Below are 57,671 nucleotides of genomic sequence, written 5' to 3'. Positions count from 1 at the left end.
ATTTTTTCCTTTAAAAAAATCATGCAATTCTTTTGATAGCTCCATAGCTTTATTTACTTTTTCATCTTTAGCTTCACTTCTACCAAAGAATAATCCTAAAGCCATTATGCCACCAGTTATAGCTCCACATGTACACCCTGATCCTCCTATTCCAACAGGAAATCCTGATGCCATAGATATAATTTCATCTGTTATATCCAATTCAAACTCATCTTTTATAACTTTAATGACTGCTTCTGAACAATAAAAGTCACCATTACGATAATATTGTTCTGCTGTAACTCTTACTTTTTCTAAATTTATACTTTTCTCAGATTTTACTACACCACTATTCATAATTTTTTATCCTCCTTATATATAATAAATTAATCTCTTAATTAATAATAACTTATTTTTTATATTATGAAATGCAATGAGTATTTTCAGACAATGTATCACTTGTTCTGTAAAAATCAAAAACTACATTATGAATGTAACCAGTACGTATTTTACAGATATATGGTATTTTCACTAGAAATTGAAACAATTATTATATAATATATTGAATGTTAAGTATCATGCACATTTGCAGTTTATATTATAATCTATGAGTAATTGTTTTTCAATGGACTGTGGTTGAAGATTTAAGAGGGAATTGTAATGAATGTATTGAATAATGTCATAGAGACAATAGAAAATAAAGGGTATTTATTTTTTAAGTAAACCCATACTAATAATAAAGTATTGATTCAATATAGGATAAAGGAGTAATGTAGAGTATGAAATATTTTGTTATTGAAGGCATTATAAAAGATTCAAATTTAACTGATGAAAAAATTATGAAAAAGCATATGTCTTATACTCAAAAAGCGATAGACAATGGCTTAATCTTGATGTCTACACTTAAAACAGATATGAGTGGAGGATTGTTTATTATGAAGTCAGAATCAATTGAAAAATTGGAAGAGTATTTATTTAATGAACCTCTTAGAACTTTTGGTGTGCAAGATTACAAAGTCATAGAGTTTTCGCCCCATTATTTCAATAAATCATCTGCTGAGTGGTTTGATGATTAGAGATGTTTACTGTGTCAAACCAAAAATATTTAGTAGATGTTAATGTTTTTAAACCTTTTCTTTCGTCACAAAATAAAAAAACTATAATGAAAATTATTACTTGAATTAATGAATAATTAGAAATAGGTAAGGAGTATCTTATATAATATACTTCTTACCTATTTTAATAAGTAGAATTTTATAACAAAATATTTTGTAATAGCATGTTTATATGTTTAATTCAAATGTAAAATTGTCAATTAATCTAGTTTTTCCTATAAATACAGCAATTGCCACAAGTATAGAATCTTCTATTTCTTTAACTGGTTGTAATGTATTACTGTCTACAATTTCAACATAATCTATTTTTGCTAAGGGTTCAGAGTTTATGGTAGATATTATTAAATTTTCTAATTTTTTTACGTCTAAAGTTCCATTCATTAACTCTTTTTTTACGAGATTCAGACTTTTATTTAAAATCAAAGCTGATTTTCTTTCTTTTTTTGAAAGATATGTATTTCTTGAGCTTTTTGCTAAACCATCCTTTTCACGAACTATAGGACAGCCTATTATCTCTGTATCTATATTCAAATCCTTGACCATCCTTTTAATTACTGCTAATTGTTGAGCATCTTTTTCTCCAAAATAAGCTTTATCAGGAGTTACTATATTTAGAAATTTTGAAACAACCAGGCAGACACCTCCAAAATGAACTGGTCTCTTAGAACCACAAAGAAAATCTGTAAGTCCAGATACACTTATGGTAGTACAGTTGCCTTTTAAATACATTTCTTCTGATGATGGATTAAAAACTACTGATGCGCCACTATCCATACAGTATTTAAAATCTTTTTCTATATCTCTTGGGTAGCTATTAAAATCTTCATTAGGTCCAAATTGAGTTGGATTTACAAATACACTAACTACTACTTTATCATTTTCTTTTACAGCTTTTTTAATAAGGCTTTGATGTCCTTCATGTAAAAATCCCATGGTAGGAACAAGCCCTATAGAATAGCCAGATTTTTTCCAATCTTTAATTACATTTCTTAGTGATTCTATTTCCTTTATAAGCATTTTGTACCATCCTTAATCTTAGTATGATTTTTCTAATTCAGATTCATTTATTGAAAAGCTATGTTTTTCTTGTGGAAATGCACCAGTTTCAACTTCTAGTATGTAATTTTTAATTGAATCTTTCATTATATCTCCTATATTTGCATATTGTTTTACAAATTTAGGTACAAAATCTCCAAACATCCCCAACATATCTTGATAAACTAAAATTTGACCATCACAATTAATTCCTGCTCCTATCCCTATTGTAGGAATTGAAATAGAATTAGTTACCATCTCAGCTATTTTAGCAGGAACGCCTTCAAGCACAATAGAGAATGCTCCTGCTTTTTCTATTGATTTAACGTCTTCAATAAGTTGTTTTGCTGTTTCACTAGTATTTCCTTGAACTTTAAATCCGCCAAATGAATTTACAGATTGAGGTGTTAGTCCTAAATTACCCATTACAGGTATTTGAGCATTTACAATGCTCTTTATTTGTTCTATAACGTTTGAACCTCCTTCTAACTTTACAGCATGTGCACCTCCTTCTTTTACAAGTCTACCAGCATTTTTCACAGCATCTTCAATAGAAACATGGTAAGATAGAAATGGCATATCACTTACTATTAAGGCATTTTTCACACCATTTTTCACAGCTTTTGTATGATATATAATTTCATCTATAGTAACAGATAGAGTGTTTTCTTCACCTTTTATGACCATTCCTAATGAATCTCCTATTAAAATACCATTTATATTACATTCATCCATTAGTTTTGCCATTGAATAATCATAAGCAGTAAGCATAGATAACTTTTTTCCTTTACTTTTAGCATTTTTAAAAGTCAGTATAGTATTTTTCATCGTTTTTTCCTCCTAAAATTTTGTAAATCTCTTTGTATTTTTCAGATTTACTTATTAAATTTTCAACTGCGTTTTCTGTAGAAATACTTTTTGTACATTTTAATGAATCTTCATTTTCCAAGGCTATTATTTTTAGTAGATTTAAGGACAGAATTTTGTAAATATCTTCATCTTTCTTATCTAATGCTGATAAATGTTTTTTTATTGGTGTTATATCCCCACGGACAATAGGTCCAGTAAGGGCTTTAGAAAATCCATTATCAAGTATATTTTCTATATTTATTTTGACTAAAGGATTTATAGCTTTTAAAGCTTCTTCCTCAGATAAACCCAATTTGATAAAGTAATTTACACCTACATTTAGTAAAGATAACACTAAATTTGAAACTAAAACATTAGCTAAATGATAAGTGGATGAAGTATTTTTATCTCTTATAAAGAATTGATTACCCAAGCTATTTATAAAATCTTGAATAAATAAATCATCTTTTTCATTATCACCTTCTATGGAAAAACAAATGTCTTTCATTTTTTTTATATCAGTATTTTTATTGGAAAATGCAAATATAGGATGGATAGAATAAATTAATGCACCTGCTTTTTTTGAACAGAACAATATACTAGATTTTAAAGAGCCACTTGTGTGGCAAATATATTTATGTTTTAAATTAAATTTGGAAAGTTTTTTGTCTATAATTTCAATAGAATCATCTGATGTTGTAATAAATAATATATCGTTTTCATCAATAATGTCTTTCAAGTTACTGTAAATTTTTGTTTTTGTTAAATTTGTTGATTCTAGTAAAGATAATTGATTTCTTCCATAAAAACCTGTTACATAATAAGCCTTTGACAAAAAATAATTTGCCAAAGATGTACCAACTTTTCCGGAACCAATAAATCCTATTTTAATAGTACCACCTCCACTTTGTGATACAACATCTTAATTTCCAATCTCATTCATGAAGATATGAGTTACATAAGACAAAATAATTAAAAACATTTAAAGTATAGTTCTCATAACAAGATACCATCCATGGATATTTTACCATTTAAATGAAAGATTGACAAATAATTAAATAAAAGTTGAGTAAATATACTTTTATTTATGTTGTATTATTTTGCTGGAGGTGTAGTTGACTTTGAAAATTATTAAAATAATACCATTGTAAAAATAATAAAATAAAGGCATTTATATAATGTATATGAAAGATGAATTATTTTAATAAAATAAAATATAAGTAAAAAAATTATGATATTTATTAAATATAAATTTTTTGAATTTGCAATATATAATGAAAATAATTTCATTTATTTCTAAAAAAAATCTTTTTTACTTTATATTATTAATATTATTTTTTATTATCTTAAATTTTAAAGTAATAAAAAATATACGGTTTATTTCTTATATCTAATTTTATGAAGATAAATATAGCAGTAAAATTTAATATAAGGCTGATAAGCATTATATACAATAATCTTGTTCAAATTGATAATATGATATTGATGTATTTTTTTTTATCAACTATAATCTAAAATATGAAGTAATAAGTTTTTTTATTAAATTGTATATTTAATGTATATATAAATGACAAATAAATCCTCTGTAATAAAAATAATTCTAGAAATGTGGTTATAAATAATAGCAATGATGAAGGAGGTAAGTATATGAACAAACATAATCTTGAGGTTATATTAAATCAGCTACAGATTAATATATATATTACGGATATTCATACTGATAAAATTATTTTCATGAATGAAAATATGAAAAAAGAATATAATATTTCAGCTCCAGAAGGAAAAGTTTGTTGGGAGGTATTATATACTGAAAAAAATGCCCCATGTAGTTTTTGTAAAGTTTTAGAGCTGTTAAAGAATAATAAAAAAGGAACATTAATAAAGTGGTATGAAAAATGTAATAAGTTAAATCAAGTTTTTGAAAATTATGATAGTCTAATTACATGGCAAGATGGTACAGTTGTTCATATACACCAATCTATAGATATTACAAATTCCAAAAGCTTAAATGAGCAAGGTAAAGTTGAAGAATTTTATCAAATATCAAATAATAAAGAAGAAAGAGATTATCTTGAAGATTTTAATGCCTTAAGAAGTAAATTTGATTATGATTCTACATTACTTTATGATGCTTTGATTAGAGGTACAGATGAATATATATATATTTGTAATATGAAAACAGGAGTATTTCGATATTCACCATCACAAGTTGAATTATTTGATTTGCCAGGAGAAATTGTAGAAAGTCCACTTATTTACTGGAAGAGCATTGTACATCCAGAAGACTGGAACCGTTTTTATAAGTCAAATATGGAAATAGGTAAAAATAATATGGATTATCATTCAGTGGAATTCCGGGCTAAAAATCGCAGTGGAGAATATATTTGGTTAAGATGTAGAGGACAATTAATGCGTGATGAGTTTGGAGAACCAAGTATTTTTGCAGGAATAATGACACAGTTAGGGAAACAAAATAAGATTGACCCATTAACACAACTGTTGAATTACTATGAATTTATGAGTGTGTTTGAAGATAAACTTTCAAATCCGATGATTGAAAAATTATGTATAGTATTATTGAATATCGACGATTTTAAAAATGTTAATGAGATGTATGATAGAGATTTTGGAGATAATATAATAAAAACTTTAGCACAATCTATACAATCTATTTTACCAGGTAATGCTGAACTTTATAAACTTGATGGTGATGAACTGGGAATTCTCGTTGATAATGTTGAGGAAAAAGAGATTCAACTTTTATATGAACAAATACAAAATTTAATTATACATCTTCACCTATGGAGAAAATATGGATTAAATATAACAATTTCTGCTGGGTGTGTTATATATCCAAAACATGGGGATACAGTAAAAGAACTTAGTAAATATGCTAGCTATTCTTTACAGTATGCTAAAGATCATGGTAAGAATAGAATTGTTTTTTTCTCTGAAAAAATATTAAAAAATAAAATGTACTCTGTAGCAATGATGTGGGAGTTGAAAGCATCAATCAATGATAATTTTAGGGGATTTAGTCTTAGATTTCAGCCACAAGTAGATACACAAAGCCATAATATAATAGGTGTAGAAGTACTTTTAAGATGGACTAATAGTGAAGGTAAAGCAATTTCTCCTTTAGAATTTATTCCAATTTTAGAAGAAAATGATATGATAAATACTGTAGGAGCATGGGTACTTCGGATGGCATTACGTACTTGTGGAGAATGGATTGTTGATTATACATTTTTTACAGTGAGTGTAAATATTTCAGCTGTTCAAATATTAGAGGATACATTTATTGAAGATATAATAAAAATTATAGATGAAGAAAATTTTCCTTATAAAAATCTTGTTTTAGAATTAACTGAAAGCCATACAGTACAGAATATGAGTATTTTACAATATAAGTTTAAAGTTTTACAAGAATTAGGCATTCATATTGCTATGGATGATTTTGGTACAGGATATTCATCATTAGAAGTTTTAAAATTTGCACCAATAGATATAGTGAAGATTGATAGAGTCTTTGTTAAAGACATATTAAAAAGTAAGTTTGATGCCACATTTATACATTTTATTGTTGCAATTTGTCACGATGTAGGAATAAAAGTTTGTTTAGAGGGAGTGGAAACAAGAGAAGAGTATGATTTAGTTAAACAAATGCAACCAGATTACATACAAGGATATTTTTTTGGAAAGCCACAAACAGCAAGTGAGATTTTAGATATTTTAAAAATAGACAATTGATACTAATCAAATTTGTGATTTATGTTTGTTTAGCTTATTTTTAAAGAAACTTTATGAATTTAATTATAATATTGAAACCGTTGATATAATCAAAATAAAAGATGATGTTGAGTACATAAAGGTAGAATCTATAAATAGTTGCTACCTTTTTTAGTGAGCAATAAAGTGTATAATTAAAAATTTAGTAAAGTGTTTGATAATTCATCATTTAAGATGATAAAAAATAAATAAGAATTACTTGATTTAGCCAATAATAAAGAATATAGTAACTATATAGACAACAAAACGAAAAGGAGTGTATAACCCTTGGAAAAACAGTATTTTACCACAGGAGAATTTGCAAAGTTGTGTGGAATATCTAAACAGACATTAATTTTTTATGATAAAATAGGGATTTTTTCTCCAGAATATAAAGATAAAAATAATTATAGGTATTATTCGATTTATCAATATGATACATTAGACATATTACAATCATTAAGGGAAATAGGAATGAGTCTAGAGGAAATAAAAGAATATATACAAAATAGAAGTCCTCAACTTTGCGTGAAAATGCTTAAAGAAGAAGAAAAAAATATAAGAGAAAAAATAAAAAAATTAAGAAAAATAAGTTCAAAGATACAAAACAGAATAAATACAACAATTGAAGGAATTTCTAAAATGAATAGTGAAGAAATTTATATGTCTAAAAGATTTGAGGAATACTTAGTCTTATCAAATGACTTGACTAGTATAAGTAATGGTGATTTCATGATGGAATTAATAGATTTCACTAATTACTGCAAATCAAAAAATTTGTATCAAGGATATGAGTTAGGAGCAATGGTAAGTAATGAGAATATAAAAAATGGAGACTACTTAAGCATAGCAAGTTTCTATTTGAAAATAGATAAAAAAATAAAAGAAAAAAAGTTATATATAAAACCAGAGGGAATATATGCATGTATAAAGCATATTGGAAAATATGAAGACTCATATAAATCTTATGAGAAGTTGAAAAAATATATATATGAGAATGAATATAAAATTGTTGGAAATTCATATGAGGAGAGTATACTCGATTTCTTTTGTGAAAGTAATGAAGATAATTATATGACTGAGATTTCAATCCAAGTATCTAGATAAGAATCAAAAAGAGATATATTCAAACATTAAGTAATTATACTTAGTATTGAGTATATCTCTATATTTTATAATAGTATATAAAGGTTTAAACAGTATCTATAAGGTACATTTAATGTCAGTAAATACTAATTATATGAATAAATTGTAAATTGTAGTTGTTAAAAAACAAACAACAAAAGCAAGTACAGTAGGCATTAAGAATCCTAAGGCAGTCCATTTTAGACTTCCAGTTTCTCTTTTTATTGTTAAAAGTGTTGTTGCACAAGGCCAGTGTAGTAAACTGAACAGCATAACATTTAAAGCCGTCAAATAAGTCCATCCATGTTCTCTAAGAACTTGACCTAAAGCACTAAAGCTATCTAATTCTATCATAGAACCAGTTGCTAGGTAAGCCATCAGAAGTATAGGTATAACTATCTCATTTGCTGGGAAACCAAGAATAAAAGCCATCAATATAAAACCATCAAGACCAATTACTTTAGCTAAAGGGTCCAAAAAATTTGCAACATGTGATAATATGCTTAAATCTCCTATATAGATATTTGCAAATATCCAAGTTATTACACCAGCAGGTATGGCTACCATTACAGCTCTTCCTAAAACAAATATTGTTCTATCTATTATGGAAGTATATAAAGTTCTTCCTATTTGAGGAACTCTATAAGGGGGAAGTTCCAATGTAAAAGTTGAAGGAACTCCTTTTAATAATGTCTTAGACAGAGTATAAGAAACTAACAATGTTATTAAAACACCTAAAATTATCAATAAAGTTATACAAAATGCAGTTGCTATACTTGATACAAAAGAGCTAGTTATAACTGAGCTAAAAAATATTGTAGATATAGCTATTAGAGTAGGAAAACGACCATTACAAGGTACAAAGTTATTCGTAAGTATAGCTATAAGTCTTTCCCTTGGAGAGTCAATTATTCTACAACCAATGACTCCAGCTGCATTACATCCAAATCCCATACACATAGTCAAACACTGTTTACCATGTGCACAAGCTTTTTTAAATAGATGATCTAAGTTAAATGCAACTCTTGGCAAATATCCAAAATCCTCAAGCAAGGTAAATAATGGGAAGAATATTGCCATAGGAGGTAACATTACAGAAATTACCCATGCTAAGGTTCTGTACAATCCTAAAACCAACATATCATTTAACCATGATGGACAGTTAATACTATTTAACACGCTTGAAATACTTGGCTCAAATCCAAGTAGCAAATTAGACAGTAAAGTGGATGGATAGTTAGCACCTTCTATAGTAATCCACAATATAGTACCTAATAATAAAAGCATTATTGGAAGCCCAAATACTTTGGATGTTAATATTTTATCTACTTTTTCTTCTCTATCAGTTGATTTTTTAGGAATATTAGAAGAACATTCCTCACTTAATTTTTTAGCATAATCATAGTTAATCTTAGTAAATTCATCTCTGATTTTCTGTTTATTTATATCATTTGGAATTTTCTTCTTTACTTCATTAATAGCATCTATTGAATCTTTATCTATATAGTTGCTCATAGATTCAAAAATACTTTCATCACCATCAATAAGTCTAAGACCTAACCATCTAGAATTTATATTTGGCATGATGTTATCCAATTCTGGCTGAATTGATTTTACCATATCTTCTATATTTTCACTATATTTTACAGGTTTATTATTGAACTTATATCTATCAAAAGACACATCATTTAAAGTATCTAATAGTTCATCCATACCAGAACCACTTCTTGCAGCAGTTAAAACAACTGGAATGCCAAGAGATTCCTCTAGGAGTTTTGTATTTATAGTAATTCCTTTTTTCCTAGCTTCATCTATTAAATTTATACATAAAATAACTTTATCTGTAAGTTCCATCACTTGAAACACCAAATTTAAATTTCTTTCAAGACATGTAGCATCACATACTACTATTACTGCATCTGGATTACCAAAACATATAAAATCGCGAGCCACAATTTCTTCTTGTGACAAGGCAAATAGAGAATATGTTCCTGGCAAATCGATTAATGCATACTCAGCATTTTTATATTTAAAATTACCTCGAGCTGTAGCTACAGTCTTTCCTGGCCAATTTCCAGTATGCTGTCTAAGCCCTGTAAGATGATTAAATACAGTACTTTTACCTGTATTTGGATTACCAGCCAATGCAATTACAAACTGGTCTTCTTTGTTATCTATATCAAACATGTCTTTTAAAGAACTCATTTTGGTTGAGTTGTGTGTCAAACCCATATTAATATCCTCCCGCTAGAAAATTTTAAATGTCAGAAACTAATATTAAGCTACTTTCTTCTTGTCGTAGAGCTATCTTACTACCTCTGATTTTGTAGACAGTTAAATTGTTTTTTGGACCTTTTCTAACTACATCTATAACAGCTCCTCTAGTAAGACCAAGCGCTAACATTCTTTCTCTTAAATTACCACTGGACAATATATCTTCAACTTTAACAGTTTTTTTCACTTGAATGTCGTTAAGGTTTTTCATAGTAGCACCTCCATGCATGAAATTTAGCCTGAGCTAATCTTCTTATTTTAAACTATGCATTATATTATTACCTTGTTACTTTCACAAAAAAAAGATAGGCAAGATGCCTATCACAAAGTTGGGTATAATTCTTACTTTTGGGGAAAGTAGAATATAGAATAAAAATTAACATTTTGAATCTATATAATTATTGAATCTTAATAATAAAAAAAGCCAGAAAGCAAAAAGCCTTCTGACTCCATATAAGGTATTTTCAAATACCTAAATATCAATTCAATATATTATTTATACTTAAATTATATATTAACAATATTAGCTTGTCAACACTGTAATCTCATTTTAATGTGTTCAATGCCAGCCTCGTCATACACTTCTGATATTTCTTTAAAACCACAAGATAAATAAAGATTCTTTACATAAGCTTGTGCTGATAAAGTTATATTGTTTTCATGTAAATTAATCTTTATAAAGTCTATAGCACAATCCATCATTTGTTTCGCTAACCCATTTTTTCTATGACTAGAGAGAACCAAAACTCTACCAATAGAAACATCATCATAAGAGCTATATTCTCTAGGTATTATTCTAGCATAAGCGCAAATCAATCCATCCTCTTTTAAAAATATGTGATAAGAGTTTTTATCTATATCATCATAATCGTTTAATGAAAATATTTTTTGCTCACAAGCAAATACTTCATATCTTGATTTTGCTATTTCATAAAACTCATCTAAACTTAAATCATTAAAGTGCTTAATTTTAAACATAGTAATTACCTCCTAGTGTCTTAAAAAACTGAATATTAAGATATATTATATCATTTCTAATATAGATACTTTCATTAAAATTTATATTTATTAAAAATATTTTAAAAAAGTGATATACTATATTAAAAATAAAGTTTTAGTTAGAAAATTTATGATTTATGGAGGACTTGTTTTGAATACTACTAAAAAATTAACTGAAGCTGCTTTATTGTCATCTTTATTTATAGTAGTGACAATTATAGCTGTGGGTACTGGATTTGGATATGCTATTTATCTAGATTTTATAGTACCAATATTTTTTTGTATAATATGCTTAAAATGTGATTTAAAGTACACTGTTTTATCTGGAGTTACATCACTTTTAATAATTTCTCTAGTACTTGGAAATCTCGGAACTGCTATTTGGGCAAGTCAGAGTGTATTACTTGGTATAATGTGTGGTTATTTTATAAATAAACCTACAATGGTGATGGATGATTTAGTATATGGTTCAATATTTGGAATAATTGTAATGGTTTTTATTGATATATATGCTTCAGCATTAATAGGTTATAGTTTTATGGAAGAATTTCAGGGATATAGTAAATTAATTTATTTTAATGGATATGCAAATATTATTTACTATTTGATGATAGCATTGTTTCCATTTGGGATGGTCTTTTGTATATATTTTTTAAGTTTGATTTTGGGGCATAAATTGCATATATTAGGTTCAAATTCTTTAAAAAAATATTTGATATTTAAAAACTTTAGAAGTCTAAATCAATTTTTATGTTGTTCTAAGAAAGTTTTTTACATATGTGTTTCCTATTTAGTGATTTTTAAAATTTTAAAGTTATTAAATATTAAAGTTGATTTTGTTTATTTAAAAACAATCTTAATATCAATTGCTTACTTATGTGTTTATTTTATAGTTAGAGATTCATGTATGTCGTTGCAAAATTTTATAATATCTAAATTTAGAAAATTATTATATGCTAGAATTTCTTTTTTAATAATAATTTTATTATTATTTTTTATGTTTAATGTGACTATGGTTGGTTTAATAATAGTAAATGCGTTTTTAAATAAGAAAATAAATATAAGATTGAATCAGACTAATATTGTCAATAAACAAATTAATATCTTAATTGAAAAATAAATTTTAGATATTGGTAAAAAATATAAAAAGATAGTATAATGTAAAAAAACATGTATATAATAATAAAAAAGGTTGACAAAATGTAAAAATAATAATATATTATGAGTAAGTTAAGAAAAAAATCTTGTAATTGATGAAATAATCTGAATATATAAATGCTATGAAGAGAAGAAGTAGAGCTAAGTTTTATTTAACAGAGAGTTCCAGTTTGGTGAAATGGAATAAATTGATTTAGTTTGAATACATCTCAGAGCACTATCTCTGAAAGATAACAACCATTAAGAGATATCGGAGTAGTACACGTTATAGTACTTGGGTATATATAATTATACTCTAAGAGATTAATATCGTGAGATATTGATGAACTAAGGTGGTAACACGTAAGCAATGCTTTCGTCCTTTTAATAGGATGAAAGCTTTTTTTATTATAAAAATAAAAATTAAAGATTATATAAATATTTTAGGAGGAATGAAAAATGAAATCGATAGACGAGCAAATACGAATAATTATGAAAGGTGTAGACGATTTAATAGATGAAAAAGAGTTAAGAGAAAAGCTTATTAAATCAGAAAAAGAAGGAAAACCTATGATAGTAAAATTGGGTCTAGACCCAAGTGCTCCAGATATACATTTAGGGCATACAGTAGTTCTTAGAAAGATGAAGCAACTACAAGATTTAGGTCACCAAATAGTAATAATAATTGGAGACTTTACAGGTAAAATTGGAGACCCAACTGGAAAATCTAAGGCTAGAAAGGCTTTAACAACAGAACAAGTTCTTGCAAATGCGAAAACTTATGAAGAACAGATTTTCAAAGTTTTAGATAAAGAAAAAACTATTGTAAGATTTAATAGTGAGTGGTTAGCTAAATTAAATTTTGAAGATGTAATAAAATTAGCAGCAACTATTACTGTTGCAAGAATGTTAGAAAGAGAAGATTTCAAGAAGAGATATGAAGGGCAAATGCCAATATCAGTACATGAATTCTTCTATCCATTAATGCAAGCATATGATTCTATAGCGTTAGAAGCTGATATAGAGCTTGGTGGAACTGACCAAAGATTTAACTTATTGATGGGAAGATCATTACAAAGAGAGTTTGGTATGGAGTCTCAAATAGTAATAATGATGCCTTTAATAGAAGGATTAGATGGAAAAGAAAAAATGAGTAAGAGTTTAGGTAACTATATTGGGATAGATGAAGAAGCAGGAATAATGTACCAGAAATCTATGGAAATTCCTGATGAACTTATAATTAAATACTATAATTTAGTAACTGATGTTCATCCTGATGAAGTTAATAAAATAGAATCTCAGTTAAAAGACGGTTCAGTAAATCCAAGAGATATAAAAATGAACTTAGCGAGAGAAATAGTTACATTATATCATGGAGAAGAATCTGCTAAAGAAGCCGAAGAAAGATTTAAATCTGTATTCCAAAAAGGTCAAATACCTGAAGATATACAAACAATTCAAGTTAAGGAAGAAGGATTTGATTTAATTGAAGTATTAGTTGCTAATGAGATTGTTAAGAGCAAGAGTGAAGTTAGAAGATTAGCTTCTCAAGGTGGAGTAAAGGTAAATAGTGAAAAAGTAGAGGACTTAAGTGACATTGTTAAAGAAAGTGAATTAGTTGTTCAAATAGGAAAGAAAAAATTTGTAAAAATTGAACTAGTAAAATAGATTAAAATAAAAGGGATGTCTCTATTTTGAGACAACCCCTTTTTTATTATATTAAAATCTTAAATTGATAACCATTGTCTTTAAAATATGTTATAATTTGGTCTAACGCATTTACTGTTTCTTGTTTTCCATAAGTATCATGCATTAAAAGAACAACCATTTCTTTACCTTCAGAAGATTTTTTTGCATGTTCAAATAACTCTTGAGCATTTTTCTTTTTACCTTCTGCATCAGCATTTAAAGCATTCCAATCAATTGATGCCATATTTTTCTCTTTTAAGTAGTTACCTAGAGGCTCCATATTCTTCCAAGACATATATCCACCTGGGCATCTAACTACATTTGATGAGAAATTCTTTCCTAAAACTTTTTTCATAGCTTCATCAGTTTTGTTAAGTTCATTTACGAATGTATCAAGATTTAGGCTTCTGCCAGGATATAGTTTTTTATAGTCGTGAGTGTAAGAGTGATGAGCTATTGCATTTCCTTCATCAAATGTTCTTTTTAAAATTTCATTAGCACCATTTCTTTCAAGTGAATCACCTTTAATAAAGAAAGTTCCCCTAACACTATGTTTTTTTAAGATATCTAGGACTTGTGGAGTATTTGTAGTAGATGGTCCATCATCAAATGTAAGAAAGACTATCTTTTCTCCATTGTTTGAATAGTCGTATTTGCTAAGTTTATCCCAAACTAATTTTGCATCATATCCATATTCTTTTGTAGCTTCTTTTTTTGCACCAATAATAGGTTCGTTTTTTTCTTTTTCGATTCTTTCTTTTTCCAGCCTTTCAGCTTTAAGTCTTTCTTGAGTTTCTTTAATTTCTTTTTTTCTAGACATATCCGCCCATGCCATAGAAAAAATACCAATAACTATTACAACAATTATAGTAAGTGTAATAGTTTTCTTTTTTCTTCTTTTTACCATAAGTACAGCATTCCCCCTTTTGTCGAATTGTATCAAAAATATATTATAATTATATCGAAGAAAGTAGAAAAAGTAAACCGACAAAGTTGTAACTAAGATAACCAAAGTGTAACTTATTTGACATTATTTGCATAATATGAATATATAATATACTGAAGTTATCTATAAAAAAATTTAGTATAAGTAAAAAAAATAAAAATTTATTAAAAAGGTGTTTACAAAAAATGATTAATATATTACTGTTAAATAGTGGATATAAATCTGAGCTCATGATAGATATAAATCTGGATTTAAAATACTGAAAAAATTTACTATATTTTTATAGTAATGCTTATAGAAAAACTCTCTTGCTGTTTAGGGGGTTTATAATTTTGCAAAAAAATAAAAAGGAGGGGGCTTTATTGAAAAAATACTTTGGAGAAATAGGACTAATATTTATAGCAATTATATGGGGAAGTGGCTTTGTAGCAACCCAATTTGCATTAGACGGTGGGCTTACACCTCTACAAATCATAACTTTAAGATTCTTCTTAGCAGCCGTAATTATGAACTTACTGTTTTTTAAACAGATTCGTGCTAGTATGGGAAAAAAATTGTTAAAGGCAGGAGGACTTTTAGGAATATTTTTATTCTTGGCTTTCACAGTACAAACCATTGGACTTATGTACACTACACCATCTAAGAATGCTTTTATAACAGCAGCAAATGTTGTAATAGTTCCATTCATAGGATTTATAATTTATAAAAGAAAACTTGATAAGATAGGGATAATAAGTAGTTTAGTAGCTCTTGTAGGGATTGGAATACTTTCTTTAGAAGCAGATTTTTCTATCAATTTTGGAGATTTACTAACACTTATATGTTCATTTGGATTTGCATTTCACATATTCTTTACAAGTGAGTTTGCAAAAGATAATAACCCAATGGCATTAACAGCTGTTCAATTTACTGTAGCATTTTTAATGTCTTTAGTAGTTCAGACATTTGCAGGGCAATTGAAAATGGAAGCTGAATTATCTGGATATATGGGAACTATATATCTAGCTATATTTAGTACTACAATAGGATTTTTGTTCCAAACTATATGTCAAAAAAGAGTTGATGGAACTAGAACAGCTATAATATTATCTACAGAAGCTGTATTTGGTACTATATTTTCTATAATAATTCTAAAGGAACTTATTACAGCAAAATTGGTTATTGGTAGTATATTAATATTTGTTGCAATCATAACAGCAGAAACTAAATTATCTTTTTTAAAGAGCAAAAAAGTGAAACTTAAAGATTCAAAAGAGTCTTCATTAGAAAGTATTTAATAAGACAGTTATTTCCTAATTAATCAAATAAACTATGTATTATGTAGAAATTTGACATCAAAACTTGGTTGATACTGGTGTTTCAAAGTGATAAAATTAATTAGGAAATAAATTTTATTTTTAGTGTTTAAACTACAAAGCCGGGGGTATATATATTCTTGTAGCAAGTTATTAAACTTAAAAATAAAAATTTAATTATATAAAATTGGGAGGAAATTAATTATGAAAAAATTTGTTTGTACAGTATGTGGATATATACATGAAGGAGATGCTGCACCAGCACAATGTCCAGTATGTAAAGTTGGAGCTGATAAATTCGAAGAAATGAAAGGCGAAATGGTTTGGGCTGACGAACATAGAATAGGAGTAGCTCAAGGTGTAGATGCAGAAATAATCGAAGGATTAAGAGCTAACTTTACTGGTGAATGTACAGAGGTAGGAATGTACTTAGCAATGAGTAGACAAGCTGATAGAGAAGGTTATCCAGAAGTAGCAGAAGCTTATAAGAGAATAGCTTTTGAAGAAGCTGAGCATGCTGCTAAATTTGCAGAACTTCTTGGAGAAGTTGTAGTTGCAGATACAAAAGAAAACTTAAGAGTTAGAGTTGACGCTGAGTATGGTGCAACTGATGGAAAATTAAAATTAGCTAAGAGAGCTAAAGAATTAGGATTAGATGCTATACATGATACAGTACATGAAATGTGTAAAGATGAAGCTAGACATGGTAAAGCATTCTTAGGATTATTAAACAGACATTTTGGAAAATAATAATTAAAAATATAGATTAAAAGGAGAAACTTTGGTTTCTCCTTTTTTAAATTATAAAAATAAACTGTTGTGATAAAAAGGTGGAAATAATATGAAATCAGTATCTGTTAGGAGTTGCAAAACTTACAATTATGAAGATGTGAGGTGTTCTATTGAAAAAAATTTAGATGATATTGGAGGAATTGATAAATTTGTTAAAAAAAGAAGTAAAGTACTCGTAAAACCAAATTTATTGATGAAGAAAAGACCTGAAGAAGCTACAACTACACATCCTATGGTTGTGAGAGTTGTATGTGAAAAGCTTTTAGAGTTAGATTGTGATATTACAATAGCAGATAGCCCAGGTGGTCCATATAATCAAAGTTCTCTTAAAAATATATATAAGGCATCTGGAATTGAAGAGGTAGCAAATGATTTGGGTATTAAGTTAAATTATGATGTTTCAGATGTTAAGATACATAGTGAAAAAGCACATGTTTTAAAATATATGGATATTATTAAACCAATAGTAGATGCAGACTATGTAATAAATCTTTGCAAATTAAAGACACATATGATGGCAACTTTTACTGGTGGTACAAAAAATATGTATGGATGTATAGCTGGATTGAAAAAAGCAGAAATACATTATAGATTTCCTACAGAAGAATTATTTTGCGAAAATGTGCTTTTGGATATTTGTGATTATGTGAAACCGACATTGACAATTATGGATGGAATAGTAGGTATGGAAGGTGATGGTCCCTCAGCTGGAACCACTCGAGAAATAGGTGTATTATTAGCATCACAAAATCCATATGCTATAGATGTAGTTGCATGTAAGATTATAAGCTTACTTCCAAATAGAGTTGCTACAATTAGAGGTGCTATAAAAAGAGGTTATATAGAAGCAGATTTTTCAGATATTGAGATTGTAGGAGAAGATATAGATGATTTAATTATAAAAGACTATAAGGTTCCAAATGTAAGTAAAGACTTAAGATTATTTTCTGTAAAACTACCAAAATTTTTAAATGAGCCTATTTCAAAACTTATAACACCAAAACCTGTGGTTAGATTCCAAGATTGTATAAAATGTGGAAAATGTAAAGAAGCTTGCCCTGCAAGTACTATAGAAATGGGAACTAAGGGAGCCATTATAGACTTAAGTAAATGTATACGATGTTACTGTTGCCATGAACTTTGTCCTAAAAAGGCTATTGATGTCAAACGTAATTTTGTATTTAAGTATGTAAAATAATGTATAATATTATATGAGTCTATATAAATGAAAAGTATAAAGGAGAAATAAGATGATTTTAATTAAAAATGGTAGAGTGATAGACCCTAAGAGTCAAAAAGATGAGAAAATTGATTTAATTATAAAAGAAAATAAAATTTATAAAATAGGTAAATTTGATGAAAGTGATGAGTATGAAAAGGTAATAGATGCTAGTGGTAATATAATTGCGCCAGGTCTAGTAGATGTACATGTTCACTTTAGAGACCCAGGATTTACATATAAAGAAGATATAGAAAGTGGAGCTAAAGCTGCTGCTAGAGGAGGATTTACAACTGTTATATGCATGGCAAATACTAATCCTATTGTAGATAATGAAGATACTTTTAATTATATTGAGGAAAAGTCAAAAAGTGCATGTATAAATGTTTTACAAGCAGCTGCTATAACTAAAGGTTTTGAAGGTAAAGAATTGGTTGATATGGAAAATCTTAAAAAAGCTGGTGTACCTGGGTTTACTGATGATGGTTTACCTCTAATGGATAGCAATCTAATTATGGAAGCTATGATTAAAGCAAAAGAATTGGATGTACCACTTAGTTTTCATGAAGAAGACCCTTCTTTAGTTGGAAATCCAGGTGTGAACGCAGGAAAAATAGCTTCAGAGATAGGATTAAAGGGCGCATCAAGTGTGGCAGAAGATGTTATGGTAGCTAGGGATTGTATGCTGGCACTAAAAACTGGTGCGAAGATTGATATACAACATATAAGTTCTGGAGTATCTGTTGATATGGTTAGATTTGCAAAATACCTTGGTGCAAATGTAGTTGCAGAAGCTTCACCACACCACTTTACATTGACTGAAGAAGATGTATTAGAGTTTGGAACAAATGCAAAAATGAATCCACCTTTAAGAAGTAAGTGGGATAGAGATAAGATTATAGAGGGATTAAATGATGGTACTATTGAGATAATAGCAACAGACCATGCACCTCATAGTAAAGAAGAAAAAGACAGAGAATTCATAAAAGCTCCAAGTGGAATTATTGGGTTAGAGACTTCTTTATCTCTTGGAATAACAAACTTAGTTCATAAAAACCATCTTAGTATGATGCAATTAATCGAAAAAATGTCTACAAACCCTGCAAAATTATACAATTTAAATGCTGGTTTTATAGAAGAAGGTGCAATAGCAGATATTGTTATATTTAATCCTGAAGAAGAATGGACAGTTGAAAGCTTTGTGTCTAAAGCTGATAACTCACCATTTAAAGGTAAGACTTTATATGGCAAGGTTAATTATACAATATGTAATGGAGAGATTGTATATAACGCTTAACTTAGCAGTATCTTTTAAAGGCGGTGAATACAATGATTGAAAGTAAAAGATTATATATTAGGAAGATGAATCATAATGACCTTGAGGAAATAAGTAAGATTTTACAAGATATAGAGGTAATGTATGCTTGGGAACATGCTTTCTCTGATGAAGAAGTTTTAGAATGGATTGATAGAAATATACAAAGATACGATAATGATGGATATGGATACTTTATTGCTATAGATAAGGAAAGAGAAGATGTAGTTGGACAGATAGGTCTTATAAAGCAGGACATAGGATTAGGAATAGGATATATAATAAAAAAAGAATATTGGAACCAGGGATATGCTACTGAAGGTGCAATTGCTTGTATAGATTATGCTATTAAAAATCTAAGAGCAGATACTTTAGTAGCAGATATAAGACCTGAAAATACAGCATCTATAAATGTAGCAAAAAGACTAGGTATGAAAAAAACATCAGAGTATGATAAGATTTACAAAGGAAAAGTAATGAAACATGATATCTATCAACTAGAAGTAACTGGATTAACTACAAAGATTGTTGAAGTAGTAGAATATAATCCAAATTGGAAGTATGAGTTTGAAAAGTTAAAATCTACACTAGAAAAGGTATTAGGAGATTCAATTTTAAAAATAGAGCATGTTGGTAGTACTTCTGTTGAGGGGCTTTCTGCAAAGCCAAGATTGGATGTTGATATAGTAATTGAAAACTACAATTACTTAAATGATGTTATAAGTAAATTAAAGAAATTAGGGTATAGACATCTTGGGAATTTAGATATAGAAGGAAGAGAAGCATTTTTATATGAGACAACTGACTTTATGGAACATAATTTATATGTATGTCCTAAAAATGGAAAAGGATATTTAGAACATATTAAATTTAGAGATTATTTAATGTTAAATCCAGATAAGGTTAAAGAGTATTCTAACTTAAAGAAAAAACTAGCAAAACTTTATAGATATGATGTTAATGCTTACTGTGACAATAAAACAGATTTTATAAGAAAAATAATAGACTAGAAACTAAAGAACGCACTACTATATTTGAAGAAGATTAAATTCTTAATCTATCATATATAATAGTGCGTTATATATTAAATCTGTTTTATATAAGTAAATCTAAAAATTATAAATTTAGACAGTGTCTACTTATAAATTGCCTTTATAGGGTCTAGTTTAGAGGCTTTAAAGGCTGGGATTAAACCAAACACAACCCCAGTTAATATAGTAGCTACAATAGCGTAAAATAAGCTATTTAAACTAGGAATTGCTTCAAATCCAATGTATTTAGAAACATAATTAGTAGCAATAAATCCAACTATAGTTCCTAAAATTCCACCACATACTGTTATAAATACAGCCTCAACTAAAAACTGAAATAATATAGACCTAGGTTTTGCACCAATAGCACGTCTTATACCAATTTCTCTTTGTCTTTCCATAACAGAAACATACATTATATTCATTACACCAATACCACCAACAAACATTGCAACTACAGTTATTATAGATACATATTTGTTTACATTAGAATTAATGCTTTCAAGATAAGCTGTCTGTTCAGTTGGGTCTGGTGTAGTATAAGAACCATTGATACCAGGATGCATCTCATATAGTTTAGCTATAACATTGTTTGCAACTTCATTCACATTATACCCATTAGAAGACACTAAGTCTAACTGATAGATTTCATTTGAATAAGAATTTTGACTCATTAAACTGTCAAAAGCCTTTTTAGGTATAAGAGAAGTAGTAAACTGCATATCTTGATAACCACCAAAGAATCCCATATTTTGATTTTGCTGAGAATCATCTAGTACTCCAATTATTTCAAATATAGTTCCATTTATATTGATACCATTACCTAAAGCATCTTCTGGGTTTTCAAAAATTTCACTTGTACTTTGTAATGTAAGTAAAATTACTTTTCTTTTTTCATCATCTAAAGAAAAATCTCTACCACAAACTAAATTTATTTTAGAATCCTTTTTTACTGGTCCTACATCAACATAAGTACTCTTTTTATCAAAAAATGCTTGTGAAGAATAAGTTGAATCAAGATTAAACCCATCTCTTGATGGAGCTATTCTTTCTACACCCTCAACAAATGATAATTCTTCTAAGTCTTTTGCATTAAATGGTTTTAAAAATATACTCATATCATCAGTAAGGCCTGTGTTATCAGCAGATTCAAACGAAATAGTAGTTTTATTAGGGTTTACATTGTTTACAGATTTTTTAATTTCTTTCTGAAACCCATTACCTATAGAACTAACAAGTATTACTGAAGTTATTCCTATTATAATCCAAAGTAAAGCTACAAAGACACGAAGTTTGTGTCCTTTTAAGTTAGCCAAAGAATTTTTTAATAAGCTCATGATTACACCTCCGAAGTAAACACACCATCTTTAAGTCGTATGACCTTAGTTGCATACTTAGTTAAATCTTGATCATGTGTAACCATTATTATAGTCTTACCTTGTTCATTAAGTTTTGTCAAAAGTTCCATAATTTCTTTGCTGGTTTCACTATCTAACGCTCCTGTTGGTTCATCAGCAAAGATTATTTGAGGGTCATTTGCCAGACAGCGTGCAATAGCTACACGCTGTTGCTGACCACCAGATAACTGAAGAGGCTTTTGTTTAAGTTTATCCAAAAGTCCAACAGATTTTAATTTATCTTCAACAATTTCTTCTCTTTCAGATTTTTTTAGCGCCTTATTGTAGATTAGAGGTAACTCTACATTTTGATATACATTTAAAGTTTCTATTAAATTAAATTGTTGAAAAACAAATCCAATATTAATATTTCTAAAAACAGAACGTTCATTTTCACTCAAATTAGTTACATCTGTTCCATCAAATATATATCTTCCTTCATCAAATACATCAAGAAAACCTAAGATATTAAGTAAAGTAGTTTTACCACTACCAGATTTACCCATTATCATTACAAATTCTCCAGAATCAATTTCTAAGTTTAAGGATTTTAAAACATGTAATTCATCTTTCCCTACTTTATAATACTTTTGAATATTTTCTAATTTTATTAACATATGTAAATTAATTCACATCCATAGTAACTTCTTTTACTTTTTTATTTGGAGTAGCATCTCCATTATTAGAACCTGCAGTTACGCTATCGCCTTGAACTGGGTTTCCTTCTTTCATTTCTTTAGTAGGGTGTTTTATTACTATATCGCCTTGCTCAAGACCGCCTCTAACTACAGCAAAATCATCATTTTGACTTGCTACATCTACAATTTGTTTTTTCAATATACCATCTAAATCCTTAAATACATATGAGTGTTTTTTGTCTTTAAGCACACAAGATGCTGGTATTTTAAAGCTTGAACTAGCTACTTCAAGTGATGCTTGAAGATGGAATCCATTTACTAATCCTTCTTGATTATCAAATGCTATGTTTATATCATAATAAGATAGAGTATTCTGTTGAGCTCCCATCTCAGTATTTGGAGTAGATGGCTTATCAGATATAAAACTTATTCTACCAGTAAGTTTTTGGTCAGTTGAGAAAACTAATATATTAACCATCTGGTCAATTTTCATTTTAGGTAAATCTTGCTCACTTGCTTGTCCTTTCATATAAAACTCTAGACCTTGAATAGTCATAAATGAAGCTGGTTGTTCTGGATTTCCAGTTTGGTCATTTAAGTATACAGTGCCATCAAAAGGAGCAGTGACACTATCATATGCTTTCTTATCTAAAGAAGCTATTTGAGAGTTTAAAGCAGTTATCTGAGCATTTATAGAAGCTATAGCATCTCTATTTTCAGTAATATCAGAAAGTGATATTTTCTGTTTTTTGTATTGGCTAAGTTGTGATTTCAAACTATCTATTTCTGCTATTATAGTTGGATTTTTAGCAGTAAAAAGAAGGTCTCCTTGATTTACTTTTTGACCGTTTGTAACATTAACAGCACTTAGTTCATAATCTCCAGAAATATTAAAGTCTTTAGTCTGTTTAGGAACAACCATACCATTTATAAATATTTTCTCATTTTCAGGAACAGTATATGTTTCTATAAAGTTTTCATTAGCTTGTAATTTAGTGTTTTTTGCATCATTGTAAGCAAGTACCCCTAAAATTAGAAGTATGATTATTACTATTCCTGCATAAATTTTGAATCTTTTATTTTTAAAGGGATTGTTTTTAAAACCTTTATTTTTAGCTTTGAAGCCACTACTTCCAAAACTACTACTTCTAAAGTTGTTACTTTTGAAGCTGCTATTTCTAAATTTTTTCTTTTTAAATTTTTTTAGAAAAGACATGTCTTCCTCCTTTTTATAAAAACTATTTATTATATACTGGGATGTACATATAGAATCATTATTAAGAAGCCTGTTGAATATAAGTTAAATAGAAATAAACTATCAATATTAAGATACTATAAATCGCATTTGAATGTAATAGTAAATTTTGTATATTGATTATACTCTGAATCTACATCAATTTTATGGCCAAGTTTATCACAAAGTTCCTTTGCTAAATAAAGCCCAAGTCCTGTAGATTTAGCGTTATTCCTTCCATTATTACCTGTAAATCCCTTATTGAATATTCGATTTAAATCTTCCTTTTTTATACCACAACCAGTATCTTCCACTCTTAATTGTAAATAATTTTTGGTTGTTTTGCAATAGATAGATATATTATCTCCTAATGAGGAATATTTTAGGGAATTACTCAATAATTGCTCGAATATGAAGTAGAGCCATTTCTCGTCTGATAAAACTTTAAAATTCAAATTATTTAAGCCTAAAATTATTTTTTTTGAAATAAAATATTTTGAATATTTTCTTATAATATCTCTAATAATTTTTTCAATGTTCACTTCTTGAATCAAAAAATCTTTATGAAAATCTTCAAGTTTGGATAAATATAAAATTTTTTCAACAGAATTTTCAATTCTAAATATTTCATTATCTATATCATTAGAAATTTTTTCATCAATTAAATCCTCATTCTGCTCAAGCGTAAGTTTTATTATTGCGATAGGCATCTTTATATCGTGTACCCACATACTCATAATCTCTTTATTTTCTTCAAACTTCTTAACATTATTGTTTATTATTTTATTACACTTATATTGATAATTTTTAATGGTGTTCAAATATATTTTTTCTTCATTTTTACATTTAATTAATTCTATATCATGGCTATTAATCTGAGCTATATCATTTTTTATGTTATTTAAAAATTTATTCTTTTTTATGTAGCTAATTAGTAGATATAACAATAAAAATACGACATTTATAATTAATATATATAAAATAGTGTCAGTTAAAAAAATCTCTACAGGGGAAAAAAGAATAACTGCTATTGTAAAAATTAAGAAAGTAAAATTGTATATCAAAAATCCGAGTTTGTCTTTGAGAAAATCTTTAAAGCTCATAAATTCACCTACTTAGAGTTGTTTTAATTGATTATATAACCTAATCCTCGTTTTGTATCTATAAAATCTTCCAACCCAATTTCATTTAATTTTACTCGTATTCGGTTTACATTTACAGTTAATGTATTATCATCTACAAACCAATCATTATCCCATAATTTTTTCATAAGTTTATTTCTGCTAACTATTTGCCCCTTATATTTCATAAGCTCATGAAGAATCTTAATTTCGTTTTTGGTTAATTCAACAATATTGTCTTCATATTTTATGGTCGCAGTTGATAAATCTAAGATAACACCATTATGAACAATTTGATTTGAATTATTCTCAACAAAATTATAAGTTCTTCTTAAGAGTGCATTAACTTTAGCTACTAAAACATCTATAGAAAATGGTTTTTGTATATAATCATCTGCTCCCAGATTTACACCCATTATTACATCCATGTTGGAGTTTCTTGAAGAAATAAAGATTATAGGAACTTTTGAAATTTTTCTTATTTCATTGCACCAATGAAAACCATCATAAAATGGAAGATTTATATCCAATAAAACTAATTGTGGTTCATAGTTTTTAAATTCTTCTATGATGTTTTCAAGATTTTCTATTTGATACACATCATGTCCCCATTTAGAAAGACATTCTGCTATGATATTCTTTAATGAAACATCATCTTCAATTACCATTATTTTAAACATTCTTACCTCCTAATTCAAAATAGTTATATTAACATAACCTTATTTTACTTGATAAATTAAAATATTTCTACCTTATAATCTAAAATAATTATATTAATATAACTATATTTTACTTGATAAATTATATTTTAAACATAATTACAATAAAAATGAAGAAATATAATAAATACTTACATAAATGTAACTTTAAATTAATGTAATTAAATGTTTAAAAGCTATTTTAATATATATAATATATTTGTGAGAATTAATAAATAACTAATTATGAGGAGAGGTGATTATTTAACTATGGAAGAAGTATTATCTGTTGAAAATGTAAAAAAAGAATATGGGAGAAGAGGTTCAAAATTTGAAGCTCTAAGAGGAATAAGTTTTAAGGTTTATAAAGGAGAATTTGTTGGTATTATGGGTTCATCTGGTGCGGGTAAATCAACTCTTTTAAATATCATTTCTACGATAGATTTACCTTCATCAGGAGAGGTTTATATAAATAGAAAGAATATTGTTAAAATGAATCAAAATGAATTAGCAGATTTTAGACGTGATAATCTCGGATTTGTGTTTCAAGATTCTAATCTTCTAGAGACTCTTACAATAAAAGAAAACATAATTCTGCCTCTTTCTTTAAAAAATGAAAGCGTATCAAATATAGAAAATAGAATACAAGAAATATCAAAAGAATTAGATATAGAATCAATATTAGATAAATATCCTAGTGAAGTTTCAGGAGGGCAGAAACAAAGAGGAGCTGTCTGTAGGGCAATAGCAACAAAACCATCATTAATACTTGCAGATGAACCCACAGGAGCATTAGATTCCAAATCTGCTAGGGATTTATTGAATTGTCTACTGAACTTAAATAAAAATAACAATAGAACGATATTAATGGTAACTCACGATGCTACATGTGCAAGTTTTTGTGATAGGATACTCTTTATAAAGGATGGAATAATATTTACAGAAATTGTTAAAGGGGAAAGTACTAGAGAATTCTATAATAAAATAGTAAATACAGTTTCCTTAATTGGAGGAGTTAATAAAAATGAGTTTATTTAGAATTGCAATGCAAAATGTAAAAAATAGTTTTTTTAACTATTTAATGTATTTTATTTCAATTGTATTTAGCGTGTTTGTATTTTTCAGTTTTAAATCTATAGAGTATAATGAAGCTTTAAACTCACTTGGAAATAAAACCAGGATAAGTATTAACACAAGTTCGATTGTAATAATTATATTTGTTTTCTTATTTATATATTATTCGAACTCATTTTTTTTTAATAGACGTAGACGAGAGGTGGGGACTTATAGTTTACTTGGAATGAGGAAAAGTCAGATAGGAAGAGTATTTTTATATGAGACTTTTTTGATGGGGATACTTGCAATATTAATAGGAATATTTTTAGGTTTGTTATTTTCAAAGCTTATGACTATGATACTTGTAAAGTTAATGAATGAAATGATAGTAGTAAAGATGAATTTAAGTGCAAAGGCTTTAGTTCAAACACTAGTTGTATTTTTAATAATATTCATAGTTATTGGAATAAGAAATACTATGATAATCAGAAATAAAAGGGTTGTAGAATTATTTAATAAATTGCCAGAAAAGCATACAACTAAAAAATGTATAAGGTTAAAAGGAATACTTGGTATTTTACTAATAACAATTTCTTATCTTATGTCAATTAGTTATTTTATTGCTGAGAATATTATGCTTTCAATTTTTATATTAATTACAATAATACCAGGAACTTTTTTATTCTTCTCATCAGTTATGTCTATAATCATTGACGCTGTTAGGAAGAAAAAAAAATTTTATTATAAAGGAAGAAATCTAATTGCTTTTTCTGAACTTGGATTTAAATTGAAGAGCAATAGTAGGATACTGGCTATAATATCAATATTAATAGCTACAAGTGTAACCATGCTAGGATTTACCATATCACTTTATTATGATATAGATAGAAATATAAGTGAAAATTACAAATACAGTTATACTGTAAATGCAGAAAATAATCATGTAAATAAAGAAATTGACGATTTGTTATATAAATATAAAAAAAATAATAAGGTAATCTTTGATAAAACAATAGAGCTCATAAACAAAAATATAATCTTTGAAATGTATTATAAAAATGCAAATAATCAAAGAAAAGATAGAATATCTGTGGACTTAATTAAAGAAAGTGATTTTAAAAAATTAAGACAGTATCAGAATGTAGGTTATAAAGATTTATCCTCGAATGAATATGCGTATTATGTTTCTGATTCATATAAGAAAATATTTTTAGAAAATTTTAATACTAAAGAAATAAAGCTATACATTAAAAGAGAAAAAGAATATGGTACAAATCTTTTTAAAGTACAAGAAAATATTTTAGAACCAGAAATAAATTCACAATCTACATTCGATTTAGTTGTAGTAAAAGATAAAATTTTTAATCAGTTAAAGTCAGACAGAAGCTCTAGACTAATAAGATTAATTGACATAGATAACGAAAAGAAAGGACTTGATTTAACTTTAAAATTGAAAAATATAGTGAATAAAAATATGAAATTTACTTATCCTTTTAATTTTACATCAAGGAATGAGAACTATAATAATTTGATAAAATTAAGTGGTCTTATGTTATTTATAGGTATATTTTTATCTGTAGTATTTCTTTTATGTACAGGTAGCATAATTCTGTTTAAGCAACTATCAAGTATATATGATGATAAAGAAAGATATATTATGTTAATAAAACTTGGAGCAAATAACAAAGATATTGAGAAAATAATATCAAAACAATTAAAAGTTGTATTTTTACTTCCATTAGTCGTAGGTACAGTTCATAATCTATTTGCAATGTCAATTGCACAAAAGTTTATACCTAGGTCATTAATTACTCCAATTATCATAACTCTAGTCATTTATTATATAGGATACTTTATATATTATTTTTTAACCTTAAAATATGCTCAAAATATGATAATAGAATAAATTAAGTTGTTTTAAGCTAAGGTATAAAATCTTAGGGGATATATTAAGATGAAAAAATTAAGATTTGGAAAAAGTATATATTTTATATCAGTTGTGTTACCTGATGTTATATAATAAATTTAGGAAAAACATCAAATAAAAAATGACAAGGAGTTGAAGTTTATGAAGTTTAACGCTTATCAACATAAATATTCATCAATAAGAAATGTCGTATATGCTAAAAATGGAGCAGTTGCAACATCAACACCACTGGCATCTCAAGCTGGGCTTGAAATATTAAAAAAAGGTGGAAATGCTGTAGATGCAGCAGTTGCAACAGCTGCTACATTAGCAGTGGTAGAACCAACAAGCAATGGGATTGGTGGAGATGCATATGCTCTTGTTTGGATAGAAGAAGAAAAACGATTGCATGCTCTAAACTCTAGTGGTTTTGCTCCAGAAAAGATGGAATTAAATAATTATGGTAATCTTGAGGAAATGCCTAAGTATGGATTTGGAGCAGTAACTGTACCTGGAATACCTGCAGCTTGGGCAGAATTAAATAAAAAGTATGGCAAGCTTAGTTTAAGGGAATGTTTATCTCCAGCAATAAACTATGCGAGAGAAGGTTATGTAGTATCTCCTAATGTGGCTAAAGTGTGGAAAAAATCATATGAATTATATGAAAAAGAACTTGTTGGGGAAGAATTCAAACCATGGTTTGATACATTTTCTAAAAAAGGCAAAGCTCCAGAAGCTGGAGATATATTTATATGTGAAGAACATGCAAATACATTAGAAGAAATAGCAGATACTCAATCTGAAAGCTTTTATAGAGGAAGACTTGCTGATAAAATAGATGAATATTCTAGAAAATTTGATGGAGCTATAAGAAAAAGTGATTTAGAGCGCTTTTATCCAACATGGGTAGAGCCTATAAGCACAGAATATAAAGGATATAAAATATTTGAAATTCCACCAAATGGACATGGAATAACAGTTTTAATGGCACTTAATATATTAAAAGAATTAGATATAGAAGGAAACATAGAAAATGTGGAAGATATACATAAGATTATAGAAAGTTTAAAATTATCTTTTGCAGATTCTAAAACTTATGTAACTGATATAGAACACATGAAGGTGAAGGTTCAAGATTTATTAAATCAAGAGTATGCCAAAAAAAGAAGTTCATTAATCGATAACAAAAAGGCTCTATATCCAAGTGAAGGAGAGCCATACTGTGGTGGTACAGTGTATCTTTGTACTGCTGATAAAGATGGAAATATGGTTTCATATATACAAAGTAACTATATAAACTTTGGTTCTGGAATTGTGATACCAAACACTGGGATTGCATTACATAGTAGAGGGAATAATTTTAACTTAGACCCCAAACATCATAACGTAGTAAAACCATTTAAAAAACCTTACCATACTATAATACCTGGATTTTTAGGCAAAGAAGATAAAGCAATAGGACCATTTGGTGTAATGGGTGCATTTATGCAACCACAAGGACATGTTCAAGTACTAACAAACATGATAGATTTTGGTCTAAATCCTCAAGAGGCACTAGATGCTCCAAGATGGCAATGGATAGAAGGCAAGAAAATAGAAGTTGAATCAGATATGCCAAAACACATAATAGATTCATTAATTGAAAAAGGGCATGAAATAAAAGTAATTAATGATAGTGTTGATATGGGAAGAGGTCAAATAATATTCAAAACAGAACAAGAAAGTTATATCTGTGCAACAGAATCAAGATGTGATGGTCATGTTGCAGTTTATTAATATTATTAAAATGTATATATGATGAATTTAAAAATGTATATGAAATATCAATTAAAGGCGAAAGTCTAAATGACTAACGCCTTTATGATATTTTATAATATTTAAGATATTATAGACTGATTTTATATGTTATTAGTTTTATTCTTGACCAGTCTTAATTTCATTGTCATCATAGCTAATCCAGTCGCTAAAGCTACCAACATAAATCTTATGAGGGATGTCAAGCTCTCTAAGAGCAAGACTATTGACACAAGCAGATATTCCTGAACCACAAGATAAAATTACTTCATCATAAGTATTTAAATCTTTGAAGAAATCTTTTAAAAATTCCATGTCTTTAAGTGAACCATTTTCAAAATTACTTTTTATTAAATCCTTACAAAAATAATTCTTAGCACTAGGTATATGACCAGCTTTTGAATAAGCAGGCTCAACTAGACCTTGATATCTTTCGTTGGCACGACAATCTATGATTACAGTATCTTTTTTATATAATTTAGATTTAACATATTCCATTGGCACAACTAAATCATCATTTATATTTGGTTTAATTTCTTTACCTGTGCAATTTGGAATATTTATTTTTTCTTCTAGTTCTCCGCCTTCGTTTACGAAAGAAGTTATTCCTCCATCCAGTACATAGACCTTTTTAAGACCTAAATGTTTTAATTGGAAAAATAATCTACAAGCTCCATTTAAATCTCCATCATCATAAGTTACAATTGTAGTATCGTTATCAACGCCCATTTTTTCTAACTTTTCTTTTAATATGAAAGGGTCTTGTAAAGGATTTTTACCACCATGTTCTTTTGTAGGAGACGATAAATCCTTGTCTATATCTAAGATGAAACTGCCTTTTATGTGTCCTTTTTTATAAGAATCAATACCATAAGTTCTATTAATAAGGTCAAACCTACAATCTATAATGACTAGATTATCATTTTGTTCTAGCTTTGATATAAGTTCTTTTGCAGAAATAATGTTTTTCAAAGAATGTACCTCCTATGTTTATATTATTTTTATTTTAATCTATATTAATTATTAACTTTATAAATTAATATTATTATAATTTATTACATAAGTAAATAAATCTTTAGAAATTGTAAAAATTTTATATAAAAATTCAAATAATTAATGAATATTGAAAATTTTAGATATATAATAAAATAAGGGTGTATTTTAAATAATATGAAAGCTGGTATTGCAATAGATTAAAGCCTTACACACGTTTAGTTTTTAAAGAAATTAGTGTTATTATGAAAACCTAAGTTAATTTATTAAATAAATAATTGAATAAAAAAATTTTATTATGTATTTATAAAATTTTTGTTACAAATTTGGCATAATATAGTATACTTTAAGTGTGTATTAGGTTAAATCTATAACAAATTAGACATATGATATAGACTTAGTGTTTATTGGCAATTAAAAGAAATTTGTTAATATCAACTATTTGTAGTTTGGGCAGTTATAATTATTTTATAGGGGGGATGTCCAATACAAAACAATTAATCAAGAACTAATATTATATTATAATAAGTTATAGTTTTGTGTGTTTATGTTTTTAATTAAATTTAGAGTGGGAAAAATATATTTGTTAGAATGGAGAATAGCGAGATGAGTAATAGAATAGTTAGTAAGAGACAATTAACAGATAGTATTTATTTGATGGAAATAGAGGCGCCTAGAGTTGCAAAATCTTCTCAACCTGGTCAATTTATAATAATTAAGAATGACGAAAAGGGAGAAAGAATTCCTCTAACAATAGCTGACTATGATAGAGAAAAAGGAACAGTAACTATTGTATTCCAGACAGTTGGTGCTTCAACTAAAAAATTAGCAATGTTTGAAGAAAACGATTTTGTAATGGACTTTGTAGGACCATTAGGACAAGCAAGTGAATTTATACATGAAGATATAGAAGAATTAAAAAATAAAAAAATATTATTTGTAGCTGGTGGAGTTGGTTCTGCTCCAGTGTATCCACAAGTTAAATGGTTTAAAGAGAATGGATTAGATGTAGATGTAATAATTGGTGCAAGAACTAAAGAATTAATAATATTAGAAGATGATATGAGAGAAGTAGCTAAAAACGTATACGTATCAACAGATGATGGTACATATGGATTTAATGGAAGAGTTACAGACTTATTAAAAGATTTAGTTGATAATCAAGGCAAAAAATATGACCAAGCAATCGTAATTGGACCAATGATAATGATGAAATTTATGTGCCAATTAACTAAAGAGTTAAATATACCTACTATAGTAAGTTTAAATACAATAATGATTGATGGAACAGGTATGTGTGGTGGTTGTAGAGTTAGTGTTGGAGATGAAACTAAGTTTGCATGTGTAGATGGTCCAGAATTTGACGGACATTTAGTTGACTTTGACCAAGCAATGAGAAGACAATCTATGTACAAGACTCAAGAAGGAAGAGCTATGCTAAAACTTGAAGAAGGCGATAGTCATCATCATAGTAATTGTGGATGTGGAGGTAACAAATAATGGATGCTAAAAAAGTAAAAGTACCAGTTAGAGAACAAGAACCTGCTGTAAGAGCAAAAAATTTTGATGAAGTGTGTTTAGGATACAATAAAGAAGAAGCTATGGCAGAAGCTAATAGATGTTTGGCTTGTAAAAAACCAAAATGTGTAGGTGGATGTCCAGTAGGAATAGATATTCCAGGATTTATAACAAAAGTTAAAGAAGATGATATAGAAGGTGCTGCTAAAGTAATAGCTAAGAGTAGTTCATTACCAGCTGTTTGTGGTAGAGTATGCCCACAAGAAAGTCAATGTGAAGGTGTATGTATACTTGGAATAAAATCAGATGCAGTATCAATAGGTAAACTAGAAAGATTTGTAGCAGATTGGTCAAAAGAAAATGATATAAATTTATCTGATACAGAGCCTAAGAAAAATCAAAAAGTAGCAGTAATAGGAAGCGGTCCAGCAGGACTAGCTTGTGCTGGTGATTTAGCTAAAAAAGGTTATGATGTAACAATCTTTGAAGCAATGCATGAGCCAGGTGGAGTTTTAACTTATGGTATACCTGAATTTAGACTTCCAAAACAAGCTGTTGTTCAACCTGAAATAGATAATATAAGAAAATTAGGTGTAAAAATAGAAACTAATGTAATTGTTGGTAAGACAATAACAGTAGATGAGCTTATAGAAGATGAAGGATTTAAAGCTATATTCATAGGTTCAGGAGCAGGTCTTCCAATGTTTATGAATATACCAGGAGAGAATGCAAATGGGGTATTTTCTGCAAATGAATTCTTAACTAGAGTAAACTTAATGAAAGCTTACAGAGATGATTATGACACACCTATTAGTTCTGGTAAAAAAGTTGCTGTAGTTGGTGGTGGAAATGTTGCTATGGACGCTGCTAGAACTGCATTAAGATTAGGTTCAGAATCATATATAGTTTATAGAAGAAGTGAAAAAGAGCTTCCAGCAAGAGCTGAAGAAGTACACCATGCAAAAGAAGAAGGTATTATATTTAATACATTGACAAATCCTAAAGAAATTTTAGTAGATGAAAATGGATATGTTAAAGGTATGGTTTGTATAAGAATGGAATTAGGAGAACCAGATGATTCTGGAAGAAGAAGACCTATAGAAATAGAAGGTTCTGAATTTGTACTTGATGTAGATACAGTTATAATGTCACTTGGAACAAGTCCAAATCCATTAATATCTTCTACGACAAAGAGTCTTGATATAAATAAGAGAAGATGTCTAATAACAGATGAAAATGGACAAACTTCTAAAGAAGGAGTATTTGCAGGTGGAGATGCTGTTACTGGAGCAGCAACAGTAATATCTGCAATGGGAGCTGGTAAAACAGCAGCAGCCTCAATAGATGAATACTTAAAAGCAAAAGTTAATGCTTAATTTGTAAATTAAAAATACCAAGCTAGAATATAATTTCTGGCTTGGTATTTTTTTATTTTTTAATTGTACAATTGTTATTGTCGTAATATTTGACACTATTCTACCATAATTAGACATAATTGTGATAAAATGGTATACAATAAAGGTTTTATAAGGAGGTAATAATGTGTTGATAACAAAATCAAATTTGCTAAATCTAACATTAGATAACAAAAAAATAAATTATATAATTAATGGTGTTTTAATATGAGAAGAAAAGAAAAAGTATTTGATGGACTAATTTTTAAACACATATTAATTTTATTAATGTTATTAGTCTTGATTGATTTCACAAGCACAATTATATGTGCAAGTAATTCTATGAAGGTTACTTCTGAAAATATGCTTGAGGCATCTAAAAGAGAGCTTGAGGACTATTTAAAAACAAACACTTTCTTATTAAAAGCTCTTAGTCAAGATGATAGATTTTCTAATAGTGAGATATCTCTAATTGAAAAAGGAAAATTATTAAGACCATATCAAAAAGAATATAATCTTTTTATGATTGGTATAACAGATACAGAAGGAAATGTTTCAAGTACATATAGGGAAAAAGTTGGTTCAATAAAAAATAAGGTTGGTTTTAAGAAAGCAATTAAAACTAAGCAAGTAGTAGTTTCAGACATTGAGACTAGTAATGTTACAGGTGATAAAGTGTTTATTATATATATGCCCATTGTAAAAAACAATGAGGTAACAGGAACCATTTTTGCGTCTTTTTATTTTCAAAATGTAAATAAGATAGTGAGTAGAAGTAACTTTGAGGATTCTATTAAATTTCTAATGATAGACAAAGATTATACTCTTATTTCTAAATCAAATAAAAACTCTATCAATAATAAAAGTAATACTTTGAGTTTAGAAGGGAATATCATAGGAAGTACTAAAGATGAAATTTTAAAAAATATAAATGAAAAACAAAAAAGTAGTTTTTTATATTGGAATAACTGGAGATTATATAATGTAAAATATACAAATATTAAGGATACTAATTGGACTTTAATATCAAAATGTGATATATTTGAAAATTTTAAAAGCCTAATAATTAATTTTATAATAAAATTATATTTCTATATATTAATATTTATGATATTGTGGAAATTAAGTAATGCTAAGTTAATAGACCAACTTAAAAAGTTGGCTTATTATGATTCTTTAAGTGGAATAAAAAACAAGGAAAAATTTAGAAAAGATTCTATATATATTTTAAAAAATTACTATCGAGATGATTTCTACTTGGTGCAGTTAGATGTAAATAAATTTAAATATATAAATGAGATGTTTGGTTATTCTGAGGGAAATAAGATATTAATTCATATTGCACATGTTTTAAATAATAATATGAATAAATTTGAGCTTTGTGCTAGGATGGATAATGACCATTTTATACTATTGGTTTTTTGCAGTACTGAAGATGAACTTTTAAGTAGATTGTCTAAAATAAATAATGAAATTTGTAACTTAAGTACTAATAATTCATCTAAATATAAAATTGTTATATCAAGTGGAATATATAAAATCACTGAAAAAGATGATGCTCAAAAGATTGACCTGTTAATTGACAGAGCAAATATTGCAGCAAAAACTAAAAAAGAAAAATATGAACACTCATATTCATTTTTTAATGAAGAGACAAGAAATCGACTGTATAATGAAAAACGATTGGAAGATAATATGAATAAAGCTTTAGAAAAAGATGAATTTATAGTGTATTATCAGCCTAAATATAGTCTAAATGATGGAAATGAAATTGAGGGAGCAGAAGCTCTGATAAGATGGGATAGCCCAGAAATGGGATTTATTTCACCTATAGACTTTATACCTTTATTTGAAAAGAATGGTTTCATTGTAAATGTTGACATGTTTGTATTTGAAGAGGTTTGTAAGACGATTAACAAATGGATAAATGAAGGATATACTCCTGTACCAATCTCAGTGAATATGTCTAGAGTTCATTTATACAGAGATAATTTTATAGAAAATATCACTGATTTGATAAATAAGTACAACATCTCTCCTAAGTTTATTGAACTTGAACTAACTGAAAGTGTTGTATTTGACAATTTAGATATATTGATTAACATAATGAAAAAGCTTAAAGAAATAGGTTTTATTATATCAATGGATGACTTTGGTTCAGGGTATTCATCTTTAAATTTATTAAAAGACCTTCCTTTTGATGTTTTAAAATTGGATAGAGGATTTTTAATTGAGACAACAGATACAAAACGTGGTAAAATTATTATTTCCAAGATAGTAGAAATGGCAAAAGCTATTAATATTAAAGTAATCTGTGAAGGTGTAGAAACTTATGAACAAGTGGAATTCTTAAAAGAAATAGGTTGTGATAAAGTTCAAGGATACTTATTTGCTAAACCTATGGTGTTAGATGAATTTGAAAAACGTTTAAATTTTAAATTTAATAGTAATCAATAATTAGTTAGATTATTTAATGCCCTAATTTAATTGGCTTACAAATATGTAAGTTAATTGTTAGGGTATTTTTATGGTTAAAGTAGTATGTTCACGATAATATAGTATTGTAGTAAAAATAAAAAAGTTATGGAGAATATAAAATGAACATATTAAGTATTAAAAATATATCAAAAACATATTGTGGAAAGGTTCCATTTAAAGCCTTGGATAAAGTTAGTATAAATATAGAAAAAGGAGAGTTCGTAGCTATTATGGGACCATCTGGAAGTGGTAAATCTACTCTTTTAAATATAATATCTACAGTTGACAAACAGAATGAAGGGAAAGTTATATTAGATGGATGTGACATAAGTGAATTAGAAGGAGAAAAGCTTGCTGAATTTAGAAGAAAACAACTTGGTTTTGTATTTCAAGATTTTAACTTAATTGATACTCTAACTGTTGAAGAAAATATCATGTTACCACTTACATTAGATGGTGCGAATGTTAAAGATATGAATAGACAAACCATAAATGTAGCTAAATTTTTAGGTATTGATAATCTTTTAGATAGGAGAATCTATGAAATTTCAGGAGGTCAGGCTCAAAGATGTGCTATTGCCAGGGCAATTATAAATAGACCATCACTACTACTTGCAGACGAACCAACTGGAAATCTTGATTCAAAATCTACTGATGATGTTCTAAGATTATTTACTAAGATAAATAAAGAACAAAATGTAACTACACTTATGGTAACTCATGAAGCATATAGTGCAAGTTACTCAGATAGAGTGATTTTTATAAAGGATGGGTGTGTATATACAGAAATAAAAAAATCTGGAAGCAGTAATTCTTTTTATGATGAAATACTATCTGTATTGTCTCAGATAGGAGGTGCAAGATAGTGAGCTTTAGAAGGTTTGCTTATAATAATATAGTTAGGAACTTTAGTGCATATTTAGCATATTTTTTAAGTTCAGTTTTTTCTATAATGATATTTTTTGTCTTTGCTGTATCTATGTTTCATCCAATCATAGCAGATTCAGGAATCCAAAATGGCTCTACTGCGTTTATGGCTCTTATGGTTTCCGAATTAATAATACTAGGGTTTAGCTTGCTTTTTATATTGTATTCTTTAGGAAATTTCTTAAAATATAGATTAAAAGATTTTGGAATATTGATAATAATTGGAATGAGCAATAGACAATTAAAAAGATTGATATTAATTGAGAACTTGATAATAGGTTCCTTAGCAATAATACTGGGAATATTACTTGGTCTATCAGTCTCTAAATTGTTTTTATTGTATTTAAGTAAGTTATTTTATATAAACTTAACAGCAATTTATTTTCCATTAAAAGCAATACTGATGACAGTCATATGTTTTACAATTTTGTTTTTAATAACAGGACCATTAAGCTTAAAGTTATTGAATAAGAATAATGTTTTAGAGCTTTTAGTAGGAACAAGAAAGCCTAAAAAAGATATAAAGACTTCAAAGTTGCTTGGAGTAATTTGTATAGTATGTCTTATAATAGGATATGCTATGATACTATTTGGTAACAAGTTAAAAATAAATGGAGGTATGTATACAATAACGTTATTAATCATTTTGGGTACATTTTTATTTTTTTCTCAATTTATAATTTTAATATTAAAGTATTTAAAAAATAAAGAAAAGTTTTATAAAAGAAAAGTGAATATGTTACTTATAAGTAATTTAATCTATAAATTAAAAGATAATACAAGGTTGCTGTTTTTAATGACAATACTTTTATCAGCTACCTTAGTAGCATTTACAACAACTTCATCACTTGTAAGTTCTCAAGGAGAATCTTCTAAAAACAACTTCCCAATGGTTTACTCATATTTCTCAGAAGATAATAATGAGAAAGAATATGAAGAATTGCAACAAATTAGAAAGACAATTAAAAGATATGATTATAAAGAGCTGAGTTTCCCTATACTTAAACATAATAGAGATGCGATATTAAGTGTAAAAAATTATAATGCATTGTCGAAACAATTAAAATTAGATGAGGTGAATCTCAAAAAAGATGAAGGTATATTAATTCCTGGTAGTAATTCACAAGAACACATAAAGTCTCTAAAACAAGTAAAAAATTATAATATAAAAAGAATAAATATAAAAATAAAAGCATCATTAAATAATATAATTTTTCCTACTGGAATGTTCAATAAAATTATAATTATAAATGATAGTTTATATAATGACATAGAAAATGAATTTTCAAAACTGAGTTTTTATGGATTTGATTATAATAACTGGCAAACTAGTGCTAATATAACTGAAAATTTAAAAGAAAAGCACTTTAATTTGGATAGAGAATATAATAGGTCATACTTTTTAACTTTACCAGACATGTATTTAGTGGAATTACAACAAAGTAAAATTCTACAATTTATGGGTATTTTTATAGGTGTGATACTTTTTATGGGTGTTTTAAGTTTTTTATATTTTAGATTATATACAGATGAGCCATATGATAAAGTTAAATACAAAAACTTATCAAAAATAGGTCTATCTTTTAAAACTATGAATAAGATTGTTAGTATAGAGATAGGTACATTATTTTTCATACCATATTTTATAGCAATTGCAAACACCATACTTTCTCTATTCTTTTTAAATAATATATTAAATAGTAGTTTTAACTTAGAAAATCTGGGTATATTACTAGTGCTCTCATCTATATATACACTTTATTTTTATCTGTTAAAAAATTTTTATATTAGAAAAGTTTGGTTTTTTGATTAAAGTGGTATATAATAGATATATAAAATTAATATTTAAAAAGTAGTTAATATTAAGGGAGGGCATTTGCACCTCCCTTGTAATATGTGGAAAATTGAATATTAGAAGAAGGAGGAGACTTGATGGAAAATCAACAATTATTAGGAACAGAACGAATTAGCAAATTACTACTTAAATATTCTATACCAGCGATAATAGGTATGTTGGTAAATAGTTTATATAATGTAGTAGATAGAATCTTTATTGGAAATATACCAGGAGTTGGGCCACTTGCAATAACAGGTCTTGGTGTCACAATGCCGATAATGACAATAATACTTGCATTTGGTATGTTGATAGGTATAGGAACAACTACTACTATATCAATAAAACTTGGGCAAGGTAAAGTAGAAGAGGCAAGAAAACTTATAGGAAATGCAATGACATTATCTGTAATAACAGGAATTATTATAATGATACTTGGAATCTTATTTGCAAATAAGATACTTACATTATTTGGAGCAAGTGAAAATACCCTTATATATGCAAAATCATATATAAATATTATATTATTAGGTACAGTAGTAAATCTTCTTTCCTTTTCTTTAAACCACTCAATAAGAGCTGATGGTAGCCCTAAAATTTCAGCAGGAATAATGATAATAGGATGTTTAACTAATATAGTTTTAGACTGGATATTAATATTTGGATTCAATTTGGGAATACAAGGGGCTGCAATTGCTACAGTAACTTCTCAAGCTCTTACAGCTGTTTTAACTATAGGATATTATATAAGTGGAAAATCAAACTTAAGATTTAGTAAATCTAATCTAAAATTAGATAAGAAACTAATAAAAGCAGTATTTGCAATAGGTATGTCTCCATTTGCAATGCAACTTGCAGCAAGTTTGGTTCAAGTCATATCAAATATTGCACTTAAAACTCATGGTGGAGATTTAGCTATAGGTGCTATGGCTACAATTTCTTCTATCGCAATGGTATTTTTAATGCCTATCTTTGGAATAAATCAAGGAGCGCAACCTATTATAGGTTTCAATTATGGAGCTGAAAAATACGATAGGGTTAAAAAAGCATATTTAGGTTCATTAGTAGTAGCTACTATAATTTTATGTATGGGTATGGTAGTAGTCATGGTTTTCCCAGAGGCGATTATAGGAATATTTAATAAAGACCCTGAGCTTATGAGTATATCTGTTGATGGTTTAAGAATATATCTACTTATGTTGCCAATTGTGGGCTTATCAGTTACAGGAACAAACTTTATACAATCTATAGGAAAAGCCAAAATGGCAATGTTATTAAGTCTTTTAAGACAAGTAATTTTATTGATACCAGCAGTACTAATTCTTCCTACATTCCTAGGTTTACAGGGTGTATGGACAGCTCAACCAGTGTCTGACTTTATAGCTACAGTAATTACAGGTGTAGTCGTATTTAGAGAGTTAAAAAGATATACTCCTAAGAGTGAAAGATTAAATGAAAGTGAAAAACTAAATGAGATAACAACTGAATAAGAAATATAAATTCAGATAATTGAGCAAGAAATTGCAAAAAGTACAATTATATGATAAAATAAAACCGCTGTCAAGGATAAGAGAAATTCTAATTATGGAGTGATTTTATGGAATTTACAAAGAAAAGCAAATTAAAAAATATGTATGTAAACATGAATGTAGCAAGAATGTTGTCTAAGATAAATGAGTATAAGGGTAGACAACTGCTTTACAAAAAACAACCAAAAGAAATTTTAGAAAGATTAGAAAAAAAATCTTTAGTAGATTGTTCTGAATCTACATACATTGGAAATCAAAGAGATAGTAGTAATTTTAATTTAGAGAAATTAATAAGTAATGAAGTTACACCTAGAAGTAGAGAAGAATTGAGCATTGTTGAATACAGAGATGTAGTAAAAACTATTAATAGTGCTTATGAAAGTATTCCAATAAGTTCACAAACAATTCTTGAGCTTCATGGATACTTATATAAATTTTCATCTACTAGAGGAGGAAGCTACAAATCAGATAATGATTTTATTGAACACAATTTAAAATGTGGTGAATTCATAAGTATTGATTCAGGTGTAAATAAGGTGGAAAAAGCTGTAGAAGAAATATGTGAAGCTTATAATACATTGATGGAGGAAGATGAAATTGATATATTAATATTAATTTCTGCATTTGTGTTAGATTTCATATTGATACATCCATTCAAAGAAGGTAATATAAAAATGGCAAGAGTACTTATCCTATTGTTGCTAAATAAAAATGGATATGAAGTTGGAAGATATATAAGTTTAGGAAAAATATTTGATGATAGTTCATATGAGTATTACAGTAATTTAAATTATTTGAAATCGTCTATAGGCAGTGAGAAAGCAGATATGAATGCATGGATTGAGTACTTTTTAGAAACAATATTGACTGCATATGAGAAGTTGGATGATAGTTTAAATATATCTGATAAGAAAAGACAAACCAAAACTAGTAGAATAGAAAAAATAATAAATTCTACTCTTGGATATTTTACAAAAGAAGATATAAGAGATTTATGTCCTGATATTCCAGAACCTACAATAAATAGAGTTTTTAACAATCTAAGAAAACAAGATAAGATAGAGGTTGTTGCAAGAGGTAGAAGCGCAAAATGGAAGAAAAAATATTAAAAAATATTTAAATAATTGTAATGGTATAGTGTTTTAACACTATACCATTTTTATTAAAATTATAAGCATTATTTAGGCTAGAATATCTATTTTTTATTATATCTTTAATATTTTCTGTAATTAATACACATAATATTTTATTGTTTTTACTTTTAAGATTATTTAAAATTTGTATCTTTATTTATTTTATGATTTGGCAACAGAATAGAATGGTTATATTTGTGAAATAATAATATAAAAATAATCTTAGGAGTGAGCTTATGAAGAAAAAATTATTATATATAAATGTAAATTCAAAACCTGAAGACTTATCTTCAAGCAAAACTGTAGCAAGAAAATTTATAAATAAATTTATGGAAGAAAACAAGGATTTTGAGGTTGAAGAAATAGACCTTTATAAAGAGCATATACCAAGACTTGAATATCAGTACTTTGAAAAGAGAAATTGCATAGTTAATGAAGAAGATGCTAAGAAGTTGGATGATAAGGATAGAAAAGAGATTACAAAGATTAGAAGCCTTTGTGACCAATTTGTGAGTGCAAGTGTATACGTAATAGCAGCACCTATGTGGAGCTTATCTTTTCCAGCACCACTTAAAGAATATATAGACTGTATAATTCAAGATGGAAAAACTATATCATTTGAAGGTAATGATAAGCCACAAGGAATTTTAAACGATATTGATAGAAGTATGGTATATATACAATCTTCAGGTGGACACATACCATGGGTATTGAAACCAGTTATGAATAAAGGATTAAATTATGTGGAAAGTATAATGAAATTTATAGGAATTAAGAAATTTGATGAATTATTAGTAGATGGAACTGGAACTAGTGAAGAAGAAAGACAAAGTGCAATAGAGAAAGCATCTGAAAAGATAGAAGGTATAATAGATTCTATGAAGTTCTAATTATAATATTTTATTAAAAATATAAAGGAAAAACCTCTTTTAATGTAGAAACTTATATTGAAGGAGGCGAAAATCATGCGAGAAGAAAAAAGTAATGAAAAGTATGATTGTTATTGGTGTAATCAAGAAAATAATTTCTGTGTAGAGATAAAAGACAATGTAGTTATGATAGATGATGGCACTGGTATATTAAAACAAGCCGTTTTCATAGGGTATAAACAAATCCAAGTTAATTTAAATTGTTCACATTGTCAAAACTTAAATAGGATAAAATTAAATTTGTAGAACCTTAACATGGAGATTATTAGAAAGAATTAAAAATAGAAAGTATTAATATTTAGACTGAAAATTATATTGTATACAATTAAGAGTGATTTAAGTAATATTGTATTTTAATATTTATTTTCAGTCTTACTTTATTGAGATTATTTTTTAGAAATATCTGGGAAATAGGTATCTACTAATTTTTCGGAAATATTTTTTAATTGGTCAGCCATTGAAGTCAAACTCAATAAGGCTATCAGTAAATCATCTTTATTTTCTGGATTTATTGTTATATCTTCAAAATTAGAATCTATAAAGTTTGGTATATTCTTTCTTTGATTTTCTTTTATAGACATAAATTTTTCATAACAACTAACTAAGTCATCTTCATTGAAATCATCTTTTTCATACACACCATGTAAGATTCTTTTAATTTCTTGTATTGTAAGTGTATTTTTCATAGAATAAATAATTATCATTTGTAAAATTTGTTCTTTAGTATACTTTTTTCCCTTAATAGGTTTGATTAATCCCTCTTTACTGTAATTGTTTATCATAGTTTTAGTAAGAATTTTGTCGCTCTCAAATCTCTTATTGGCAGAAAGTTTATTGTCAATTAAAGAAATAATTTGGTCCATGTATAAATCAATAGAAGGAATATCATTTGAAGTTATATCAGCATTATCTAGTGTTTCTAGTATTATAGTATTAAGTTCATTATTCATCATATGCTACCTCCATAATATATATAATACAATAAATTAGAAAATAAAACAATATTGAGTCTTGTAAAAAGAATATAAAGTGGTATAATTAAATATATAATATAGTAATGAAAACTATATCGATAAATTTGATTTTTAAAATACATAATTGTAGGAGGACAAAATGTATCAATTTTTTTTGAAGGGTAGAGACCCGATAAGTAGCTTAACTCACTTTATAGGAGCTTGTTTATCTCTTTTAGCAACTATAATTTTAGTTTTTCAATCTGTATCATTGCAAGAGACCTCTCTTTTGATGATAGTATCTGTATCGATATTTGGGTTGTCACTAATTGCTCTATATAGTGCAAGCTCATATTATCATTTTTTAAAAGGAACACCAGAGCAAGAATTGTTTTTTAGAAAAGTTGACCATGCAATGATTTATGTATTAATTGCTGGTTCCTATACACCAATATGTCTAAGTTTTATGGAAAAAAAGGAAGGCATAATATTTGTTACAGCAATATGGATAGTAGCCTTTATTGGTATAATAATAAAAATCTTTTGGATGGATGCTCCTAGATGGTTGTCTACAAGTATATACTTACTTATGGGTTGGGCAATTGTCTTTGATATAAATGCATTCAATTCAATACCTAAAGATTGCCTCAAGTTATTGATTATGGAGGGAATATCTTATTCTATAGGTGCGATTATTTATATTATTAAAAAACCTAATATAAGTCCTGAATTTGGTTTTCATGAAATCTTTCATATTTTTATTATGATAGGTTCTTTATTTCATTTTTTAGCTGTTTTGTTGTATGTTTTATAATTTAAAAGGTTTGATTGATACTAAAATTCTACAATAAATAAAATGGAACTGTCTTATATATATTGTATTTTCTACAATAAGACAGTTCCTTATTATAAATATTAAATTTTATTTATAATAAATTTTGATAAAAATAGTACATTCAAAATGCCTATTCCATAATTCCTTTAATGTACTTCTCATTTACGACATATAGTTTGAATTTATGTACTATAATTATGTCCTCTAAATTCTCTGAAACACTAACAATTCTAACACATTTATTTCTAATTTCTACAGGTAAATCTAAATCATTTGTTAAATTCACATAGTCATCATATTTATACATAAAATCATCCCTTTACATTAAGATATACTTATTATACTATATTTTAATAAGTTTTTTTAAATTATTACAATTTTTCCCGAAATTTCATTTTTTATACATAAAATTTCCAAATTAGGTAAAGATTAAATTTATAATTGTACAAATAAAAAGTCTATATAAAATATTTTATTCAATTTTACAAATAACTATTGCCAATTTTTGAAAAGTATATTATTATTAATAGTAACAAAAAACTGTAAATTTAGAATATTAATAAAAATTACTTGGGAGGAAATTATCATGGTGAGATTAGATATAGTAAAATTAAATACAAAATTAAATCATCACCATCATCATAGATTAAAGGGATTGTAATATGAAATTAATTCATAGACACAAGCCCTGTTTTTAGTGCAATTGGTCTTGTATCTATGATGGGAAGTAATTTTAAGAGAAAATTATAGCCATATAGGTATAAAGCCTATATGGCTTTTTATTATTTTAAATTTACAAAGGGAAGAGCAATTTTAATGAAAAGGGTGATAATATGAAGTTTTTAAGGATTGAAGATGAAGTTATTTATTCTAAAAAAAGATATAAATTAAAAAGAGAAATAGATAAACTTTTTTTAGATGAAGAATATTTTCAAATAGAGCCACAATTATTTGAAGAATACGATGAGTTTACGAGTATTAATAATAAAATTCCAGAAGAATCGATGGTAAAGGTTGTAAATGGAAAAGTAATGGTACTTAGAGCTGATATAACTACAAGTATAATAAAAAGTCTTGTTCCAAGATGGGAAGATGGTTTAAAGCTTAAACTTTTTTATAATTCATCAATATATAAAAATAAAAATACAGTTGGAATAAAAGAGATAAGACAGATAGGTTGTGAATGTCTAGGAGAATCTTCTGTAGAAGCAGATAGAGAAGTAGTAAAACTAGCTCTTAAGATACTTGAGAAATATAACAATAAGTTTATATTAGAAGTTGGAAGTAGCAAGTATATTAATGGTCTGCTAGAAGAATTAAATTTAAATAAGAATTGTGAAAATCAAATTAAAAATTTATTGTATACGAAAAATACTCATGAATTAAAACTATATATTGAAGAGTTAAAAATTAAAAATGAAGTAAAGGAATTATTATCAAATATTTTAAGTTTACAAGGAAATTTATGTGATGTTATTGAAAAGTCAAAAAATTTCTATTGTAATGATAAGATGAAACAAGCACTTGAAGAATTAAAGCAAATAAATGACTTAATTGAAGAGTGTAATTTCTTAGATAAGGCTAGATTTGATTTATCAATGATTACAATGCTTGATTATTATGAAGGTGTTATGTTTAGAGGTTATTATCCAAACTCGTATAAAGAGATTTTGAGTGGTGGAAGATATGATTCTCTAACTAAAGAATATGGAAAAGAAATACCCGCTATTGGGTTTACATTAAGTGTTGATGAGTTAATGAAATATGTATATAAATAGGATTTAAAAGGAGGGGTTATTTTGGATTATTTGACTATAGCACTAGCAAAAGGAAGAATAGAAGGAGAATCGTTTAAAAAATTTAAAAAAATGGGTCTAGGGGACAGTATAGACACAGATACAAGAAAGTTAATCTTTAAAGATGAAGAAAATAAAATAATATATATACATGTCAAGCCATCAGATGTAGTTACATATGTTGAAAAAGGAGTAGCAGACCTTGGTATAGCAGGAAAAGATACTATTTTGGAGAATGAAACAGATGTATATGAAATATATGATTTAGGCTTTGGGAAGTGTAAATTTGCTGTAGCAGGATTAAAGGGCGACAGTATATATAGAGAAGATGAATATTTAAAAGTAGCTACAAAGTATCCAAATATAGCTAAAAAATATTTTAAGGAGAAAGGTCAAAAAATTGAAATAATAAAATTAAATGGTTCTGTAGAATTAGCTCCAATAGTAGGATTATCAGATGTAATTGTAGACATAGTTGAGACAGGTAATACACTTAAAGCAAATGGTCTTGAAATATTGGAAGATATATGTGATATAAGTGCTAGAATTATATCAAATAGAGCTAGTTATAGATTTAAATATGAACAAATTCAAAATATAATTCGTTTATTTGAAGAACTAGATAACTAAAATACAATTAAGAAGGAGGAGTTTAAATTGAGAGAAAAAGAAAGTATAAGAGAATTAAAGGGATATGAACCAAACCATGTGAATTGCAAAGTAAAACTTGATGCAAATGAAGGAAGTAAGAAGTTGTTTAAGCATCTTATTAAAGAGATTTCTGATAGTGATATAGACTTAAATTTATATCCTGAAGATTCTTATAGTGAATTGAAAGAGTCTATAATAGATTATATAAATATTTCTGGAGTAAGTAAGAAAAATCTTTTAGTAGGAAATGGTTCAAGTGAAATAATTGATTTGATAATACATACTTTTGTAGATAAAAATGAAGTGATATTAAGTTTCTCTCCAAGTTTCAGCATGTATTCTATATATAGTCAAATAAATGGCTCTAAGTTTATAGGTGTTGAAAGTGACGAAAATTTAGTTATAAACATAGATAATGTAATTGAAAAAGTAAAAGAAAACAATCCTAAAATAGTAATTGTATGTAATCCAAATAATCCAACTGGAACAATACTAAAGAGGGAAGATGTAATAAAACTCTTAGATTCAACTGACAGTTTAGTAGTTTTGGATGAAGCATACATGGATTTTGGAGAAGAAAGTATGTTGAGTGATGTTTTTAAGTATGAAAATCTAATAGTTCTTAGAACTTTATCAAAGGCATTTGGATTGGCTGGAATAAGAACAGGATATATGTTATCTAATAGTAGTTTAATAGACTCTGTTGAAAAGGTAAGACCTCCATATAATTTAAATTCATTATCAGATTTTATTGCTACAAGAGCTCTTAGAAATAAAGATATAGTGAAAGCTTATATAAATGAAGTAAAAGAAGAAAGAGAAGTTTTATATAAAGAAATGATTGATATAGGAATTAAGGCATATAAATCGCAAGCAAATTTTATATTGTTCTATTCTGAAATTGAAAATCTATCACAAAAACTTATTGATAGAGGGGTGCTAATAAGGGAATTTAGTGGTAAGTTAAAAAATTATTATAGAGTTACGATTGGTGATAAAGAAGAAAATACCATATTTATGGATGCTATAAGAGATATTTTGAAAAAGGAGAAATAGGTATGAGAATTTGGAGTATAGAAAGAAATACTTTTGAAACACAAATTTCAGTAGAACTAAATATTGATGGTTCTGGTAAAGCTGAAATAGATACCGGAATAGGATTTTTAGACCATATGCTTACATTGATGGCATTTCATGGCAAGTTTGATTTAAAGGTGATTTGTAAAGGTGATATATATGTAGATGACCATCATAGTGTTGAAGATATTGGTATAGCTATAGGTGAAGCATTTAAAAATGCTTTAGGTGATAAAAAAGGAATAAGAAGATATTCTACTATCTATATACCTATGGACGAATCTCTATCAATGGTAGCAATAGATATAAGTAATAGACCATATCTTGTATTTAATGCTAAATTTGATACTCAAATGCTTGGTAATATGAGTACGCAGTGTTTTAAAGAATTTTTCAGAGCTTTTGTAAATGAATCTAGAGTAACATTACATATTAATCTTTTATATGGAGAAAATGACCATCATAAAATAGAAAGCATATTTAAAGCTTTTGCAAGAGCTTTAAAAGAAGGAAGTGAAATAATTTCCAATGAGATAGCATCTTCAAAGGGGGTTTTGTAGAATGAATATAATAGTAGACTATGGTCTTGGAAATATAGATTCTGTATCTAGAGGTTTTAAAAAAGCTGGAATAGAAACTAAAATTTCTAGTGATATAAATGAAATTAAGAAAGCAAATTCGCTTATACTTCCAGGTGTTGGGGCTTTTAGAGATTCTATAAATGCTTTAGATGAACTAGGATTGATACCAATATTAAGAGAACATGCTTCAAAAGGAAAATTTCTGATAGGTATATGTTTAGGTATGCAATTACTTTATGAGAAAAGTTATGAGTATGGAGAATATGAAGGATTAGGACTTATAAAAGGCAGTATTGATAAATTAGATATAAGTTTAAAAGTGCCACATATGGGATGGAATAATCTAAAATTTAATAAAGAAGATGATATACTTAAATATATTAAGGAAGATGACTATGTATACTTTGTTCACTCATATTATGCAAATTCATCAAATGAAGAACTTATTGCATTTTCAGAGTATGAAAAGAAAATTCCCGCTATCGTTAGAAAAGATAATGTATATGGTATACAATTTCATCCGGAAAAAAGTGGAGAAGTAGGTTTAAATATATTAAAAGCATATGGGGAGATGATAAAATGATAATATTTCCAGCAATAGATGTAAAAGATAACAAGTGTGTCAGACTTACTCAAGGAGATTTTGATAAAGTAAATGTATATTATGATAATCCATTAGAAGTAGCAAACAAATGGAAAGATGAAGGCGCAGAATATATACATATAGTAGATTTAAACGGAGCTAGAAGTGAATTTGGTGTAAATACAGAAACAATTGAAAAGATAGCAAACAATATAGATATACCTATTCAAGTAGGTGGAGGAGTTAGAGATAAGGAAAAAGTCCAAAGTTTAATAAAAGCTGGTGTTACTAGAGTAATCTTAGGTAGTATAGCTATTGAAAATTTAAATTTAGTTGAAGAATTAGTCAACGAATATAAAGATAAAATAGTAGTCTCTATAGATGCTAAAGATGGAAAGGTAGCAGTTAGAGGTTGGGAAGTTGTAAGTAATGTGGATTCTCTAACATTGTGTAAACAACTTGAAAAAATAGGTGTGCAAACCATTGTTTATACAGATATATCAAAAGATGGAATGTTACAAGGTCCAAATTTTGATATATATGAAAAAATATCAAATGAAACATCACTAAATGTCATTGCTTCAGGAGGAGTAACCTCTATAGATGATGTTAGAAGATTGAAAGATATGAATCTATATGGTGCTATAATAGGTAAGGCACTATATGACAAAAAGATAGACTTTAAGGAGGCACAACAAATATGCTTACTAGAAGAATAATACCATGTCTAGATGTAAGGAATGGAAGAGTTGTAAAAGGTAAGAAATTCAAAGACATAGTGGATGTTGACAGTCCAGAGGTACTTGGGAAGTTTTATAGTGATTGTGGTGCAGATGAACTTGTATTTTATGACATAACAGCATCAAACGAAGACAGAAAGACATCTTTAGAATTTGTAACAAAGGTTGCAGAAAATATAAATATACCATTCTGTGTTGGTGGAGGCGTAAATAAGTTAGAAGATTTTACTGATATTTTAAGAAAAGGTGCTGATAAAGTTTCTATAAATTCATCAGCAGTCAAAAATCCTGAATTAATAAGGGAAGCATCATTAAAATTTGGAGCACAATGTGTTGTTTTATCAATAGATGCAAAGAAAAATGAAGAAGGTTCATGGAGTGTATATGTAAAAGGTGGTAGAGAAAAGACTAGTCTTGATGCAATTGAGTGGGCTGTTAAGGGTGTAGAGCTTGGAGCAGGGGAAATCGTTGTAAATAGTATGGATGAAGATGGAATGAAAAATGGATATGACATAGAATTGTTATCAAAAATAACTTCTTTAGTGAATGTGCCTGTTATAGCATCAGGAGGTGCTGGTAAAATGGAAGATTTCTATGAGGCTGTAAAAGAATCTAATGTGGATGGAATTTTAGCAGCATCTGTATTTCATTTTGGAGAAATAAAAATAAATGATTTGAAGAAATATTTAAAAAACATGGGTGTAGAAGTAAGATTATAAGCAAGATATCTAATAGGGGGTTAAAAAGATGGAAAATAAATGTAGCAATGTATACAGTGAGGAAACAGAAGACTTTATAAAAGGTGTAAAATTTGATGATAAGGGTCTAGTTCCTGTTGTTGCTCAAGATGTAGTGAGTAAAGATGTGCTAATGTTGGCATATATGAATGAGGAGGCTATAAAGAAAACATTAAAAGATAAAGTAGCTTGTTATTTTAGCAGAAGTAGACAAGAACTTTGGATTAAAGGTGAGACGTCTGGAAATACTCAGAAAGTTGTTAAGATGTCTTATGATTGTGATGTAGATACTATATTACTTTTAGTTGAGCAAACTGGTGTAGCTTGTCATACAGGAAACTATTCTTGCTTTTATAGAGATTTGTTTGATGATACTGATAAAATGGGATTTGAAGTAGAAAAAGGTATATTGAAAGAACTATATGATTTAATAAATGAAAGAAAAAATAATCCTATTGAAGGCTCATATACTAATTATCTTTTTGATAAAGGTATAGATAAAATTCTTAAAAAAGTTGGTGAAGAAAGTAGTGAGGTAATTATAGCGTCAAAGAATACAGATAAGAGTGAACTTATTTATGAAATTAGCGATTTAGTATATCATACATTAGTCTTAATGATAGAAAAGGATGTTAAAATTGATGAAATAAAGAAAGAGTTACTTAACAGAAGAAAATAAAATAAGATAGATTGATAAAGAATAAGAAAATATACCGCTTTTTATAAAAAGCGGTATATTTTCTTATTCTTTATTTTAAATTTGTAGAATAGTCTGTAAATTTCTTGGTACAATTTATTATATATATAATTTATTAATAAAATAATTATATTTCATTACTTATTTTAGAAAAAATAAAATCATCTAATTATATTTAAGTGAAATAATATGAAAATAAATTTTATATTAAAAAATAGTAATAAAAATAGTGGTTTTATAAAAAAATAGAGTTAAATATAAACAATTAAAAAACGTTTTCAAAACTAATATTTTATTTTTTTATTAAAAAATAAAATATTAGTTTTGATTTCTGGTTTAAGTTGGGTTATAATAAATTGTCAAATTATTTATTATTATAAAATAGACTATAAAACAAGTAAAAGTCATACTATTTATAAAAGACATATAAAATAGGAAATTACAGAAATACAAATAAAATGTTTTTGAGAAATGGTGAAATTTTATTGCAAGAAATTTAAAACGATTTCAACTTAATAAGTATAATCTATTTTACTTGTTATAAATATACAATGTATATTATACAATATAAAAAATACATGTACTTTTAAGAAATATTATTAGATTTGGATTTTTAATTTTTATAATTTTTTTAAAGCTTTAAGCTATCATAAAAGTAAAAGATTACAAACGTTTAGTAGAGATTATTTTATTTTAATAAATAATAAAAACTATTTTTCTATAATATTGGCATAATATATGCTTATATAACTATGAAATTAAATAAGTTTAAGTAGGAGGAAGAAAATGGGAAGTAACGAACTAAAAAAGACACTTGGCGTGTCAGCGGCATTATCTACTGTTGTTGGTTCCGTTATAGGAGCTGGTGTATTCTTTAAACCACAAGCAGTTTATACATTGACTGGAGGAGCTCCAGGTCTTGGTATATTAGCATGGTTAATAGCTGGAATCATAACTATAACAGCTGGTCTTACAGCTGCAGAGGTATCAGTAGCGATACCAAAAACTGGTGGAATGATGGTATATATAAAAGAAATTTATGGAGAGAAATTAGGATTTTTAACTGGATGGATGCAAATTGTACTATTCTATCCTGGTATGATGGCTGCGTTGGGTGTTATATTTGGAGAGCAAGCTTCAGCTTTAATTGGTAGCCCATCATTATTACTTCCAATAGCTATTGGAATTATAGTAATAGTTGCAGGATTGAATATGCTTGGTTCAAAAACTGGAGGAGCTATACAGACAGTTTCTACAATATGTAAATTAATACCACTTATTTTGATAATGATTGTTGGATTTATTAAAGGTGGTGGAGATAATCCAATACTTACACCTATGGTTGGTGAGGGATTAAGTCTAGGTAGTGTATTAGGTCAGGTTTTAATTGCTATACTATTTGCATTTGATGGTTGGATGAATGTTGGTACTTTAGCTGGAGAAATGAAAAATCCTGGAAAAGACCTTCCAAAAGCTATAATAGGTGGATTATCAGTTGTTATGGCTGTTTACTTTATAATAAACTTAGCATACCTTTGGGTATTACCAGCTAATGAATTAGCAAATTATGCTTCTCCTGCATCAGCAGTTGCTGAAGTTATATTTGGTTCAATTGGTGGGAAAATAATATCTGTAGGTATATTAATTTCAGTATTCGGAGCATTAAATGGATTCTTATTAACTGGTTCAAGAGTTGCATATACTTTAGCTACAGATAAGACTTTACCAAAGTATAGTACTTTTTCTAAATTAAATTCTGCTCAAGTTCCAGCAAATGCTATAACATTAGTATCTGTTATTGCATCTATATATGCTTTATCAGGTCAATTTAACTTATTAACTGATTTAGCAGTATTTGCGACTTGGATATTCTATGTATTAACATTTATAGGAGTAATGAAACTTAGAAAAACTCATCCAGATATGCCAAGAGAGTATAAAGTGCCATTATATCCAATAGTTCCAATAATAGCTATAGCAAGTGGTATATTTGTTGTAGTTAATCAATTATGTTTTGCAGGTATGAAAACTACTATGATATCTATAGGAGGCCTTATAATAACAGCTATAGGCTTACCAGTGTATGCTTATATGACTAGAGGGACAAAAAGAGAATCTAAGTAGCTTATAAATACTTTATAATTATGTTAAAAATAAAATCCCAATCTATTTATAGATAGATTGGGATTTTATTTTTGATTTTTTGGAAATGAAATTGAAAATCTAAATAATTGTTTATTCTGATGTATTTTGTTTATAAGTATTTTTTTAAAATAATCAAATTAAAGTATATCTGTATAGTAGAAGATATATAACATTTTGAAAATTAAATCTTTCTATTATAAATAACATAATATTGTGTTAATAAGAAAAAATTACCTAATTAATATAATGATTTATGAATAAAGTTAGTAATTTTTATTTGATAAAAATATTAGTTAACATAAATACATAATGTATACATGAAAAATGTGCAATATCATTGTTTTAGTACTTATTTCTTGTTTAATATTTCTAATTTATAAAAAACAATTTATAAATTTTAAAAATTAGAAATGACACTTTAACTAGAATTAATTGTAAAAAACACTATATAATACTCAATTTTCAACATTCTATACAATTATACATAAATTATACAGCATAATAATCATCAAAATAACAAATTTTAAAAATTAAGCAAAACTTTTTGTCGAAGTTCAACGTCTATATATATGTAGTGTAAATTTTGGGTATAAAATACTACAAAAATATAAATGTAAAAATATAGCAATATGGAGGTCGAACGATGAGAAATAAAAAGAAAAAAATAAATAGAAAGAAATTATATGTACTTTTAAGTGCTATTGTAGTATGTCTAGCTTTTATAATAGTTGGTATACGAGTTAGCTCTTTAAATGTTAAAGAAGACGAAATTAGTAGAAATACAAAATTGTCAAGTTCTACTATTACAGATATAGTATCTAATACAACAACGGAAATTAGCAAAGGGCCAAGTAAGAGTTCTGGAAAAGTAGCATACATAACTATAGATGATGGTCCATCTAAATTTACCGACCAGATGATAAAAACTCTAAATAAATATAATGTTAAAGCAACTTTTTTTATGATAGATGGCAATATGAAGGAATATCCACAACAAGTTAAAAATATAATTAAAAGTGGGAACACAGGAGGTTTCCATAGTGTATCACATGATATTCATAAGCTTTATGTTACTAGTACATCAGCAAAAGAGGAATTTGATACAAATGACCAAACTTTTTACAAAATAACTGGTAAACATTCAAAAGTAATAAGAATACCTTATGGAAGTAAACCATATACACCACAAGCTTCTTATCAAGCTTTAGTTGATGCTGGATACAAGATTTGGGACTGGGATTTGGATACAGAGGACTGGAGATCTAATTCTGCTCAAATCTTACAAAATGTGAAAAATCATGTTAAGAATAGAAAAGGTGAGGATAAAGACCAACTTGTAGTTTTAATGCATGAGAAAAAACAAAGTGCAGAAGCTTTAGATTCAGTTTTAAAATTCTTATCAGATGAAGGTTATGAATTTGCAGCAGTGGATCAAAATCAGATACCAAAAAATTATTGGTTGCGTAATTTAGAGTAGTTAAAATATAAGAGCATTAATTGATATTTTAGAAATTGAGAATAAAAATGAGTGAGGTGTAGATATATTGAATAAAAAACTTTATATAGGAATGGTCGGAATACTATCTTTAATGATGGTTGGTTGCAACAAAAGTTTGGCAAAAGTAAATGATGTGGAAATTACAAAAGAGCAATATCAAAAAACAAAAGCAGTTTTATCTGCTACTAATAGTTATATAAATGGGCAATCTTTAGATGAATTGGAAAAAACTTTGGATAAAAAAGGTAGAAATAAATTAGAAAATGTTATAATATCGTTTATGGTGGATAATGAACTTTTATATCAAGAGGCTAAGGATAAAGGATTAACTCCAACTAAAAGCGAAGTAGACTCAAAGTATCAAGAACTAGAAGATAATATGAATTTGAATACGAGTTACAAAGAAAAAATGGACAAAGCAGGTGTTGATAAAGCATACTTAAAACAAGAAATATCTAAAGATTTAGCCATAGATAAAAATAAGAAAGCCTTTGAAGATAGAATAAATGTAAGTGATGTGGATATGGAATCCTATTATACGAAACATAAAAAAGATTTTAATGTAGAAGAAGTAAATGCTTCTCAGATACTTATATCAACTTTAGATAAAAACAAAAAGGAAGTAAGCAAAGATAAGAAAGAAGCTTTAAAGAAAAAGGCAGATAACATATTAACTAAAATCAAAAACGGAGAAAGTTTTGAAGAATTGGCTAAAAAATATTCAGATGACAAAGCAACTGGAAAAAACGGAGGACAGCTAGGATATTTCACAAAAGAAGATAAAAATGCTGAGTTTACAAAAGAAGTGTTCAAATTAAAGAAAAATGAAGTTTCAAATGTATTTGAAACTAGTTATGGATATCATATAGTCAAAGTTACTGATAAAAGAGAAAGACAAAAAAGTTTTAATGAGTGTCAGAGTTTAATAAGAGAATCTATTTTAAATGAAAAGTATATTGAGCATATAAAGAAATTGAATGAAGATGCAAAAATAGACAGATAGAATCTCTAAAGACTCAATCCTAGCCTGTAATCGGAGGGAGATTTTACAGGAATGTTTAAGAGTTTAAAGAGAACGAAGATTGAGAAATACATTATCGATAATAAAGACTCTTTTTATAGAATTGCATATAGTTATACAAAGAATGAAGAAGATGCCTTAGATGTGGTTCAAGAAGCCATGTATAAGGCTCTATATTCAGTGGAAAATATTAAAGAAGTAAATTATATAAAAACATGGTTTTATAAAATTTTAGTTAGAACTAGTATAGATTTTATTAGGAAAAACCGTAAATATAATAACATGACAGATATTGACCATATAGATGAAACTGGAGAATGTGATAAATATACTGATTTAGATTTAAAAAGAGCTTTAGAAGAATTACCTATAGAGTATAAATCTATTATAATATTAAGATTTTTTGAAGATTTAAAGATTGAAGAAGTGGCAATAATATTGGATGAAAATGTGAATACTGTTAAAACTAGGCTATATACTGCTTTAAAAAAACTAAAATTAAAAATTGAAGAGTAGGGATAAAAAGAATGACGAGCAAAGAAAGGTTAGATAAGTTAAAAGAGGAGTATCATAAAATTCCAATACCAAAGAAACTAGATACTATAATAAATCATGAGAAAATAGAAAATATATATTATGAGAAAAATAAGAAAGTAAATAGATTAAGATTTAAAGTTGCAATAGCTTTTGCTTGTATGTTTACAGTATTAGTAAATATAAGTCCTGTATTTGCAGATAATTTCTCTAAGATACCTATAATTGGAGGAATAGTAGAAGTAATAACTATAAAAAATTATAGCTTAAAGAGTGAAAATTATGAAGCTAAGATTGATATTCCTAAGATACAAGGTTTAAAAGATAAAAACTTAGAAAAGCGTTTAAACAGTAGCTTTATGGAAGATGGAAAAAGGCTTTATGATGAATTTCAACAGAGGATGGAAAAGATAGAATTATCAAAGAATAAAGGACATAAGTCTTTAAGTTTGAGTTATAGTGTTAAAAATAATTCTAAAGATTTCCTCTCAATAGAAATGACAAAAAATGAGATAGAAGCATCATCTTATGTTAGTAAAATACATTATAATGTTGATAAGAAAAGACAAATAGTTTTGACTTTACCTATGCTTTTTAAGGATGATAAATATATAAAAGTTATTAGTGATAATATAAAAGAACAGATGAGAGAACAGATGAAAAAGGACAATACAAA

At 27.3% G+C, this 57,671-nt stretch carries 52 protein-coding genes and 1 other annotated feature (2 of these 53 cut by a window edge); of the genes, 36 read left to right on the top strand and 16 right to left on the bottom strand.

Features of this window, described 5'->3' with window-relative positions:
* A protein-coding gene (locus tag Q3304_RS04670) for a C-GCAxxG-C-C family protein (protein WP_407814409.1) crosses the window boundary here: on the bottom strand, positions 1-336 show its 5' portion. 144 nt of this gene lie to the left of the window's left edge; 336 of the gene's 480 nt are visible here — the first part of the coding sequence; it begins with the start codon at positions 334-336; the stop codon falls past the left edge of the window.
* Between the two features lie 422 nt (positions 337-758).
* Here Q3304_RS04670 and Q3304_RS04665 point away from each other — a divergent pair, with 422 nt between their 5' ends.
* Complete coding sequence (locus Q3304_RS04665) at positions 759-1,055, top strand: YciI family protein (protein ID WP_407814410.1); 297 nt, start codon at positions 759-761, stop codon at positions 1,053-1,055.
* A gap of 207 nt (positions 1,056-1,262) precedes the next feature.
* Here the strand turns inward: Q3304_RS04665 and panC are convergent, their stop codons facing one another.
* The 3 genes from panC to Q3304_RS04650 are packed head-to-tail and all read right to left on the bottom strand — an operon-like array spanning position 1,263 to position 3,864.
* Positions 1,263-2,111, bottom strand: a complete 849-nt coding sequence (panC, locus tag Q3304_RS04660) for a pantoate--beta-alanine ligase (protein WP_074178999.1) — start codon at positions 2,109-2,111, stop codon at positions 1,263-1,265.
* A gap of 18 nt (positions 2,112-2,129) precedes the next feature.
* The gene (panB, locus tag Q3304_RS04655; RefSeq protein ID WP_407814411.1) at positions 2,130-2,957 is read right to left on the bottom strand and encodes a 3-methyl-2-oxobutanoate hydroxymethyltransferase; all 828 of its coding nucleotides are present in this window, start codon (positions 2,955-2,957) and stop codon (positions 2,130-2,132) included.
* Complete coding sequence (locus tag Q3304_RS04650) at positions 2,932-3,864, bottom strand: Rossmann-like and DUF2520 domain-containing protein (protein ID WP_407815413.1); 933 nt, start codon at positions 3,862-3,864, stop codon at positions 2,932-2,934. Before Q3304_RS04650 ends, panB begins: the two co-directional genes overlap by 26 nt.
* A gap of 761 nt (positions 3,865-4,625) precedes the next feature.
* Here Q3304_RS04650 and Q3304_RS04645 point away from each other — a divergent pair.
* Together Q3304_RS04645 and Q3304_RS04640 are read left to right on the top strand one after the other, a co-directional pair.
* Positions 4,626-6,728 carry an EAL domain-containing protein gene (locus tag Q3304_RS04645; protein WP_407814412.1) on the top strand — a complete coding sequence of 701 codons (2,103 nt, stop codon included), beginning with the start codon at positions 4,626-4,628 and terminating at the stop codon, positions 6,726-6,728.
* Positions 6,729-7,034: 306 nt separating this feature from the next.
* Positions 7,035-7,853: a MerR family transcriptional regulator gene (locus tag Q3304_RS04640; RefSeq protein WP_407814413.1), complete on the top strand. Its 819-nt coding sequence runs from the start codon at positions 7,035-7,037 to the stop codon at positions 7,851-7,853.
* 129 nt (positions 7,854-7,982) lie between these two features.
* Here Q3304_RS04640 and feoB read toward each other — a convergent pair whose 3' ends face one another.
* The 3 genes from feoB to Q3304_RS04625 all read right to left on the bottom strand — a co-directional run bounded on the left by feoB (position 7,983) and on the right by Q3304_RS04625 (position 11,123).
* On the bottom strand, positions 7,983-10,103 hold the full coding sequence (gene feoB, locus Q3304_RS04635; RefSeq protein ID WP_407814414.1) for a ferrous iron transport protein B: 2,121 nt from the start codon (positions 10,101-10,103) through the stop codon (positions 7,983-7,985).
* Between the two features lie 25 nt (positions 10,104-10,128).
* Entirely contained in the window at positions 10,129-10,356 is a 228-nt protein-coding gene (locus Q3304_RS04630; protein WP_003420037.1) for a FeoA family protein, read from the bottom strand.
* A gap of 320 nt (positions 10,357-10,676) precedes the next feature.
* Positions 10,677-11,123: a GNAT family N-acetyltransferase gene (locus tag Q3304_RS04625; RefSeq protein ID WP_054276512.1), complete on the bottom strand. Its 447-nt coding sequence runs from the start codon at positions 11,121-11,123 to the stop codon at positions 10,677-10,679.
* A gap of 172 nt (positions 11,124-11,295) precedes the next feature.
* Between Q3304_RS04625 and Q3304_RS04620 the strand changes: the two genes are divergently transcribed.
* Both Q3304_RS04620 and tyrS read left to right on the top strand, forming a co-directional pair.
* Positions 11,296-12,264: a DUF2232 domain-containing protein gene (locus Q3304_RS04620; RefSeq protein ID WP_407814415.1), complete on the top strand. Its 969-nt coding sequence runs from the start codon at positions 11,296-11,298 to the stop codon at positions 12,262-12,264.
* Positions 12,265-12,415: 151 nt separating this feature from the next.
* Positions 12,416-12,668 (top strand) — a binding site (T-box leader).
* 72 nt (positions 12,669-12,740) lie between these two features.
* Positions 12,741-13,949, top strand: a complete 1,209-nt coding sequence (gene tyrS, locus Q3304_RS04615) for a tyrosine--tRNA ligase (RefSeq protein ID WP_054276514.1) — start codon at positions 12,741-12,743, stop codon at positions 13,947-13,949.
* Between the two features lie 46 nt (positions 13,950-13,995).
* On the opposite strand, the gene Q3304_RS04610 is transcribed toward tyrS, so the two are convergent.
* The gene (locus Q3304_RS04610; protein ID WP_054270014.1) at positions 13,996-14,877 is read right to left on the bottom strand and encodes a polysaccharide deacetylase family protein; all 882 of its coding nucleotides are present in this window, start codon (positions 14,875-14,877) and stop codon (positions 13,996-13,998) included.
* Positions 14,878-15,248: 371 nt separating this feature from the next.
* Here Q3304_RS04610 and Q3304_RS04605 point away from each other — a divergent pair, with 371 nt between their 5' ends.
* From Q3304_RS04605 to Q3304_RS04585, 5 genes are all read left to right on the top strand, one after another.
* Complete coding sequence (locus tag Q3304_RS04605; protein ID WP_167640859.1) at positions 15,249-16,193, top strand: DMT family transporter; 945 nt, start codon at positions 15,249-15,251, stop codon at positions 16,191-16,193.
* A gap of 222 nt (positions 16,194-16,415) precedes the next feature.
* Complete coding sequence (locus tag Q3304_RS04600; protein WP_009889371.1) at positions 16,416-16,961, top strand: NADH peroxidase; 546 nt, start codon at positions 16,416-16,418, stop codon at positions 16,959-16,961.
* Positions 16,962-17,052: 91 nt separating this feature from the next.
* The gene (locus Q3304_RS04595; protein WP_407814416.1) at positions 17,053-18,201 is read left to right on the top strand and encodes a DUF362 domain-containing protein; all 1,149 of its coding nucleotides are present in this window, start codon (positions 17,053-17,055) and stop codon (positions 18,199-18,201) included.
* A 52-nt stretch (positions 18,202-18,253) separates the two neighbouring features.
* Complete coding sequence (locus Q3304_RS04590) at positions 18,254-19,519, top strand: dihydroorotase (RefSeq protein ID WP_407814418.1); 1,266 nt, start codon at positions 18,254-18,256, stop codon at positions 19,517-19,519.
* Between the two features lie 32 nt (positions 19,520-19,551).
* Entirely contained in the window at positions 19,552-20,547 is a 996-nt protein-coding gene (locus Q3304_RS04585) for a GNAT family N-acetyltransferase (protein WP_407814419.1), read from the top strand.
* Positions 20,548-20,672: 125 nt separating this feature from the next.
* Here Q3304_RS04585 and Q3304_RS04580 read toward each other — a convergent pair whose 3' ends face one another.
* From Q3304_RS04580 to Q3304_RS04560, 5 genes are all read right to left on the bottom strand, one after another.
* Positions 20,673-21,905 (bottom strand): ABC transporter permease, encoded by a 1,233-nt coding sequence (locus tag Q3304_RS04580; protein ID WP_223195564.1) that lies wholly within the window; start codon positions 21,903-21,905, stop codon positions 20,673-20,675.
* 2 nt (positions 21,906-21,907) lie between these two features.
* Positions 21,908-22,582, bottom strand: a complete 675-nt coding sequence (locus tag Q3304_RS04575) for an ABC transporter ATP-binding protein (RefSeq protein WP_054270020.1) — start codon at positions 22,580-22,582, stop codon at positions 21,908-21,910.
* Positions 22,583-22,589: 7 nt separating this feature from the next.
* On the bottom strand, positions 22,590-23,819 hold the full coding sequence (locus Q3304_RS04570; RefSeq protein WP_407814420.1) for an efflux RND transporter periplasmic adaptor subunit: 1,230 nt from the start codon (positions 23,817-23,819) through the stop codon (positions 22,590-22,592).
* Positions 23,820-23,935: 116 nt separating this feature from the next.
* A complete protein-coding gene (locus Q3304_RS04565; protein ID WP_054270022.1) occupies positions 23,936-24,940 on the bottom strand; it encodes a HAMP domain-containing histidine kinase in 1,005 nt (334 codons plus the stop codon).
* A 23-nt stretch (positions 24,941-24,963) separates the two neighbouring features.
* On the bottom strand, positions 24,964-25,638 hold the full coding sequence (locus tag Q3304_RS04560) for a response regulator transcription factor (RefSeq protein ID WP_054270023.1): 675 nt from the start codon (positions 25,636-25,638) through the stop codon (positions 24,964-24,966).
* 288 nt (positions 25,639-25,926) lie between these two features.
* Here Q3304_RS04560 and Q3304_RS04555 point away from each other — a divergent pair, with 288 nt between their 5' ends.
* From Q3304_RS04555 to ggt, 3 genes are all read left to right on the top strand, one after another.
* A complete protein-coding gene (locus Q3304_RS04555; RefSeq protein WP_054270024.1) occupies positions 25,927-26,694 on the top strand; it encodes an ABC transporter ATP-binding protein in 768 nt (255 codons plus the stop codon).
* Positions 26,681-28,618 carry an ABC transporter permease gene (locus tag Q3304_RS04550; protein ID WP_407814421.1) on the top strand — a complete coding sequence of 646 codons (1,938 nt, stop codon included), beginning with the start codon at positions 26,681-26,683 and terminating at the stop codon, positions 28,616-28,618. The genes Q3304_RS04555 and Q3304_RS04550 overlap by 14 nt, the downstream gene beginning before the upstream one ends.
* A 162-nt stretch (positions 28,619-28,780) precedes the next feature.
* Positions 28,781-30,394, top strand: a complete 1,614-nt coding sequence (gene ggt / locus Q3304_RS04545) for a gamma-glutamyltransferase (RefSeq protein WP_407814422.1) — start codon at positions 28,781-28,783, stop codon at positions 30,392-30,394.
* 138 nt (positions 30,395-30,532) lie between these two features.
* Here ggt and Q3304_RS04540 read toward each other — a convergent pair whose 3' ends face one another.
* Complete coding sequence (locus Q3304_RS04540) at positions 30,533-31,384, bottom strand: sulfurtransferase (protein WP_054270027.1); 852 nt, start codon at positions 31,382-31,384, stop codon at positions 30,533-30,535.
* Between the two features lie 627 nt (positions 31,385-32,011).
* On the opposite strand from Q3304_RS04540, the gene Q3304_RS04535 reads away from it, so the two are divergent.
* The 9 genes from Q3304_RS04535 (at position 32,012) to Q3304_RS04495 (ending at position 43,393) form a co-directional block, all read left to right on the top strand.
* A complete protein-coding gene (locus tag Q3304_RS04535) occupies positions 32,012-32,905 on the top strand; it encodes a sulfide/dihydroorotate dehydrogenase-like FAD/NAD-binding protein (RefSeq protein ID WP_054270028.1) in 894 nt (297 codons plus the stop codon).
* Complete coding sequence (gene gltA, locus Q3304_RS04530) at positions 32,905-34,299, top strand: NADPH-dependent glutamate synthase (protein ID WP_407815053.1); 1,395 nt, start codon at positions 32,905-32,907, stop codon at positions 34,297-34,299. Before Q3304_RS04535 ends, gltA begins: the two co-directional genes overlap by 1 nt.
* A gap of 246 nt (positions 34,300-34,545) precedes the next feature.
* The gene (locus Q3304_RS04525) at positions 34,546-36,774 is read left to right on the top strand and encodes an EAL domain-containing protein (protein ID WP_407815052.1); all 2,229 of its coding nucleotides are present in this window, start codon (positions 34,546-34,548) and stop codon (positions 36,772-36,774) included.
* A gap of 140 nt (positions 36,775-36,914) precedes the next feature.
* Entirely contained in the window at positions 36,915-37,661 is a 747-nt protein-coding gene (locus Q3304_RS04520) for an ABC transporter ATP-binding protein (protein WP_054270031.1), read from the top strand.
* Positions 37,661-39,535 (top strand): FtsX-like permease family protein, encoded by a 1,875-nt coding sequence (locus tag Q3304_RS04515; protein WP_407815051.1) that lies wholly within the window; start codon positions 37,661-37,663, stop codon positions 39,533-39,535. Before Q3304_RS04520 ends, Q3304_RS04515 begins: the two co-directional genes overlap by 1 nt.
* A gap of 119 nt (positions 39,536-39,654) precedes the next feature.
* Positions 39,655-41,046, top strand: a complete 1,392-nt coding sequence (locus Q3304_RS04510) for an MATE family efflux transporter (RefSeq protein WP_054270033.1) — start codon at positions 39,655-39,657, stop codon at positions 41,044-41,046.
* A 107-nt stretch (positions 41,047-41,153) separates the two neighbouring features.
* Positions 41,154-42,194 carry a Fic family protein gene (locus Q3304_RS04505; RefSeq protein WP_054270034.1) on the top strand — a complete coding sequence of 347 codons (1,041 nt, stop codon included), beginning with the start codon at positions 41,154-41,156 and terminating at the stop codon, positions 42,192-42,194.
* A 260-nt stretch (positions 42,195-42,454) separates the two neighbouring features.
* A complete protein-coding gene (locus Q3304_RS04500; RefSeq protein WP_054270035.1) occupies positions 42,455-43,108 on the top strand; it encodes an FMN-dependent NADH-azoreductase in 654 nt (217 codons plus the stop codon).
* Positions 43,109-43,183: 75 nt separating this feature from the next.
* Positions 43,184-43,393 carry a hypothetical protein gene (locus Q3304_RS04495; protein WP_021384315.1) on the top strand — a complete coding sequence of 70 codons (210 nt, stop codon included), beginning with the start codon at positions 43,184-43,186 and terminating at the stop codon, positions 43,391-43,393.
* A 140-nt stretch (positions 43,394-43,533) separates the two neighbouring features.
* Here the strand turns inward: Q3304_RS04495 and Q3304_RS04490 are convergent, their stop codons facing one another.
* Complete coding sequence (locus Q3304_RS04490; RefSeq protein ID WP_223195568.1) at positions 43,534-44,100, bottom strand: DUF1836 domain-containing protein; 567 nt, start codon at positions 44,098-44,100, stop codon at positions 43,534-43,536.
* A 160-nt stretch (positions 44,101-44,260) separates the two neighbouring features.
* On the opposite strand from Q3304_RS04490, the gene Q3304_RS04485 reads away from it, so the two are divergent.
* A complete protein-coding gene (locus Q3304_RS04485) occupies positions 44,261-44,914 on the top strand; it encodes a hemolysin III family protein (protein WP_054270036.1) in 654 nt (217 codons plus the stop codon).
* A 151-nt stretch (positions 44,915-45,065) separates the two neighbouring features.
* Here the strand turns inward: Q3304_RS04485 and Q3304_RS04480 are convergent, their stop codons facing one another.
* A complete protein-coding gene (locus Q3304_RS04480; protein ID WP_003420092.1) occupies positions 45,066-45,242 on the bottom strand; it encodes a hypothetical protein in 177 nt (58 codons plus the stop codon).
* Positions 45,243-45,768: 526 nt separating this feature from the next.
* On the opposite strand from Q3304_RS04480, the gene Q3304_RS04475 reads away from it, so the two are divergent.
* From Q3304_RS04475 to Q3304_RS04415, 13 genes are all read left to right on the top strand, one after another.
* The gene (locus Q3304_RS04475) at positions 45,769-46,713 is read left to right on the top strand and encodes an ATP phosphoribosyltransferase regulatory subunit (protein ID WP_407815050.1); all 945 of its coding nucleotides are present in this window, start codon (positions 45,769-45,771) and stop codon (positions 46,711-46,713) included.
* Between the two features lie 21 nt (positions 46,714-46,734).
* Entirely contained in the window at positions 46,735-47,361 is a 627-nt protein-coding gene (hisG, locus tag Q3304_RS04470) for an ATP phosphoribosyltransferase (RefSeq protein WP_021384322.1), read from the top strand.
* 27 nt (positions 47,362-47,388) lie between these two features.
* Positions 47,389-48,438, top strand: a complete 1,050-nt coding sequence (gene hisC, locus Q3304_RS04465) for a histidinol-phosphate transaminase (RefSeq protein ID WP_167641050.1) — start codon at positions 47,389-47,391, stop codon at positions 48,436-48,438.
* Positions 48,435-49,019, top strand: a complete 585-nt coding sequence (gene hisB, locus Q3304_RS04460; RefSeq protein WP_407815054.1) for an imidazoleglycerol-phosphate dehydratase HisB — start codon at positions 48,435-48,437, stop codon at positions 49,017-49,019. Before hisC ends, hisB begins: the two co-directional genes overlap by 4 nt.
* Position 49,020: 1 nt before the next feature.
* Positions 49,021-49,623, top strand: coding sequence for an imidazole glycerol phosphate synthase subunit HisH (gene hisH, locus Q3304_RS04455; RefSeq protein ID WP_407815049.1), 603 nt, complete (start codon positions 49,021-49,023; stop codon positions 49,621-49,623).
* A complete protein-coding gene (gene hisA / locus Q3304_RS04450; protein WP_054276529.1) occupies positions 49,620-50,342 on the top strand; it encodes a 1-(5-phosphoribosyl)-5-[(5-phosphoribosylamino)methylideneamino]imidazole-4-carboxamide isomerase in 723 nt (240 codons plus the stop codon). Before hisH ends, hisA begins: the two co-directional genes overlap by 4 nt.
* Positions 50,324-51,082, top strand: a complete 759-nt coding sequence (gene hisF / locus Q3304_RS04445; protein WP_054270042.1) for an imidazole glycerol phosphate synthase subunit HisF — start codon at positions 50,324-50,326, stop codon at positions 51,080-51,082. Before hisA ends, hisF begins: the two co-directional genes overlap by 19 nt.
* A gap of 28 nt (positions 51,083-51,110) precedes the next feature.
* Entirely contained in the window at positions 51,111-51,779 is a 669-nt protein-coding gene (gene hisIE, locus Q3304_RS04440) for a bifunctional phosphoribosyl-AMP cyclohydrolase/phosphoribosyl-ATP diphosphatase HisIE (protein WP_223195569.1), read from the top strand.
* Between the two features lie 804 nt (positions 51,780-52,583).
* A complete protein-coding gene (locus Q3304_RS04435) occupies positions 52,584-53,921 on the top strand; it encodes an amino acid permease (RefSeq protein WP_231300670.1) in 1,338 nt (445 codons plus the stop codon).
* Between the two features lie 664 nt (positions 53,922-54,585).
* Positions 54,586-55,419 carry a polysaccharide deacetylase family protein gene (locus Q3304_RS04430; RefSeq protein ID WP_054270045.1) on the top strand — a complete coding sequence of 278 codons (834 nt, stop codon included), beginning with the start codon at positions 54,586-54,588 and terminating at the stop codon, positions 55,417-55,419.
* Positions 55,420-55,486: 67 nt separating this feature from the next.
* Positions 55,487-56,443, top strand: coding sequence for a peptidylprolyl isomerase (locus Q3304_RS04425; protein WP_054270046.1), 957 nt, complete (start codon positions 55,487-55,489; stop codon positions 56,441-56,443).
* A gap of 51 nt (positions 56,444-56,494) precedes the next feature.
* On the top strand, positions 56,495-56,977 hold the full coding sequence (locus Q3304_RS04420; RefSeq protein ID WP_407814366.1) for an RNA polymerase sigma factor: 483 nt from the start codon (positions 56,495-56,497) through the stop codon (positions 56,975-56,977).
* Between the two features lie 11 nt (positions 56,978-56,988).
* Positions 56,989-57,671, top strand: partial view of an anti-sigma-V factor rsiV gene (locus Q3304_RS04415; RefSeq protein WP_054276530.1) — the 5' portion only. 187 nt of this gene lie beyond the right edge of the window; 683 of the gene's 870 nt are visible here — the first part of the coding sequence; the start codon lies at positions 56,989-56,991; the stop codon falls past the right edge of the window.

Origin of the sequence: Clostridioides sp. GD02377, assembly GCF_045899875.1 — a bacterium.
Taxonomy (GTDB): Bacteria; Bacillota; Clostridia; order Peptostreptococcales; family Peptostreptococcaceae; genus Clostridioides; species Clostridioides difficile_A.
This window is presented reverse-complemented; position numbering and strand designations above follow the sequence as displayed.

Bases quoted from the DNA above. Each gene is read 5' to 3' on its own strand.
- Q3304_RS04665 (WP_407814410.1), top strand. From the start codon at position 759: ATGAAATATTTTGTTATTGAAGGCATTATAAAAGATTCAAATTTAACT.
- panC (WP_074178999.1), bottom strand. From the start codon at position 2,111: ATGCTTATAAAGGAAATAGAATCACTAAGAAATGTAATTAAAGATTGG.
- panB (WP_407814411.1), bottom strand. From the start codon at position 2,957: ATGAAAAATACTATACTGACTTTTAAAAATGCTAAAAGTAAAGGAAAA.
- Q3304_RS04645 (WP_407814412.1), top strand. From the start codon at position 4,626: ATGAACAAACATAATCTTGAGGTTATATTAAATCAGCTACAGATTAAT.
- feoB (WP_407814414.1), bottom strand. From the start codon at position 10,103: ATGGGTTTGACACACAACTCAACCAAAATGAGTTCTTTAAAAGACATG.
- Q3304_RS04630 (WP_003420037.1), bottom strand. From the start codon at position 10,356: ATGAAAAACCTTAACGACATTCAAGTGAAAAAAACTGTTAAAGTTGAA.
- Q3304_RS04625 (WP_054276512.1), bottom strand. From the start codon at position 11,123: ATGTTTAAAATTAAGCACTTTAATGATTTAAGTTTAGATGAGTTTTAT.
- tyrS (WP_054276514.1), top strand. From the start codon at position 12,741: ATGAAATCGATAGACGAGCAAATACGAATAATTATGAAAGGTGTAGAC.
- Q3304_RS04610 (WP_054270014.1), bottom strand. From the start codon at position 14,877: ATGGTAAAAAGAAGAAAAAAGAAAACTATTACACTTACTATAATTGTT.
- Q3304_RS04600 (WP_009889371.1), top strand. From the start codon at position 16,416: ATGAAAAAATTTGTTTGTACAGTATGTGGATATATACATGAAGGAGAT.
- Q3304_RS04595 (WP_407814416.1), top strand. From the start codon at position 17,053: ATGAAATCAGTATCTGTTAGGAGTTGCAAAACTTACAATTATGAAGAT.
- Q3304_RS04590 (WP_407814418.1), top strand. From the start codon at position 18,254: ATGATTTTAATTAAAAATGGTAGAGTGATAGACCCTAAGAGTCAAAAA.
- Q3304_RS04585 (WP_407814419.1), top strand. From the start codon at position 19,552: ATGATTGAAAGTAAAAGATTATATATTAGGAAGATGAATCATAATGAC.
- Q3304_RS04580 (WP_223195564.1), bottom strand. From the start codon at position 21,905: ATGAGCTTATTAAAAAATTCTTTGGCTAACTTAAAAGGACACAAACTT.
- Q3304_RS04575 (WP_054270020.1), bottom strand. From the start codon at position 22,582: ATGTTAATAAAATTAGAAAATATTCAAAAGTATTATAAAGTAGGGAAA.
- Q3304_RS04570 (WP_407814420.1), bottom strand. From the start codon at position 23,819: ATGTCTTTTCTAAAAAAATTTAAAAAGAAAAAATTTAGAAATAGCAGC.
- Q3304_RS04565 (WP_054270022.1), bottom strand. From the start codon at position 24,940: ATGAGCTTTAAAGATTTTCTCAAAGACAAACTCGGATTTTTGATATAC.
- Q3304_RS04560 (WP_054270023.1), bottom strand. From the start codon at position 25,638: ATGTTTAAAATAATGGTAATTGAAGATGATGTTTCATTAAAGAATATC.
- Q3304_RS04555 (WP_054270024.1), top strand. From the start codon at position 25,927: ATGGAAGAAGTATTATCTGTTGAAAATGTAAAAAAAGAATATGGGAGA.
- Q3304_RS04550 (WP_407814421.1), top strand. From the start codon at position 26,681: ATGAGTTTATTTAGAATTGCAATGCAAAATGTAAAAAATAGTTTTTTT.
- ggt (WP_407814422.1), top strand. From the start codon at position 28,781: ATGAAGTTTAACGCTTATCAACATAAATATTCATCAATAAGAAATGTC.
- Q3304_RS04535 (WP_054270028.1), top strand. From the start codon at position 32,012: ATGAGTAATAGAATAGTTAGTAAGAGACAATTAACAGATAGTATTTAT.
- gltA (WP_407815053.1), top strand. From the start codon at position 32,905: ATGGATGCTAAAAAAGTAAAAGTACCAGTTAGAGAACAAGAACCTGCT.
- Q3304_RS04525 (WP_407815052.1), top strand. From the start codon at position 34,546: ATGAGAAGAAAAGAAAAAGTATTTGATGGACTAATTTTTAAACACATA.
- Q3304_RS04520 (WP_054270031.1), top strand. From the start codon at position 36,915: ATGAACATATTAAGTATTAAAAATATATCAAAAACATATTGTGGAAAG.
- Q3304_RS04510 (WP_054270033.1), top strand. From the start codon at position 39,655: ATGGAAAATCAACAATTATTAGGAACAGAACGAATTAGCAAATTACTA.
- Q3304_RS04505 (WP_054270034.1), top strand. From the start codon at position 41,154: ATGGAATTTACAAAGAAAAGCAAATTAAAAAATATGTATGTAAACATG.
- Q3304_RS04500 (WP_054270035.1), top strand. From the start codon at position 42,455: ATGAAGAAAAAATTATTATATATAAATGTAAATTCAAAACCTGAAGAC.
- Q3304_RS04495 (WP_021384315.1), top strand. From the start codon at position 43,184: ATGCGAGAAGAAAAAAGTAATGAAAAGTATGATTGTTATTGGTGTAAT.
- Q3304_RS04490 (WP_223195568.1), bottom strand. From the start codon at position 44,100: ATGATGAATAATGAACTTAATACTATAATACTAGAAACACTAGATAAT.
- Q3304_RS04485 (WP_054270036.1), top strand. From the start codon at position 44,261: ATGTATCAATTTTTTTTGAAGGGTAGAGACCCGATAAGTAGCTTAACT.
- Q3304_RS04480 (WP_003420092.1), bottom strand. From the start codon at position 45,242: ATGTATAAATATGATGACTATGTGAATTTAACAAATGATTTAGATTTA.
- Q3304_RS04475 (WP_407815050.1), top strand. From the start codon at position 45,769: ATGAAGTTTTTAAGGATTGAAGATGAAGTTATTTATTCTAAAAAAAGA.
- hisH (WP_407815049.1), top strand. From the start codon at position 49,021: ATGAATATAATAGTAGACTATGGTCTTGGAAATATAGATTCTGTATCT.
- hisA (WP_054276529.1), top strand. From the start codon at position 49,620: ATGATAATATTTCCAGCAATAGATGTAAAAGATAACAAGTGTGTCAGA.
- hisF (WP_054270042.1), top strand. From the start codon at position 50,324: ATGCTTACTAGAAGAATAATACCATGTCTAGATGTAAGGAATGGAAGA.
- hisIE (WP_223195569.1), top strand. From the start codon at position 51,111: ATGGAAAATAAATGTAGCAATGTATACAGTGAGGAAACAGAAGACTTT.
- Q3304_RS04435 (WP_231300670.1), top strand. From the start codon at position 52,584: ATGGGAAGTAACGAACTAAAAAAGACACTTGGCGTGTCAGCGGCATTA.
- Q3304_RS04430 (WP_054270045.1), top strand. From the start codon at position 54,586: ATGAGAAATAAAAAGAAAAAAATAAATAGAAAGAAATTATATGTACTT.
- Q3304_RS04420 (WP_407814366.1), top strand. From the start codon at position 56,495: ATGTTTAAGAGTTTAAAGAGAACGAAGATTGAGAAATACATTATCGAT.